This window comes from Microbispora sp. H10836 (genome assembly GCF_012999525.1).
Classification (GTDB): domain Bacteria; phylum Actinomycetota; class Actinomycetes; order Streptosporangiales; family Streptosporangiaceae; genus Microbispora.
This window is the reverse complement of sequence record NZ_JABBWU010000009.1, coordinates 57672-113827: the sequence shown is the minus strand read 5'-3', so window position 1 is coordinate 113827 and position 56156 is coordinate 57672. Positions and strand designations below refer to the sequence as shown.

At 72.7% G+C, this 56156-nt stretch carries 54 protein-coding genes (1 of these 54 only partly in view); 39 read left to right on the top strand and 15 right to left on the bottom strand.

Annotation, left to right across the window (positions count from 1 at the left end):
• Window positions 1-232 precede the first annotated feature (232 nt).
• Together HHX30_RS18230 and HHX30_RS18225 are read left to right on the top strand one after the other, a co-directional pair.
• Window positions 233-1681 carry an amidohydrolase family protein gene (locus HHX30_RS18230; RefSeq protein WP_169983170.1) on the top strand — a complete coding sequence of 483 codons (1449 nt, stop codon included), beginning with the start codon at window positions 233-235 and terminating at the stop codon, window positions 1679-1681.
• Window positions 1682-1838: 157 nt separating this feature from the next.
• Window positions 1839-2459 carry a hypothetical protein gene (locus HHX30_RS18225; RefSeq protein ID WP_169983169.1) on the top strand — a complete coding sequence of 207 codons (621 nt, stop codon included), beginning with the start codon at window positions 1839-1841 and terminating at the stop codon, window positions 2457-2459.
• An 87-nt stretch (window positions 2460-2546) separates the two neighbouring features.
• Here the strand turns inward: HHX30_RS18225 and HHX30_RS18220 are convergent, their stop codons facing one another.
• A complete protein-coding gene (locus tag HHX30_RS18220; RefSeq protein ID WP_169983168.1) occupies window positions 2547-3050 on the bottom strand; it encodes a MarR family winged helix-turn-helix transcriptional regulator in 504 nt (167 codons plus the stop codon).
• Window positions 3051-3113: 63 nt separating this feature from the next.
• Window positions 3114-3521 (bottom strand): four-helix bundle copper-binding protein, encoded by a 408-nt coding sequence (locus tag HHX30_RS18215; RefSeq protein ID WP_169983167.1) that lies wholly within the window; start codon window positions 3519-3521, stop codon window positions 3114-3116.
• A 239-nt stretch (window positions 3522-3760) separates the two neighbouring features.
• Here HHX30_RS18215 and HHX30_RS18210 point away from each other — a divergent pair, with 239 nt between their 5' ends.
• Complete coding sequence (locus tag HHX30_RS18210; RefSeq protein ID WP_169983166.1) at window positions 3761-3940, top strand: DUF4236 domain-containing protein; 180 nt, start codon at window positions 3761-3763, stop codon at window positions 3938-3940.
• A gap of 156 nt (window positions 3941-4096) precedes the next feature.
• Here the strand turns inward: HHX30_RS18210 and HHX30_RS18205 are convergent, their stop codons facing one another.
• Entirely contained in the window at window positions 4097-4324 is a 228-nt protein-coding gene (locus HHX30_RS18205; RefSeq protein ID WP_169983165.1) for a DUF2945 domain-containing protein, read from the bottom strand.
• Between the two features lie 176 nt (window positions 4325-4500).
• On the opposite strand from HHX30_RS18205, the gene HHX30_RS18200 reads away from it, so the two are divergent.
• The 4 genes from HHX30_RS18200 (at window position 4501) to HHX30_RS18185 (ending at window position 7587) form a co-directional block, all read left to right on the top strand.
• On the top strand, window positions 4501-4725 hold the full coding sequence (locus HHX30_RS18200; protein WP_169983164.1) for a type II toxin-antitoxin system HicB family antitoxin: 225 nt from the start codon (window positions 4501-4503) through the stop codon (window positions 4723-4725).
• Window positions 4726-4988: 263 nt separating this feature from the next.
• The gene (locus HHX30_RS18195; RefSeq protein WP_169983163.1) at window positions 4989-5597 is read left to right on the top strand and encodes a hypothetical protein; all 609 of its coding nucleotides are present in this window, start codon (window positions 4989-4991) and stop codon (window positions 5595-5597) included.
• Window positions 5598-5834: 237 nt separating this feature from the next.
• Window positions 5835-6497 (top strand): fasciclin domain-containing protein, encoded by a 663-nt coding sequence (locus HHX30_RS18190; protein ID WP_169983162.1) that lies wholly within the window; start codon window positions 5835-5837, stop codon window positions 6495-6497.
• Window positions 6498-6855: 358 nt separating this feature from the next.
• A complete protein-coding gene (locus HHX30_RS18185; RefSeq protein ID WP_169983161.1) occupies window positions 6856-7587 on the top strand; it encodes a hypothetical protein in 732 nt (243 codons plus the stop codon).
• Between the two features lie 65 nt (window positions 7588-7652).
• Here HHX30_RS18185 and HHX30_RS18180 read toward each other — a convergent pair whose 3' ends face one another.
• Window positions 7653-7853: a transposase gene (locus tag HHX30_RS18180; protein ID WP_169983160.1), complete on the bottom strand. Its 201-nt coding sequence runs from the start codon at window positions 7851-7853 to the stop codon at window positions 7653-7655.
• Window positions 7854-8011: 158 nt separating this feature from the next.
• Here HHX30_RS18180 and HHX30_RS18175 point away from each other — a divergent pair, with 158 nt between their 5' ends.
• From HHX30_RS18175 to HHX30_RS18145, 7 genes are all read left to right on the top strand, one after another.
• Complete coding sequence (locus HHX30_RS18175; RefSeq protein WP_169983159.1) at window positions 8012-10168, top strand: glycogen debranching N-terminal domain-containing protein; 2157 nt, start codon at window positions 8012-8014, stop codon at window positions 10166-10168.
• Window positions 10169-10218: 50 nt separating this feature from the next.
• Entirely contained in the window at window positions 10219-10701 is a 483-nt protein-coding gene (locus tag HHX30_RS18170; protein WP_211592181.1) for a DUF6157 family protein, read from the top strand.
• Window positions 10702-10878: 177 nt separating this feature from the next.
• The gene (locus HHX30_RS18165; RefSeq protein WP_169983158.1) at window positions 10879-11547 is read left to right on the top strand and encodes a dienelactone hydrolase family protein; all 669 of its coding nucleotides are present in this window, start codon (window positions 10879-10881) and stop codon (window positions 11545-11547) included.
• A 24-nt stretch (window positions 11548-11571) separates the two neighbouring features.
• On the top strand, window positions 11572-12549 hold the full coding sequence (locus HHX30_RS18160) for an aldo/keto reductase (RefSeq protein ID WP_169983157.1): 978 nt from the start codon (window positions 11572-11574) through the stop codon (window positions 12547-12549).
• Window positions 12550-12809: 260 nt separating this feature from the next.
• Window positions 12810-13592, top strand: a complete 783-nt coding sequence (locus HHX30_RS18155) for a carotenoid biosynthesis protein (RefSeq protein ID WP_311922543.1) — start codon at window positions 12810-12812, stop codon at window positions 13590-13592.
• Complete coding sequence (locus HHX30_RS18150) at window positions 13580-15124, top strand: NAD(P)/FAD-dependent oxidoreductase (protein WP_211592180.1); 1545 nt, start codon at window positions 13580-13582, stop codon at window positions 15122-15124. Before HHX30_RS18155 ends, HHX30_RS18150 begins: the two co-directional genes overlap by 13 nt.
• A complete protein-coding gene (locus HHX30_RS18145; RefSeq protein ID WP_169983156.1) occupies window positions 15121-16356 on the top strand; it encodes a glycosyltransferase family 2 protein in 1236 nt (411 codons plus the stop codon). The genes HHX30_RS18150 and HHX30_RS18145 overlap by 4 nt, the downstream gene beginning before the upstream one ends.
• Here HHX30_RS18145 and HHX30_RS18140 read toward each other — a convergent pair.
• On the bottom strand, window positions 16307-16921 hold the full coding sequence (locus HHX30_RS18140; RefSeq protein WP_311922542.1) for a glycerol-3-phosphate acyltransferase: 615 nt from the start codon (window positions 16919-16921) through the stop codon (window positions 16307-16309). The genes HHX30_RS18145 and HHX30_RS18140 overlap by 50 nt on opposite strands.
• 43 nt (window positions 16922-16964) lie before the next feature.
• On the opposite strand from HHX30_RS18140, the gene HHX30_RS18135 reads away from it, so the two are divergent.
• Window positions 16965-17660, top strand: coding sequence for a spheroidene monooxygenase (locus tag HHX30_RS18135; protein ID WP_249350181.1), 696 nt, complete (start codon window positions 16965-16967; stop codon window positions 17658-17660).
• Window positions 17661-17722: 62 nt separating this feature from the next.
• On the opposite strand, the gene plsX is transcribed toward HHX30_RS18135, so the two are convergent.
• The 4 genes from plsX to HHX30_RS18115 are packed head-to-tail and all read right to left on the bottom strand — an operon-like array spanning window position 17723 to window position 22399.
• Window positions 17723-18694 carry a phosphate acyltransferase PlsX gene (plsX, locus tag HHX30_RS18130; RefSeq protein WP_169983153.1) on the bottom strand — a complete coding sequence of 324 codons (972 nt, stop codon included), beginning with the start codon at window positions 18692-18694 and terminating at the stop codon, window positions 17723-17725.
• The gene (locus HHX30_RS18125) at window positions 18694-19614 is read right to left on the bottom strand and encodes a phytoene/squalene synthase family protein (RefSeq protein ID WP_169983152.1); all 921 of its coding nucleotides are present in this window, start codon (window positions 19612-19614) and stop codon (window positions 18694-18696) included. Before HHX30_RS18125 ends, plsX begins: the two co-directional genes overlap by 1 nt.
• The gene (locus tag HHX30_RS18120) at window positions 19611-21098 is read right to left on the bottom strand and encodes an NAD(P)/FAD-dependent oxidoreductase (protein ID WP_169983151.1); all 1488 of its coding nucleotides are present in this window, start codon (window positions 21096-21098) and stop codon (window positions 19611-19613) included. Before HHX30_RS18120 ends, HHX30_RS18125 begins: the two co-directional genes overlap by 4 nt.
• Window positions 21095-22399: a polyprenyl synthetase family protein gene (locus HHX30_RS18115; protein WP_169983150.1), complete on the bottom strand. Its 1305-nt coding sequence runs from the start codon at window positions 22397-22399 to the stop codon at window positions 21095-21097. Before HHX30_RS18115 ends, HHX30_RS18120 begins: the two co-directional genes overlap by 4 nt.
• 313 nt (window positions 22400-22712) lie before the next feature.
• Between HHX30_RS18115 and HHX30_RS18110 the strand changes: the two genes are divergently transcribed.
• The 4 genes from HHX30_RS18110 to HHX30_RS18095 all read left to right on the top strand — a co-directional run bounded on the left by HHX30_RS18110 (window position 22713) and on the right by HHX30_RS18095 (window position 25883).
• Entirely contained in the window at window positions 22713-23744 is a 1032-nt protein-coding gene (locus HHX30_RS18110; RefSeq protein ID WP_169983149.1) for a MerR family transcriptional regulator, read from the top strand.
• 114 nt (window positions 23745-23858) lie between these two features.
• Window positions 23859-24380 (top strand): RNA polymerase sigma factor, encoded by a 522-nt coding sequence (locus tag HHX30_RS18105; RefSeq protein WP_169983148.1) that lies wholly within the window; start codon window positions 23859-23861, stop codon window positions 24378-24380.
• 2 nt (window positions 24381-24382) lie between these two features.
• Entirely contained in the window at window positions 24383-25348 is a 966-nt protein-coding gene (locus HHX30_RS18100) for a DUF523 and DUF1722 domain-containing protein (protein ID WP_169983147.1), read from the top strand.
• Between the two features lie 28 nt (window positions 25349-25376).
• A complete protein-coding gene (locus tag HHX30_RS18095; protein WP_169983146.1) occupies window positions 25377-25883 on the top strand; it encodes a TspO/MBR family protein in 507 nt (168 codons plus the stop codon).
• A gap of 77 nt (window positions 25884-25960) precedes the next feature.
• On the opposite strand, the gene HHX30_RS18090 is transcribed toward HHX30_RS18095, so the two are convergent.
• Together HHX30_RS18090 and HHX30_RS18085 are read right to left on the bottom strand one after the other, a co-directional pair.
• Window positions 25961-26734 (bottom strand): hypothetical protein, encoded by a 774-nt coding sequence (locus HHX30_RS18090; protein WP_169983145.1) that lies wholly within the window; start codon window positions 26732-26734, stop codon window positions 25961-25963.
• A gap of 174 nt (window positions 26735-26908) precedes the next feature.
• Window positions 26909-27412 carry a MarR family winged helix-turn-helix transcriptional regulator gene (locus HHX30_RS18085; RefSeq protein ID WP_169983144.1) on the bottom strand — a complete coding sequence of 168 codons (504 nt, stop codon included), beginning with the start codon at window positions 27410-27412 and terminating at the stop codon, window positions 26909-26911.
• A gap of 85 nt (window positions 27413-27497) precedes the next feature.
• On the opposite strand from HHX30_RS18085, the gene HHX30_RS18080 reads away from it, so the two are divergent.
• Both HHX30_RS18080 and thrS read left to right on the top strand, forming a co-directional pair.
• Window positions 27498-29798, top strand: coding sequence for a phosphoketolase (locus HHX30_RS18080; RefSeq protein ID WP_169983143.1), 2301 nt, complete (start codon window positions 27498-27500; stop codon window positions 29796-29798).
• Window positions 29799-29973: 175 nt separating this feature from the next.
• Window positions 29974-31950 carry a threonine--tRNA ligase gene (gene thrS / locus HHX30_RS18075; RefSeq protein ID WP_169983142.1) on the top strand — a complete coding sequence of 659 codons (1977 nt, stop codon included), beginning with the start codon at window positions 29974-29976 and terminating at the stop codon, window positions 31948-31950.
• A gap of 71 nt (window positions 31951-32021) precedes the next feature.
• Here the strand turns inward: thrS and HHX30_RS18070 are convergent, their stop codons facing one another.
• On the bottom strand, window positions 32022-32540 hold the full coding sequence (locus HHX30_RS18070; RefSeq protein ID WP_169983141.1) for an Asp23/Gls24 family envelope stress response protein: 519 nt from the start codon (window positions 32538-32540) through the stop codon (window positions 32022-32024).
• Window positions 32541-32793: 253 nt separating this feature from the next.
• Here HHX30_RS18070 and HHX30_RS18065 point away from each other — a divergent pair, with 253 nt between their 5' ends.
• Window positions 32794-33345: an HIT domain-containing protein gene (locus HHX30_RS18065; protein WP_169983140.1), complete on the top strand. Its 552-nt coding sequence runs from the start codon at window positions 32794-32796 to the stop codon at window positions 33343-33345.
• Window positions 33346-33421: 76 nt separating this feature from the next.
• On the opposite strand, the gene HHX30_RS18060 is transcribed toward HHX30_RS18065, so the two are convergent.
• From HHX30_RS18060 to HHX30_RS18050, 3 genes are all read right to left on the bottom strand, one after another.
• Window positions 33422-35524 (bottom strand): hypothetical protein, encoded by a 2103-nt coding sequence (locus tag HHX30_RS18060; protein ID WP_169983139.1) that lies wholly within the window; start codon window positions 35522-35524, stop codon window positions 33422-33424.
• 145 nt (window positions 35525-35669) lie between these two features.
• A complete protein-coding gene (locus HHX30_RS18055; protein ID WP_169983138.1) occupies window positions 35670-37274 on the bottom strand; it encodes a family 10 glycosylhydrolase in 1605 nt (534 codons plus the stop codon).
• A gap of 238 nt (window positions 37275-37512) precedes the next feature.
• Complete coding sequence (locus tag HHX30_RS18050; protein WP_169983137.1) at window positions 37513-39642, bottom strand: elongation factor G-like protein EF-G2; 2130 nt, start codon at window positions 39640-39642, stop codon at window positions 37513-37515.
• Window positions 39643-39894: 252 nt separating this feature from the next.
• Here HHX30_RS18050 and pgsA point away from each other — a divergent pair, with 252 nt between their 5' ends.
• The 17 genes from pgsA to secF form a co-directional block, all read left to right on the top strand.
• Complete coding sequence (pgsA, locus tag HHX30_RS18045; protein ID WP_169983136.1) at window positions 39895-40500, top strand: phosphatidylinositol phosphate synthase; 606 nt, start codon at window positions 39895-39897, stop codon at window positions 40498-40500.
• Window positions 40497-41498, top strand: a complete 1002-nt coding sequence (locus HHX30_RS18040) for a phosphatidylinositol mannoside acyltransferase (protein ID WP_169983135.1) — start codon at window positions 40497-40499, stop codon at window positions 41496-41498. Before pgsA ends, HHX30_RS18040 begins: the two co-directional genes overlap by 4 nt.
• Entirely contained in the window at window positions 41495-42628 is a 1134-nt protein-coding gene (locus tag HHX30_RS18035; RefSeq protein WP_169983134.1) for a glycosyltransferase family 4 protein, read from the top strand. The genes HHX30_RS18040 and HHX30_RS18035 overlap by 4 nt, the downstream gene beginning before the upstream one ends.
• The gene (locus HHX30_RS18030) at window positions 42625-43164 is read left to right on the top strand and encodes a hypothetical protein (RefSeq protein WP_169950012.1); all 540 of its coding nucleotides are present in this window, start codon (window positions 42625-42627) and stop codon (window positions 43162-43164) included. The genes HHX30_RS18035 and HHX30_RS18030 overlap by 4 nt, the downstream gene beginning before the upstream one ends.
• A gap of 134 nt (window positions 43165-43298) precedes the next feature.
• Window positions 43299-44300, top strand: a complete 1002-nt coding sequence (locus tag HHX30_RS18025) for a DUF3048 domain-containing protein (protein ID WP_311922538.1) — start codon at window positions 43299-43301, stop codon at window positions 44298-44300.
• A 107-nt stretch (window positions 44301-44407) separates the two neighbouring features.
• Window positions 44408-45322, top strand: coding sequence for a pyridoxal 5'-phosphate synthase lyase subunit PdxS (pdxS, locus tag HHX30_RS18020; RefSeq protein WP_169983133.1), 915 nt, complete (start codon window positions 44408-44410; stop codon window positions 45320-45322).
• Between the two features lie 211 nt (window positions 45323-45533).
• Window positions 45534-47093 carry an alkaline phosphatase gene (locus HHX30_RS18015; RefSeq protein ID WP_169983132.1) on the top strand — a complete coding sequence of 520 codons (1560 nt, stop codon included), beginning with the start codon at window positions 45534-45536 and terminating at the stop codon, window positions 47091-47093.
• Between the two features lie 86 nt (window positions 47094-47179).
• Window positions 47180-47605, top strand: a complete 426-nt coding sequence (locus HHX30_RS18010) for a MarR family winged helix-turn-helix transcriptional regulator (protein WP_169983131.1) — start codon at window positions 47180-47182, stop codon at window positions 47603-47605.
• Between the two features lie 85 nt (window positions 47606-47690).
• Complete coding sequence (pdxT, locus tag HHX30_RS18005; RefSeq protein WP_169983130.1) at window positions 47691-48281, top strand: pyridoxal 5'-phosphate synthase glutaminase subunit PdxT; 591 nt, start codon at window positions 47691-47693, stop codon at window positions 48279-48281.
• A 4-nt stretch (window positions 48282-48285) separates the two neighbouring features.
• Window positions 48286-49038, top strand: a complete 753-nt coding sequence (locus HHX30_RS18000) for a YebC/PmpR family DNA-binding transcriptional regulator (protein ID WP_169983129.1) — start codon at window positions 48286-48288, stop codon at window positions 49036-49038.
• 70 nt (window positions 49039-49108) lie between these two features.
• Entirely contained in the window at window positions 49109-50272 is a 1164-nt protein-coding gene (gene eis, locus HHX30_RS43290; protein WP_169983128.1) for an enhanced intracellular survival protein Eis, read from the top strand.
• Window positions 50273-50396: 124 nt separating this feature from the next.
• On the top strand, window positions 50397-51017 hold the full coding sequence (gene ruvC / locus HHX30_RS17990) for a crossover junction endodeoxyribonuclease RuvC (protein WP_169983323.1): 621 nt from the start codon (window positions 50397-50399) through the stop codon (window positions 51015-51017).
• Complete coding sequence (ruvA, locus tag HHX30_RS17985) at window positions 51014-51634, top strand: Holliday junction branch migration protein RuvA (RefSeq protein WP_169983127.1); 621 nt, start codon at window positions 51014-51016, stop codon at window positions 51632-51634. Before ruvC ends, ruvA begins: the two co-directional genes overlap by 4 nt.
• Before the next feature lie 79 nt (window positions 51635-51713).
• Complete coding sequence (gene ruvB, locus HHX30_RS17980; protein WP_169983126.1) at window positions 51714-52763, top strand: Holliday junction branch migration DNA helicase RuvB; 1050 nt, start codon at window positions 51714-51716, stop codon at window positions 52761-52763.
• Between the two features lie 269 nt (window positions 52764-53032).
• A complete protein-coding gene (gene yajC / locus HHX30_RS17975; RefSeq protein WP_169983125.1) occupies window positions 53033-53389 on the top strand; it encodes a preprotein translocase subunit YajC in 357 nt (118 codons plus the stop codon).
• Between the two features lie 113 nt (window positions 53390-53502).
• On the top strand, window positions 53503-55215 hold the full coding sequence (gene secD / locus HHX30_RS17970; protein ID WP_169983124.1) for a protein translocase subunit SecD: 1713 nt from the start codon (window positions 53503-53505) through the stop codon (window positions 55213-55215).
• Window positions 55215-56156 carry the 5' portion of a protein translocase subunit SecF gene (gene secF, locus HHX30_RS17965; RefSeq protein ID WP_169983123.1) on the top strand. 105 nt of this gene lie beyond the right edge of the window, so the window shows 942 of its 1047 coding nt (coding positions 1-942); it begins with the start codon at window positions 55215-55217; its stop codon lies off the right edge, out of view. Before secD ends, secF begins: the two co-directional genes overlap by 1 nt.

The following is a 56156-nucleotide window of genomic DNA, read 5'->3' as shown; positions in this document are numbered from 1 at the left end:
GCAGTGTCCGCTGAACGGACATCGGTCCGTGACGCCGATTCTGGCACAGGCGTCTCTCTGGTCAAACGGGGTGGCGGCTAATTCGTCGCAGGATGCAGGGAAAAACGCATGGTTGACAGCAGGGACGGCGCTCGGGAAAGTAACAGCGGATGCGGCACTGACCGTATGGCGGACAACTGTTCGCCGGATGCGGCCGTGCTCGGCCATGTGAGGGTGAGTGAGGAGTTCGACGATGAACGAGCCGACCGATTTCGGGCCGGAACGGCCCGTGCTGCTGCGCGGCGGGACGGTGCTGCCGATGGACGACGGGCACAGTGTGCTGCCGGGCACCGACGTGCTCGTCGTCGGCGACCGGATCGCGGAGGTGGGGCCGGACCTGCCCGCGCCGGACGGCGCCGTGGTCGTCGACGCCACCGGCGGCATCGTCATGCCCGGCATGATCGACACTCACCGCCACATGTGGCAGACGGCGATGCGCGGCTACGGCGCCGACTGGACGCTGACGCAGTACTTCGTCTGGTACTACCTGGAGTACGGCAAGCTGTGGCGGCCGGAGGACGTGCACGCCGGCAACCTGCTGGCCGCGATCGAGGCGATCGACGCCGGTGTCACGACGGTCGTGGACTGGTCGCACGGGCTGCGGACCGTCGACCACGCCGACGCGGCCGTCGACGCCCTGCGGGCGGTGCCCGGCCGGTTCGTGCTGGCCTACGGCAACATCCAGGCGCCGCCGGCCGAGTGGACCGGCGCGCCGGAGTTCCGCGACTTCGTCGACCGCCGCATCACAGGCGACGACATGCTGGGCTTCCAGATCGCCTTCGACGTCACCGGCGACCCGGCCTTCCCCGAGAAAGCGGCCTTCGAGGTGGCCCGCGACCTCGGCGTCCCCGTCACGACCCACGCGGGCGTGTGGGGCGCGACCAGCGACGACGGCATCCGGCTCATGTACGAGCACGGCTTCATGACGCCCGAGACGGTCTACGTCCACGCAGCCTCGCTGTCGGCGGACTCCTATCACCGCATCGCCGCCACCGGTGGTTCGATCTCGGTCTCCACCGAGAGCGAGCAGAGCGCGGGCCAGGGCTACCCGCCCACCTGGGCCATCCGCGCGCACGACATCCCGGTCTCGCTGTCGATGGACACGAGCGTCTGGTGGAGCGGTGATCTGTTCTCGGCGATGCGCACCACGCTCGGCGCCGACCGCTCCCGGGAGCACATGGAGGCGCACGCCAGGGGGGAGACGATCACCCACTGCAGCCTGCGCGCCGACCAGGTGGTGGACTGGGCGACGCGCGGCGGCGCCCGCGCCATCGGCCGCGCCGACGACCTCGGCAGCATCGAAGCGGGCCGGAAGGCCGACATCGTGCTCATCAAGAACGACGCGTCGCCCGTGTCGTTCCCGCTGCTCAACCCCTACGGGCACGTCGCGTTCCAGGCGCAGCGCGGCGACGTGCACACGGTGCTCGTGAACGGCCGGGTGGTCAAGCACGAGCACCGCCTGGTCGGCGTGGACCTCGCCGCGGCCCGCCGCGAGGTGGAGCGGACCGTCGAGTACCTGCGCTCGACCCTGGGCGAGGAGGCATGGCAGAAGGGGATGAACCCGGACATCCCCGAGACGAAGATCCTCGACAACCCCTACACGTACACCGACTACCACAGCGCGGCGACGCACAGCCGCTGACCTGGTACGCAGTGCGATCGAACCGGGGGAAACCCTGGGAGATTCATGATTGTTTGCGGTTCTTTGTGAGATTGGCTCACTCGTGGGGTTAATGTGGGCAGCCACCCGCGGAAGCCGTGGAGCTTTCCCCCGTAACGACCGCTGGGAGTTGTCTCACATGCAAGGGCGCGTCCCGTCGCAGACGAGCCAGGATGATCATTTCGGGCAGGAGATCCTCTCCAGCCGGGATGAGCCGTCGGCCACGACCAAGAACAGGAAGCCTCTCGTCATCGCCGCCGCGGCCCTGGTCGCCGTACTGGCCGCCGGGGGAGCGGGCTACGCGCTGCGCGATGGCTCGGGCCCGGCGGACCCGCCCGCCGCGGGCGGCGTGCAACAGTCGGCCCCCGCCCAGGACGGCGGCTCCGCCGGTGACGGCACCGGCGACCAGGCCGGGGCGGAGGGCGGACAGGACTCGCAGGGCTCGGCGGATCAGGGCCCCGAGGACCAGGGCACGGGGGACCAGAGCGCGGGGGACCAGAGCGCGACGGGGTCCGGCGGAGACGGCTCCGGTGGCGGCCAGGCGCCCGCCGGAGGCGGCACGGGCGCCGCGGCCGGGTCCTCGGGCGGCGGCTCCTCCTCCGGGCGGCAGGGCTCCGGCGCGGACCGGGCCGGGACCGGCTCGTCCAAGACGGGCGGCGCCTCTAAGGGCGGTTCGGGCCAGGACCAGGGCGAGGTGCCTGCGGGCGCCGACGGAGCCCCCGGGGTCATCCCCGGCGCCTGCGCCGACTCCGGCTGCTGACCCCCTGCCCGGCCGGCCTCTTCTTGACGGGGTCGCCCTCGCAGGCTGCCGTGCGCGTGATGGCGGCCGCGCGGCTGCGCGATGTGGTCAGGAGGACGGGCCGGGCCAGCCGAGCGGGAAGGCGATGCGGGCGGGCGGTTCGCCCGCCGCCTCGTTGAACTCCCGCATGGCGACGATGAGGGCCTGCCGCCGGGACGCCGGCATCCGAGTGAGGATCGCGGCGATCTCCTCCTTGCGCCGGGCGGTGACCTCGTCCACGATGCGCCGCCCGGTGTCGGTCAGCCGCAGGAGGGTCTCCCGCCGGTTGTGCGGATTGACCTCACGCTCCAGCAAACCGGTGACGGCGAGGCGGTCGGCCATGCGCATGGCGGTCGACGGGTTCACGCCGAGCTTGTCGGCCAGCGTCACCAGCTTGGTCTCCCCCTGTCCGACCACCAGCAACATGCGGAACTGCGGCAGGGTGACGCGGTCCTCCGCGGCGGCGAGGGACCGCGCGGAGACCGCGACGAGCACGCGAGAGGCGGTGAGCACGGCGACGGTGACGGCCTCCAGGTCGTCGCCGGTGGGCTCCTCGTCCGCTTCCTTTGCCATAGGCACCGTTTTTACACGCTCGCTCGCGCCCCCATGTCATTGCACCCTGCAAATAAACGAGTGTCAGCCGAGCGAGGCCAGCAGCTCGTTGCAGGCCTGGGCGCAGCGGCGGCACGCTTCGGCGCACACCCGGCAGTGCTCGTGCACGTGGGCGTGCTGACCACACTCGTCACCGCAGCTGCGGCACGCCTGCGCGCAGGCCTCCAACTGGGCGCGGGTCAGGTTCGCGTCGTAACCGGTGTGCCGCGACAGCACCCGGCCCGTCGTCGCGCAGATGTCGGCGCAGTCGAGGTTGGTGCGGATGCAGCGGACCAGTTCCGCCACCGCGTGCTCGCTCAGACAGGCGTCCGCGCAGGCCGTGCAGGTCTGCGCGCAGTCGAAGCAGGCCTCGATGCAGTTCGCCAGCACCTGCCTGTCCACGCCGCCGAGGTCGGCGGGGTAGGTCTCCAGCATCACTCCGGCGTGTCCCATGGCATCGCTCCTTCCGGTCTCGAACGAGCGGCTCCGTGAGGCGGAGAAGACCCCGGCCGGTGCGGCCGGGCCCGTCGAGCCCCGGCGCCCGGCCGGCTGTCCGATCGGGGTCGTGACGGCCGAAAAGCTCGTTCAGCTCTGGGCCATACCCGCCGGCAGAGACGTAAACGGAGAAGATCCCGTGTGCTGATCGTCTTCCGGGGTAGTCGTGGGGGCACCGGAAATCGTGGAGGGACACCATGGGCTGGAGCTATCGAAAAGCGATCAAGATGGGACCGTTCAGGCTCAACCTCTCACGCGGCGGCGTCGGGCACAGCTTCGGCGGACGCGCATTCCGCGTCACGAAGACGGCGGACGGGCGCCGTACCCTCACCGTGAACCTGCCCGGCGGCTTCCACTGGAGGAAGACGCTCAACTAGCCGTGGGCGGCCGACGCCTCGGGCGCGCCCCCCGGCGCGCGCCCGCGGGCCCGGGCTCCTCCGATGCCTCTTGGTCGTGGCTCTGGATACCCGGTGAAACGGCGTCGGCGACCGCCCGGCCGGACGGGGCCGCCATCCGCGCTCGGCGGACGGCACTCACTCCTTGGGGTGCAGGGCCGACGGCTTGTGCACCGCGGCCCGGCCGCTCTTCTCGCTGCGTACGAGGAACTGCGGGTCCTCGGGCGAGGCGGCCACGGTGCGGCCCGCCTCCTCCGTGCGCTCGGTGATCTTCTTTTCGACCTTGCCGGTCGCGGTGCCGCCGTGGCTCTTCCAGGTGACCTCGTCGCCCACCGACGGCTCCTCCTTCTTGTCTTTCTCACTCATACGCCCGGCCCTACCCGGGGAAACGCGCCGTCCTCCCGGCATCGCACCCAAAGGGTTCTTATTCCGGCAAAGCTCCCGTGCTAACCCGCACACGAGCGAGAGCCGGTTGGGGTGATCTCCGTGTTGTTGCCACTTCGGCGGGATTACCCCGGTGTGCTCCCGCGCACGGTGGGAGCATGGGGCGGACCGTGCGGCTGACCGCGACAGTCACTTCGGGGGACGGTGGCCTGTACTGCGCGCGGTGCGTCCAGGTCGAGATGGCCTGCGAAGGGCGCACGGTCGACGAGGCGCTGGATCGGCTCCGCCGGGCCCTGGAACATCACTTCACGCATAGGCCGGCGCCGCACCCGCCCCCGAACCCGCCGATCGTGGTGCCGATCGACGTCAGGCTGCCGGACTGAGCCTGCCGTACGAGCGTGCCGGAGCTGAGCCTGCCGGACCGGCGCTTGCCGGGTCGCGCCTGCCCGGCTGAGCCTTCCGCGCTCCTCGGGGCTCACCGCACACCAGGCTCAGCGCGGCGCGCGCTTGCGGGTGCGATGGGATCTTTGCGGGTGAAGCGCCCGATCATCATGCTTGACCGGACATTGGTCGTCGGATGCGTGATCACTCCCCGGTGCGGCCCTTACCGTCGTGCTCGTACCATCCATGACCTCGGGGGAGTCTCATGCCTCTCTGCACAGCCGCTGTGCTGGCCGCCGCCCTGCTGTCGGGGCCGGCCGCCGTGCCGCCGGACCCGGCCCCGCCCGGAACGAGGGCCACCACAGACAAGAACAACGCCACGACGCCGTCCACGGGCCGGCCGCAACTCGCGCCGCTGCCCGAAATGGCGCCCCAGGCCGGGGAGTTTCCGTTCCCCATCCCCCAGGCGCCGCCATGGATGGCTCCCAGCGGGACGGACGGCAGGCGGAACGACACGGGCGCCGCTCCTGAATCGCCGGCCGCTCCGAGCTCGACCGGAGCCTCCGGAACGGACGCCGGAAGTCCCGCCCAGACGTCGGGCGACAGGGCGGCCGGAGGGGAGAACGCGACCAAGTTCGTTCCGGTGATCGATCCCACGACACGCGACGTCTTCATCCAGCCCGTCCTCGCTCCCGGCGAGGCGCCGAAGCCGTTCACCTTCCGTCCCGTGCAGGGGGTCCAGAACACCAAGTCCTACCCGCAGCCCAGGGGACAGCAGAAGACGGCGCAGCAGAAGGCGCCGCGCCACAAGACGGTCACCCGCCCCGGTCGGCACCAGTCGCCGCGGCTGGTGACCCCGCCCCGGACGGCCTGACGGAAGAGGCCCGTGTGAGCGGCCCGTCTGATCGGCCCGCCACACCGGTGCTGAGCCGGTGTGGCGGGCTCTTCCGGTGTCGCCGTCCGCAGGGGTCGGTAGGCGCGGGCGGTCGTGCGGGTGGCACGCCGCGCCCCGCGTCCGGTCCCGGGACCGATCGGTGCGTTCGCTCCGTGTCCCGTCACGCACCCGACCGCCACCCAGCAACGACCTTTCCACGACTAAGGAAGCACGATCATGAATACCCGTCTGCTCGCCCTTGCCGCCCTGACCGCGGCGCTCTCGATGTCCGCGGCCTGCGGCAGTCAGGGCGGCAATTCCGCGGCTCCGGTCGCGGCCAACGAGACCGCCACGGACATGACCACCGAGACTCCCAGCGCGGAGGCGAGTGAGAGCGTCACCCCGTCCCCGTCGGCGTCACCGGCGGTATCCGGGACGCCCGTCGGCGCGGGCTGCTCCTCGCTGCCGGCCTCGGGCAAGGGCAGCCCCGCCGAACTGGCCAAGGTGCCGGTCGGCACCGCGCTCGCCGACATCCCGTCGTTGTCCACGCTGGCGCGTGTGGTGAAGAAGGCCGGACTGGCCGAGACGCTCAACTCCGCCCAGGACATCACGGTGTTCGCGCCCACGAACGACGCGTTCAGCAAGATCCCCAAGAGCCAGCTCGACCAGATGATGTCGAACCGCAAGTCGCTCAGGGGACTGCTGGCCTACCACGTGGTGAAGGGACGCAAGACGCCGGCGGACATGCACGGCGAGCTGACCTCCCTCGAGGGCCGCAAGCTCACGGTCTCCGGGTCCGACTCCAGCCTCAAGGTCAACGACGCCGCGGTGACCTGCGGGAACATCGCGACGAGCAACGCCACCGTCTACACGGTCGACAAGGTCCTCATGCCGAGGTGACCGTACGTCGCTCCGCGACAGTCTTGTGGGGGTGAGCCGCACCGTGGCTCACCCCCGTTCCGTTTACGGGGCCGTTCTGCGGCCTCGCCAATGGAGGCGGTTCGTCCGGAATCCCGCGCGAATTCCGCGGGCCGTGCGACGGACATACGGTCTTATTTCGCGTTTTATCGTCGCTGGCCATGGTGATTCGGCTCGGTGCGTTTCCGGAGCGGGCGAGTAGTGCGTGACCTGCGGCCTATGTCCTGAAGCGGCTGATCCTCTTATTTGACCGGACACTGAGCCTCGGGTCCGTGATCGCCCGGCATCGTGCGCTTACCTTCGTTCTTGTACCGTCCACCAGATTTCGGGGGAAATTCTCATGCCTCTATGTACTGCCGTACTCGCCGCCGCTCTCCTTTCGGGTCCCACGGGTGCGCCCGCCGACCCGGCTCCGCTGTCCGCCAAGGAGCCGATGTCACCCGGCAAGCAGATCGCCGCGCTGGCGATGAACAACCCGGAGGAGCCCGGCTTCGTCGCGTCGAAGGCCCTGGACATCCTGGACAAGGGCGCGAAGGTCGGCCCGTTCATGGCGGCCGGCGACGAGGCCGAGAACCGGGCGAACGGCCCGGCGGCGAACGGCCGTCCCGCCAACCGGCCGGCGGGCGGTGAGCAGGCGAACGCCGGTGCGGGCGCCGGGGCCCAGCGGGGCGACGGCCCGACCGGCGCCGGGCCGAACATCCCGATGATCAGCCGGCCGGGCAACCAGGCGAACGGCACGCAGCCGGCCAACGGCTCCATGTTCACGATGCCCGCCACCGGCAGGAACAACAGCAACGGCGGCGGCGCGCCTCAGGACGTCTTCCTGCACCCCACGTCCAATCAGCCGACGTACTCCAAGATGTCCGGCAACGACTTCACCCGTAAGCCGTCGAGCCGGCAGACCGACGACGAGGACGCCGGCGCCTGGGTGCGGGAGATGCAGGGCTGGGGCATGCAGAAGCCGGGCAAGGCGAAGGCCGCCAAGTCCCAGGCCAAGCCCAAGGCCCAGCCCAAGGCCCAGTCCAAGGCGCCCGTCTCCGACGACTTCTGGAACATGCCGGGCTGGGACTGAGCGCCCGCGCCGTCGTGAGGCGGGGCGGTGACCCGACGGAGGGGTGAGCCGGACCGGCTCACCCCTCACCCGTGTGCGCGGGCCCTGGCGGCCCGGCGCAGGTCGACGACCTCCACCAGATCGGCGAGATCGAGGTGGCCCGCCACTTCCTCGACGGAGGCGCAGTAGCCCACGTGGTAGCCCAGGTGACGGACGCGCAGCAGCCGGCGGCCCTCGATGACGACCAGGTCCACCTCGTGCCCTTCCGAACTCACCCACCTGCGCACGGGGGGAACAGTAGGCAACGACGGGTCATGGGCCGGTAAAGCGGCCCTGGTCGAGCCGGCATGCCGACCAACACGGACATAAGACTGCACGTGCGGGCTCGGTCTCCGGGTATGAGGGCAACCGTCGGGGATCGGGGGACCGGGCCGGGGTGATCGGCATGACGAGCGGGTGGACGTTCGAGGGACAGCCCAGCGCCATCGGCGGGGGCGCCATGACGCTCGTGGCCGGGGGATCGTTCTGCGTGTCGGCCCGCAACGGCGACATCCTGCCCGGGTCGGCGCAGGGGATCTACTACGCCGACACCCGGCTGCTGTCCCAGTGGGAGCTGCGCGTCGACGACGGCCCGGTCGAGGAGCTCCAGGTCCTCGCGGGCGAGCCGTACCACGCGACCTTCGTCGGCCGGGCGGCGCCCCGGCCGGGGCAGGCGGAGAGCACGCTGCTGATCGTGCGCGACCGGTACGTGGGCGGTGGGCTGTCGGAGGACGTCACCATCCGCAACATGTCCCACGAGCCGGCCGGCTGCATGGTGACCCTGCACATCGGCTCCGACGTGTGCGACCTGTTCGAGGTGAAGACCCACCGGGTGCACTGGGTGGCCGACGTGACCACCGTGGCGGAGGAACGGTCGCTGCGCATGTTCTCGGTCAGCAAGGCCAGGGGGGTGCGGGTGGCGGCCAAGGCCGACGGCACCCCGGTGATGCCGGTGGTCAACCCTCGCCTGCTCATCTTCCGCGTGGTGGTGCCGCCGCGCGGCGAATGGACGACCTGCGTCAAGGCCAACCCGATCATCGACGGGGTCGAGACCGAGCCGTGGTACTCCGAGAAGCGGCTGTCGCCCGCGCTGGCGCAGCGGGCGGGACAGCTGTTCGAGTGGGACAAGCGCTTGCCCAAGGTCACGGCGACCAACACCGCTCTGGCGGGAATCCTGCGCCAGTCGCACAACGACCTCGGCGCGCTGCGGCTCTTCGATCCCGAGCATCCCGAGCTGCCGCCCACCGTCGCGGCGGGGGCGCCCTGGTTCATGACGCTGTTCGGCCGCGACTCGCTGCTCACCTCCTGGATGGCCCTGCCGCTCGACCCCGAACTGGCGCACGGCACGCTGGGCCGGCTTGCCGCCCTGCAGGGCACCAAGGTCGACCCGCTGACCGAGGAGGAGCCCGGCAAGATCATGCATGAGCTGCGCTACGGCGCCCGGCAGGACGACACGTCGGCCGGCGGGCACGCCTACTACGGCTCGGTCGACGCCAGCCCGCTGTTCGTCATCCTCCTCGGCGAGCTGCGCCGCTGGGGCCTGCACCGGGCGGCGGTGGAGCGGCTGCTCCCGCACGCCGACGCCGCGCTGGAGTGGATCGAGCGGTACGGCATGCGTGACGGGTTCCTGTGGTACCAGCGCAAGACCGACCAGGGCCTGCTCAACCAGGGCTGGAAGGACTCCTTCGACGGCATCAACTTCGCCGACGGCACGATAGCCCGGCCGCCCATCGCCCTGGCCGAGGTGCAGGGATACGTCTACGCCGCCTACATCGCCCGCCACTACTTCGCCCAGGAGGCGGGCGACACCGAGACCGAGCGGCGCTACCGGGAGCGGGCAGCCGCGCTGCGCGCCCGGTTCAACGAACGGTTCTGGCTGCCCCACCGCGGCTACTTCGCCATCGGGCTCGACCACGAGGGCCGGCCGATCGACGCGTGCGCTTCGAACATGGGCCACTGCCTGTGGTCGGGGATCGTCGACCGCGACAAGGCCGCCGCCGTGGCCGAGCACCTGCTGTCACCCCGGATGTTCACCGGCTTCGGCATCCGCACCCTCGCCTCCGACATGGGCAGCTACAACCCGATGAGCTATCACAACGGGTCCGTCTGGCCCCACGACAGCGCGCTCGTCGCGGCCGGGCTCATGCGCTACGGATTCGTGGACGGGGCCCAGCGCGTCGCCACCGGCCTGCTCGACGCCGCCCGGGCCTTCGGCGACCGGTTGCCCGAGCTCTTCTGCGGGTTCGACCGGGGGGAGTTCGACGTGCCGGTGCCGTACCCGACCTCGTGCTCGCCGCAGGCCTGGGCCTCGGCCACCCCGATCCAGCTCGTACGGCTCCTGCTGCGCATCGACCCGTGGGTGCCGTACGGCAAGGTGTGGATCGCGCCGGCGCTGCCGGAGGGGTTCGGGGACCTGCGCATCTCCGGAATGCCGCTGGCGGGTACGCGGGTCGTCCTGGAGGCCAGGGAGGGCAGCGGCGCGGTGCACGTGTGCGGCCTGCCCGAGGGGGTGCGCCTCATCCCGGAGCCGCGCCCGGCGGGGACGTCCGGCGCCCGCTCCTGACCCCCGGCCGCCCCGGGCCGGCCGCCGATCGATCGGGGCATAGTGGAGCCATGGCCGAGGATCTCAACTATTACTCGACGCTCATCGCGGTCGCCGACGACTGCCCGGTGGACGCCGCGGAGGTGCCCAAGCCCAGGGGCGGCAGGCCCACCGTCGCCGTCCTGCAGTACGAACTGATCTCCGGCGCGCCGTACGGCCTGACGCAGGAGGACGTGCTGTTCGAGACCTGGCTGCGCCGGCAGGATCCGCCGCCGCGGGACCTGTCCGAACAGCGGCGCGCGGAGCTCAGGAAGGAGTTCTTCTCTCGTTCCCAGGCCTGCCTGCGGGCCTCGCCCCTGCCCAAGAAGCACGGCTGGGGGCTGCTGTTCGACCGGGACGGCCGGATCGCGCTGTGCCCGATGGAGTCGGAGGAGTACCGGCGCCTGGTGGAGGGCCGGGCCGGCGGCCCGGGAGACAGCGGCCGGGGAGACAGCGTCGATACGGGTAACGGCGGCGTGCGCGTGCTCAAGGCGATGCGCTCGCGCCGCTCCTGACGCCGTCCGTCCCCACGGGCGGCCCGCGCGGGTTTGCCGGGACCGGCCGGGGGTACGCCCGGTTGTTCCGCAGAGGTCGGCAGAGTCGGCAGAGGTCGGCGGGGGTCGGCAAAGGTCGGCGGAGTTCATTGGAGTTCAGCGCGGTTCAGCCGGGCGCGGCCGGGGAGGGCGGGCGTCATGAGCGGAGTCGAACTCAGCGTGCGGATCCCCGTCGGCGGGGTCGTGCTCGACGCGGACGTCGTGGTTCCCGGGGAGGCCAGGGGGGCGGTGCTGTTCGCCCACGGCAGCGGCAGCGGCCGGCACAGCCCGCGCAACCGCTACGTCGCGGGGGAACTGCAGCGGGCCGGACTGGCCACCGTCCTGGCCGACCTGCTCACAGTGGAGGAGGAGCGCGCCGACGCCGTCACCGGCCACCTCCGCTTCGACATCGGCCTGCTGGCGGAAAGGGTGGGCGGGCTGGCCGACCGACTGCCCGGGGACGAGGCCGTCGGCGGCCTGCCCGTCGGGCTGTTCGGCGCGAGCACGGGCGCCGCCGCCGCGCTCGTCGCCGCGGCGGCGCGGCCCGGCGGCGTCGGGGCGGTGGTGTCCAGGGGCGGCAGGCCCGACCTCGCGGGGGACGCGCTCCGCTCGGTGCGCCAGCCGACGCTGCTGATCGTGGGGGAGCGCGACTCCGTCGTCCTCGACCTCAACAGGACGGCGATGCGGGCGATCACCGCGCCGGTGGAGCTGGAGATCGTGCCCAGGGCCACGCATCTGTTCGAGGAGCCGGGCGCCCTGGAGACGGTGGCGCGGCTCGCCCGCGACTGGTTCCTGCGCCACCTTGCGGGTGGAGCGCCCCCCGCCTGAGCTGCCCCGCTACGATCTGACCTCATGGAACAGCGCGTGTTGGGCAGGACGGGCAGGCAGGTTGGCGTCGTCGGGCTGGGAGCCTGGCAGCTCGGGGCCGACTGGGGCGAGGTGAGCGAGGCGGACGCCCTGGCCACGCTCAACGCCGCGGTCGACGCCGGGACCACCTTCATCGACACGGCCGACGTTTACGGCGACGGCCGCAGCGAGAAGATCATCGGGAAGCTGCTGAAGGAGCGGTCCGGCCTGACCGTGGCCACGAAGATGGGCCGCAGGGTGCAGCAGACGCCCGACGTCTACACCCTCGACAACTTCCGCGCCTGGACCGACCGATCCCGGGCCAACCTGGGCGTCGACACGCTCGACCTGGTGCAGCTCCACTGCCCGCCGAGCGCCGTCTTCGACACCGACGAGGTCTTCGACGCGCTCGACACGCTGGTCTCCGAGGGCCGCGTCGCCGCGTACGGCGTGAGCGTGGAGACGGTGACCGAGGCCCTGACCGCGATCGCGCGGCCCGGCGTGGCTACCGTGCAGATCATTCTCAACGCCTTCCGGCTGAAGCCGCTGGACGAGGTCCTGCCCGCCGCGGAGAAGGCCGGTGTGGGCATCATCGCCCGGGTTCCGCTGGCCAGCGGCCTGCTGTCGGGCAAGTACGGCCCGCAGACGGTCTTCTCCGAGGACGACCACCGCAACTTCAACCGTCAGGGCGAGGCGTTCGACGTCGGCGAGACCTTCTCCGGCGTCGAGTACGGCGTGGGCCTCCAGGCCGTCGACCGGCTGCGCGGCCTCGTGCCCGAGGGCATGACGATGGCGCAGTTCGCACTGCGCTGGATCATCGACCAGCCCGGGGTCAGCGTCGTGATTCCCGGCGCCCGCAACCCCGGCCAGGCCGAGGCGAACGCGGCGGCGGCGCGGTTCCCGGCGCTGCCGGCCGAGACGCACGACACGGTCCGCGAGGTCTACGACGACCTGATCCGCCCGCAGGTGCACCACCGCTGGTGACCCCGCCGTCGCGGCGTGCCCGCGGCGGATGAGCCGTCCCGCGTGGGCCGGGGGCATCCGATCAGGGGGATCCGCTCGAATCACCCTGTGTGGAGACGTGGGATGCCACAGAGAAGAGGGCGGCCGAGGCTGACGGCACGGCCGCCGGGCGGCGCGGATCACGCCGGCCGCGCCTGACGGGCCCGTGGCAGGCCCGGCCGCGCCTCAGGAGGCTGAGGCAGGCCCGGCCGCCCGGCGGGTCGCGGCCGAACGCGGACGGCGTGGCCGGGGCGGACGGCGTGGTCGGCATGGCCGGCGTGGTCCGCATGGTCCGCCTGGTCGGTGTGGTCGCGCTGGCCGCGATGACGGCCGCCCAGATCGCGACGGGGCTGCGGCCCCACGACCTGCGCCTCACCACCGTGGTCGTGGTCCTGCTCGCGGTGAGCGCGCTCGCCTTCGCCGCGGCGGCGTACGGCCCGGGCAGGGCGGCGGGCGCGTTCGCGGCGGCGGTGACGGCGGGCTTCGCCGCCGAGTGGGCCGGCACCAGGACGGGGCTGCCCTTCGGCGACTACCGCTACACCGACGCCCTGTGGCCGCGGCCCGGGGGCGTCCCGCTGGTCGTCGCCCTCGCGTGGGGCGGCATGGGCCTGGCCGCCCACGCCGTCGCCCGCCGGGTGGCGCCGCGCGGCCGGCTGATCCCGATCCTCGCGGGCGCCCTGGCGCTCACCGCGTGGGACCTGTTCCTCGACCCGCAGATGCTCCGGCTCGGGCTGTGGGTCTGGGCGGAGCCCGGGCCGTACCGCGGTGTGCCGCTCGGCAACTTCGCCGGGTGGCTGCTGGTGTCCCTCCTGGTCATGACGCTCATTGACCGCCTCACGGGCCGTACGGACGGCGGCCTGGCGGGGGCCACCGGGCTGGTCGTCCTCTACACGGTGATGGCGGCGATGGAGACCGTCGGCTTCGCCGTGGTGTTCCGGCCGCCCGATCCGTTGGTGGCCGCCGCCGGAGGGCTCGCGATGGGCACGTTCGCCCTGCTCGCCTGGGGGCGCGCATGGCGGAGGTGATCGTGGTCGGGGGCGGCGTCGGCGGCATGGTGGCCGCCCTGCTGCTCGCACGGGACGGGCACGAGGTGCGCGTCTACGAGCGGCTGCCCCGTCTGGGCGGCAAGCTGGCCGAGCACAGGCGGGACGGCTTCACGTTCTCGATCGGCCCCTCGCTGCTCACGCTGCCCGGCCTCTTCCTGGACCTCGGCGTCCCGCTCGACCTGCTCGAACTCGACGAGTTGTGCCGCTATCGCTGGCCGGACGGCTCGGCACTGTCCACCTACCGCGACCCGGAGCGTACGGCGGAGGCGGTGGACCGGCTCGCGCCGGGCGAGGGCCGCGGCTGGCGGGCCTACCACCGCTGGGCCGGGCGCTGCCTGGACGCCTCGATGCGCACCTTCTTCGCGGGACCGCTGTCCGGGCCCGTCGTCGAGCCGCCGATCCCGTGGTCCGGACGGCGGGCCGCCGGGATCATGGGCGGACGGCCGGACGCCGGGCGGCGCGGCCCCGTCCCGCGGCCCCGGCCGGGCGACCTGCTCGCGGTCGCGCCCGGCCGCACCCTGGACGCGCTGGCCGGCCGGTTCTTCCGGGACGCCCGCCTGCGTCAGTACGTCGGCCGCTACGCCACCTACGCCGGGTCGAACCCCTACCGCGCGCCCGCCGCGCTGGGCTGCGTCCCCGCCATCGAGCACGGAGACGGCGGGTGGTACGTGCGGGGCGGGCTGCCCCGCCTCGCCGACGCGCTGGCCGCGTCGCTCGGCAAGGCGGGCGTCGACGTCCATCTGGAGACCGAGATCACCGAACTGATCCCGGGCCCGGGGCGGGTCGGCGGCGTCCGCACGGCCCGGGGCGAGGCGGTCCGGGCCGACATCGTGATCGTCAACGCCGACGCGGCGGCCCTGTACGGGCGGCTCCTGCCCGACCGCGCCCGGCTTCGCCGGATCGCCGGGCTGGGCCTGTCGTCGTCCGCCTTCCTGCTGCTCGCCGCGGTGGAGGGGCGGACCGAGGGCATGCCGCACCACTCGGTCGTGTTCTCCGCCGACTACCGGCGGGAGTTCGGCGACATCTTCGACCGGCGGCGGCCGCCGGAGGACCCCACGGTGTACATCGCCTGCCCGGTGGCGGACGACCCCACCCAGGCTCCCGCGGGCGCGGAGAGCTGGAGCATGCTGGTGAACGTTCCCGCCGGCGACCCCGCGCGCTGGCCGCTGCCGCCCGAGGCGTACGCGGAGCTCGTCCTCGGCCGTCTGGCGAGCAGGGGCCACGACCTGTCCGGACGGCTGCGCTTCCTCGACCTGCTGACCCCGGCCGACCTGCGCGACCGGTACGGCGCGTGGGGCGGGGCGATCTACGGCGGCGCCTACGGCGGCCCGCTGGCCCCCTTCCGCCGTCCCGGCAACCGGGGGCCGCTGCGCGGCCTGTACCTCGTCGGGGGGTCCGCGCATCCGGGAGGCGGGCTGCCGCTGGTGGCGATGGGCGGCCGGATCGTGGCCGCGCTGGTGCGCCGCGACTTCCCCCGCTCCGCACGTCGCCCGGGGAAGGCACACCCGTGAGAACCAGCGCGGCCGGGACAGTGGGGCGCCCTCGGGCCGGTTGGGCCGGGACCGCCGCGCGGGTGCTCGCCGCCGCCCAGGCCGTGGCGGCCCTCGTCGTGGTGGTGCGGCTCGCCCGCGGCCGCCGGCGGCTCCCGCCGCTCACCGCGCCCCTGCCCGACCCGCCTCCCGGCGCCGGCGGCCCGCCGGGTGGCGGTCGTCCGGGCATCTCGGTGGTCATCCCCGCCAGGGACGAGGAGCGGAGGCTCGGGCCCTGCCTGCGGGCGGTGCTGGCCGACCCCGCCGTCACCGAGGTCATCGTGGTGGACGACGAGTCCTCGGACGGCACCGCGCGGATCGCCGCCGCCCGCGGGGCGACGGTGGTGCGCGGACGCCCGCTGCCGGACGGCTGGGTGGGCAAGCAGTGGGCGCTGCACCAGGGGCTGTCGGAGGCGCGCGGCGAGATCGTGGTCACCCTGGACGCCGACACCCGGCCCCGGCCGGGCCTGTTCGGCGCGCTCGCCGCCGCCCTCCGGGACCACGACCTGGTCAGCGCGGGCCCCCGTTTCGTCTGCGAGGGACTCGCCGAGCAGGCGCTGCACGCGTCGTTCCTCACCACGCTGGTCTACCGGTTCGGCCCCATCGGTCCTCCCGCCCCGCCGCCGCCCCACCGCGTGGTGGCCAACGGCCAGTGCCTGGCCTTCCGGCGGGAGGCGATGCGGCGGGCCGACGGCTTCGCCCGGGTGCGCGGGCACATGACCGACGACGTCGCCCTCGCCAGAGCCCTCGCCGCCGGCGGCTGGAGGGTCGGCTTCCTCGACGCGGGGGGCCTGCTGGAGGTCGACATGCACGAGTCGGCGGCCGACGTGTGGCGGGAATGGGGGCGCTCGCTGCCGCTGCGCGACGTCACCCGCCCCGCCTGGCAGGCGGCCGACCTCGCCGTCGTCTGGCTCACCGCCGCGTTGCCGGCGCTCCGCCTGGCCGCCGGGCGGCCGACCCGGCTCGACCTGGCGCTGCTCGCCGTACGGGTGCTGCTCACCACCGCGCTGCGGCGCAGCTACGCCCGGCCGGGCGCGGGCGTCGCGCTGTCGTTCCTGCTCGACCCGGCCACGGCCGTACGGCTGACGCAGGCGACGCTGCGGCCCGTCAGGACCTGGCGGAGCCGCGCCTACCCCGTCTACCCCGCGGCGGGGGCCGGCGCCGTCAGGCGCGGCGCGCGGCCAGCGCCGCCTGCCCGAAGCGCAGCCCGATGAGGCACATGAGCGCGCCGGTCGCGGCGACGTGGCCGATCGGCGCGAACGGCAGTTGCAGCAGCGGGATCGCGAACACCCCGGCCCGGGCCCCGGCCGCGAACGACCGCGTGAGCAGGAAGACCACCCCGAGAACGGCGAGCGCGAGCCCGAACGCGGGCGGGCAGATCACCGCGATGCCGCCGGCGAAGGTCAGCACCGACCGCCCGCCGCGGAACCCGGCGAAGACCGGCCAGGCGTGCCCGATCATCGCCGCCCCCACCGCCAGGTACGCCGCGGGGACGCTCGGGCCCGCGACCACCCCCGGCCCGGTGGTGTGGGCGCCGCCGGCCAGCAGGCCGAGCAGCCCGGCGAGCACGCCCTTGGCCATGTCTCCGGCGAAGACAGGCGCCGCCGTCCGGCCGCCGAGCCGTTCGCGCACGTTCCAGAAGCCGGGGTTGCGGTCGCCGATCTCCCGGGGATCGACGCCCCGCCGTCCCGCGACCAGCACCGCGACCGGAACCGAGCCGAGAAGGTAGCCGCCGATGAGCGCCACCAGCAGGGGGACGAGTGGCGGGAGCGTCGTCACGTTCCACCTCCAGCGATACGCGGACCGGGGGGCCATGCGTCACATGGCCTTCGACCGCCCGGTGCTGCGCCGCACCGGGGGGCTGATGTTCTGGCGGCTGCTCGGCTCGGGCCGGGGAGCGTCGACGACCCTCGGCGCCGACCTGCGCCGCTGGGCGCTGCTCGCCGTCTGGCGGGACGAGCGGGCGCTCGAGGAGTTCCTGGCACGCTCGCCGATCCCCGCCAGGTGGCGGCGCGAGGCCGTCGAGGCCTGGCACGTACGGCTCGCGCCGATCGCCTCGCGCGGGCGCTGGAACGGGGTCGAGCCGTTCACACCCGTGTCCCGGCTGCCCGGGCCGCCCGGCCGCGCGGGGTCCCACGCCACGGCGGGGCCGGAGGACGGCCCCGTGGCGGTGCTGACCCGGGCGTCGATCCGGCCGTCGCGCCTGGTCGCGTTCTACCGGTCCGTGCCCGCCGTCGAGCGGTGGCTGCGGGCCCAGGAGGGCTGCCTCGCCTCCGTCGGGCTGGGGGAGTGGCCGCTGGCCCGGCAGGCCACCTTCTCCCTGTGGCGCGACGCCGCCGCCGTCCGCGCGTTCGCCTACGCCGGGCGGGCCCACCGCGAGGTCGTCGAACGGGTCCGCGCCCACGACTGGTACTCCGAGGAGCTGTTCGCCCGGTTCATTCCCTATGCGAGCGTGGGCACCTGGGACGGTGCCGACCCCCTCGCCGGTCGTCGAACCGCAAAATGGAGCGCACAGTGAACCGCACAGTGAACCGCCCCGGTCTCCTCGTGGGCCGGGGCGGCGCCCGGCCGAGCGGGAGGTCACGGCGCCGGCTGGACGGCGAGACGGTCGCCGAGCCGGGCCACGACCTCGCCCTCGGCGAGGTCGCGCGCCACCACGCAGGCCCGGGCGACGGTCCCGGCCCGGGAGGAGCCGTGCGCCACGACGACGGTGCCGGTGAGCCCGAGGAGGGCCGCGCCGCCGTGCGTCTCGGGGTCGTAGCGGGCCGCCACCCGGCCGAGGCCGGCCGGGCCGGCCACGCCCTCCGCCGCCGCGAGGGCGAGCGTGGCGCGCACGGTCCCCTCCACGTTCTTCAGCACGACGTTGCCGGTGAACCCGTCGGTGACGATCACGTCGACGACCCCGGTGAGCACGTCGCCGCCCTCCACGTTGCCGTGGAAACGCAGCGGCAGGCCGCGCAGCAGGGTCTCGGCCCGGCGGGTCAGCCGGTTCCCCTTGCCGGGCTCCGCGCCGATCGACAGCAGCCCGACGCGAGGGTCGGCCACGCCCAGCACGAGCTGCGCGTACGACGCCCCGAGCAGTGCGAACTGGGCGATCATCTCGGGCATCGGGTCCACGGTCGCGCCGGCGTCGACCAGCACGGTGACCCCGCCCGCCGTGGTCGGGAGCGCGACGGCCAGCGCGGGGCGCAGCACGGCGGGCGCGGTGCCGAGCCGGTCGGCCGCGCAGGCGACCACGGCCCCGGTGGACCCCGCCGACACGAATGCCGCGCCGGCTCCCTCCCGCAGGAGGTCGAAGCCGACGGACAGGCTGGAGCGGACCATGCGGACCGCGCCCGCGCCCCGCTCGGTCATCGGCACGACCTCGGCGGCGTGCACGACGTCGATCTCGCCCGCCGCCCCGAGCCGGGCCAGTTCCCCGCGTACGGCCCCGGCCCGGCCGACGAGGACGACCGGCACGCCGTGCTCCCGCCACGCCTCGACCGCCCCCCGGACGATCTCCGCGGGCCCGTGGTCGCCGCCCATGGCGTCCACCACGACCGGGCGGGACATCACGCCACCTCCACCCGGCGTTCGGCGCGGGCGGCGGCACGCGCGGCGAACAGGTGCCGGGTGAAGATCGCGAGCCTGCGCCGCCGGGAGACCCTGGCCCGCCTCGCCAGCACGTCGTGCCCGGCCGCCCCGATCTCGTCCAGGATGCCGCCGTACAGCTCGTACGCCGCCCTGATGCAGGGCCGGGACGACGGCGCGAGCAGCGCGATCCCGTCGCGGGCCCGCCGGTAGTGGTCGCGGGCGCGGTCGCACTCGTAGGCCACCAGTTCCCGCACGGCCGGCGCGGCGTACGGCGCGGCCAGGTCGGCCTCCGTCACGCCGAACTTGTCGAGGTCGGCGAGCGGCAGGTAGACGCGGCCCCGCGTCAGGTCCTCGCGCACGTCGCGGATGAAGTTGGTGAGCTGGAAGGCCAGCCCGAGCTGGCGGGCGGGCTCGCGGGCCCGCCCCTCCTCGCCCGGCAGGGCCTCCAGCACCGGCAGCATCATCGTCCCGATGACCGCCGCCGACCCTTCCATGTATCCCAGCAGGTCGTCGTAGGTCGCGTACCGGTCCACGGTGAGGTCGGCGCGCATGGACGCGAGGAACGCCCGCACGTCGGCCTGGTCGATCCCGAACGCCCGCACCGTGTGCGTGAACGCGGGGAGCACCGGATCGCGGACGTGCTCGCCGTCCAGCGCGGCGGCGAGCCGGGAGGACAGCCGCTCCAGCGCCGCGGCCCGGTCACCGGTCACCGCGAACGAGTCCACGATCTCGTCGGCGTAGCGGGCGAAGCCGTACAACGCGTGGACGTGCGGCCGTTTCCACGCGGGCAGCAGGCGGGTGGCCAGGTAGTACGAGCGGCCGTAGCTCGCGTGCAGCCTGCGGCACCGCTCGTAGCCGGCCGTCAGGGTCGCGGCCGGCGTCTGTGGTGGCGCGCTCATGGGGTGTTCTCCAGGATGCGTTCGGCGGCCAGGCGGCCGGAGATCAGCACGGGCGGCACCCCGACGCCGGGCGCCGTGTACATGCCCGCGAAGTGGAGGCCGGGGACTCGCCGGGCCGCGCCGGACGGGCGGAACCACGCCGTCTGGGTGAAACGGGCGTCGAGCGCGAAGGGCGTGCCGGCCGAGTGGCCGCGCCGCCGCCACGCGGGGGGATCGAACACCAGCCGGGGCGTGCCGGACAGGTCGCCGTACCCGAGGCCGGCGAGCCGGCCCAGCATGCGGTCCACGAGGCGGGGGGTGAGCGCGGTCCAGTCGGCGCCGCCCCGCGTGTTGGGGGCGGGCTCCAGCACGCTGAGCACGGCGGGCCCCTCGCCGCCGGGCCCGTGGTTGTCAGGGCCAGGACAGGTCACGAGCAGGCTCGGGTCCGGCTGCGGCCTGCCCGCCTCCAGCTCCGCGAACGTCGTCTCCCATTCACGCCCGAAGTGCAGGGTGTGGTGGGCCTGGCCGTCCGGGCGCCGGTCCAGCGCGAAGTGCGCGACCAGGCACGAGGGGGACAACCGGGGCCGGCGCAGCCGCCAGTCGGCCGCCTCCTCGGGCAGCAGGCCGTCGCCGTCCCGCCGCCCGTGGGCCCGGAGCAGGTCGCAGGCCACCACGGCGTGCCGGGCCGCCAGCCGCTCCCCGGTGTCGAGGCGGACGGCGACCACCCCCGCCCCGTCGGTCTCGATCCGCGTGGCCCGCACGCCGTAGCGGAAGACGGCCCCGGCCTTCTCGGCGGCGGCGGCCATGGCCCGCGGGACGGCGTGCATGCCGCCCTCACGGGGGAAGTAGACCCCGCCGACCGTGTCCATGTGGGCGATCACGGCGTACACGCCGAGGGCGCGGCGCGGCGACAGGCCGACGTACAGCGCCTGGAACGTGTGCGCCTTGATCAACCGCTCGTCGGTGAGGTGGCGCCGCACGAGCCCGTCCAGCCGGCGGAAGCCGCCGAGCGCGGCCAGTCGCACCAGCGCGTACGGCCGGGCCAGCGCGCGCAGCCGGGTCATGTCGCGGTCGATGAACGCGCTCCACTCGGCCTCGAACATCTCGCCCAGCAACTGCCGGAACCGCCGGTAGCGCACGGCCTCGGCGGGCCCGCACAGCGCCCGCACCCGCTCGGCCATGGCGTCGGCCCCCGCCACCACGTCCAGCCGCGACCCGTCGTGGAAGGTCAGCCGGTAGTACGGATCGAGCCGGCGCAGCGGCAGCCAGCGCTCCAGGTCCTGCCCGGCGGCGGCGAAGGTGTCGGCCAGCACCCCCGGCATGGTCAGCACCGAGGGCCCGATGTCGACCCGGTGGGAGCCCAGGGCCGCCGTGCCGCAGCAGCCGCCCGGCACGTCGGCGGCTTCCACGACCGTCACCTCGCGGCCCGCCCCGGCCAGGCGCATCGCGGCGGCCAGGCCGCCCAGCCCGGCGCCGACGACCACGACCGGCCCGCCCGCGGTCATCGGCGGGCTCCGCCGGTCGAGGGCCCCGCGGATTCGGCCAGGGGAGCGGGGCCGGGTCGAGCGGGGTCGGGTTGAGCTCGGCAGGCGCGGGCGAGGGGGCCCGTGGGATCGGGGTGGGTGAGGCGGCGGGCGAGGTCGAGCAGGGCCGACCGGGCGTCCGCGGGCATGTCCGCCCCGGACAGCGCCCCGGCCGCGGCCTCCGTCAGGTCGCCGATGCGCCGCTCGACCGTCTCCAGCGCGCCGGTCGCGACGATCACCTCCCGGGCCGCCGCCACGAGGTCCGGCGGCGCCTCGCCAGGTTTCGGCAGCGCGTCCGGCAGCGCGTCCGGCCGCGCCTCGCCCGGCCTCGGCAGCGCGTCCAGCAGCGCCGCGCCCGGGCCGTCCGCCCGTTCGCGGGCCAGCGCCAGCAGGTAGGTCCGCTTGCCCTGCAGCAGATCGGCCCCGGCGGGCTTGCCGGTCCGCGCCGGGTCGCCGAAGACGCCGAGGACGTCGTCGCGCAGCTGGAAGGCCTCGCCCAGCGGCAGCGCGTACGCGCTGAGGACCCGGCGCAACCCGGGCTCGCCCCCGGCGATGGCGTGACCGAGGTGCAGCGGCCGCTCAACCGTGTATTTGCCCGACTTGTACGTCGAGATCAGCAGGGCCTCCCGGCGCCCGCCCCCGCCCCGGGCGGCGCAGGTCAGGTCGAGGTACTGCCCGGCGGCCAGTTCGACGCGCAGCTGGGTGAGAACCTCCAGGGCGTCGGCCAGCCTGCGGCGGTCGGCCAGCAGTGCGGAGTCGGCCCAGGTGAAGGCCAGCATGCCGAGCAGGACGGCGGCCGACTCCCCGAACCGCCGCGAGGACCCGGCCCAGCCGCCCTCCCGATGCCGCTCGGCGAGCGCCACGTGGGCGGTGACCCGGCCGCGCCGCAGCGGCGACTCGTCCATCACGTCGTCGAGGATCAGCGCGCACGCGTGGAGGAGCTCGATCGAGCAGCCGGCCGCCAGCACGGCGTCGAGGTCGTCGGGGGAGCCGCCGGAGGCCCGGTGGCCCCAGTAAACGAAAGCCGGCCGCAGCCGCCTGCCACCGCGCGCGACGAAGCCGGCGAGGTGGCGCCGCAACGTCTCCCGGTCCTCGGCCCCGAGGAAGGACAGCCGGTCCATCTCACGCCGGAGCAGCTCGTCCAGGGCCCGGTCGAAGAGGGTGCGGTCGAACGACAGGGTGCGGTCGAACAGGGCGCCGTCGGACGGGCCGGACAGGTGATGATCGGACGGCCCCCGCGTCTCGTCCCGAACGCCGCCGGTCTCGCGGGTCAACGTCACCATGCGCACTGCTCCTTCGATCGTTACGGTGATCGGCGGCGCCGTCAGTAGAGTTTTCGCGCCCGCCCGCTCCGGCGGTTGCATCCGTGCCGGGCTCCCCCGTCGAAACAAGGCCAGGGGGCGGCCGAAAGGGGCGGAGGCGGCCACGAGGACCGTGCGCGTGCGGCTCCCGGTGTGCCGTGCCCGGCCGTGGTCGTGCCCGGTGCTCGCGAGGCGCGCGCCGGCGGGCTGAGAGGCTGGTCGCAGGGACGCGGACGGGCGGCCGGAGCACGGCGAGCGGCCGGGACGACCGGCCGGACGGACACGGGGTGAGCGGGTGGCAGACGAGGACGCACCGGGGGCCGGCGAGAACGCGGCCGCCGAGGAGGAGCCGGGCTACGGCATCGGGGCCGTCTCCCGGCGGCTCGGCGTGCCCGCGTCCACGCTGCGCACGTGGAACCTCAGGTACGGCATCGGCCCGAGCAGGCGCAGCCCCGGCGGGCATCGCCGTTACGACGACGCGGACCTGCGCCGCCTGGAGGAGATGAACCGGCTGATCCGGGCCGGGATGCCGCCGGCCGACGCCGCCAGGCAGGCGCTGCGGCCGCGGTCCGCATCGGGAGAGCGGGCGGCGCCCCCGGCCGGGCCGGGCGCCGCCGCGCCCCCGGAGTCCCGTGCGGGGTCGTCCGCGCCCTCCGAGTCTCATGAGCCGCCGGAGCTGCGCGTGGCGCCCGCGCCCGCCGTACGGCAGGCCCCGGAACCCGGGCTGCTGTCGGCGGTGATGCTCGCCCGCGCGGTGACGGCGCTGGACGCCCCGACCGTGAGCGTGGGACTGGACACGGCGCTGACCACGCACGGCGTGGTGTGGACGTGGGAGCGGCTCGTGCTGCCGGTGTTCGCGGCCGTCAGCCGCAGGCAGCAGGACACGTGCGCCGGGATCGACGTCGAGCACCTGTTCTCCGAGCGGCTCCAGGTCGCGCTCGCGCGGTTCGCCGCCCGTGCGCCCTCGCCCGTGCATCCCCGTCCGGTCCTGCTGGCCGCCGCCGAGGAGGAGCAGCACGCGCTGCCGGTCCACGCCCTGGCCGCGGCGCTCGGCACGCTCGGGGTGGAGACCCGCGTGCTCGGGGCGCGCACGCCGTACCGGGCGCTGGCGGACGCGATGCGCCGCCTCGGTCCCGCGGCGGTGTTCGTGTGGTCGCAGATGCGGGAGACCGGCGATCCGGCGCCGCTGGCCGATCTGCCGCGGCTCCGCCCCGCCTGCCGCGTCGTGGCCGGCGGCCCCGGGTGGGGGGACCACCTGCCCGGGGAGGTCGTCCGGGTGACGACGTTTCGCGACGCCATCTCGGCGGTAATGACCACTCTGCGGTGAATTCGCGCTCTTTGGCACTTTTTGAAGCCAGAGTTCGGCCCCCCATGGTTGCCCTCTTCCGGCGCGGGCAGCTATGAATAGGTTTTGAATAAGTTTTGGGGTCAAGGGGGGCCGATGGAGGAGACGCTGGAGTTCCGCCTCGCCGCGGGAGACGCGGGCGCCCTGGGGGAGTGCTACCGCGCCCACTCGCCGGCCGTGCGCTCCTACCTGCGCAGACTCGTGCCGCCCCAGGACGTCGAGGATGTCCTGCAGGTCGTCTTCACCGAGGTGTGGCGCTTCCGGCACCGCTTCGACCCGGGTCGCAGCCTGTCGGCCTGGCTGTTCGGCATCGCGCGCAACCGCGCGGTGGACCACCTGCGGGCGCGCACGCCCACGACGGTGCCGCTGGAGGCGGTGCCCGACCCGGCGGGGCACGACGGCCGGCTGGACGGCGACGAGCTCGCCGACCGCGACCGCGTCCGGCGCGCGCTGGCCGCCCTGCCCCATGTGCAGCGCCAGGCGATCGAGCTGGCGTACTACGGGGACCTGACCCAGCGGGAGATCGCCGAGCACCTGCGCGTCCCGCTCGGCACGGTCAAGGCGCGTACGGCGCGCGGCCTGCACCGCCTGTCCACGCTGCTGCGGACGGCGGCCTGACCATGGAACCGGCGGAGGAGATCAGGCCCAGGGTGGCCGTGTCGAGCTGCCTGCTCGGCGCTCCCGTACGGTTCAACGGCGGCCACAGCCGTGACCGGTTCCTGACCGGCGATCTGTCGGAGCACGTGAACTGGGTGCCGGTCTGCCCCGAGATCGAGATCGGCCTCGGCGCCCCGCGTGAGACGCTCCGCCTGGAGCGCTCCGCGCAAGGGCCGCGACTGATGACCCGACGGACGCGCGAGGACCTGACCGCCCCGATGACCGCCCTCGCCGCCGAGCGCGCGGCCGGTCTGGGCGACGTCGACGGGTACGTGTTCAAGTCGAGGAGCCCGAGCTGCGGGCTCCACGGGATCCCCGTGTACGCGGGAGAGAGCGGGCCGGCCGACCGGCGCGGCAGGGGGATCTTCGCCGCCGCGATCGCCGGTGCCCGGCCGGAGCTGGCGGTCGAGGACGAGGGCCGGCTGCACGACGCCGTGCTGCGCGAGGCGTTCGTCGAGCGGATCTTCGCCTCGGCCCGTCTGCGGGCCCTGCTGGCCGGCGACTGGCACCCCCGTGACCTGGTCGCCTTCCACGCCCGGCACAAGATGCAGATCCTCGCCCACGCGCCCGCGGCGTACCGGGAGATAGGGCGGCTCGTGGCGGCGGCGGGCGAGCGGCCCAGGGACGCGCTCGCGGGGGAGTACGCCCGGGCGTTCCGGATGGCCCTCGCCACCCGGGCCACGGTCGGGCGCCACGTCAACGTCCTGCACCACTGCCTCGGCATGATCGGCCGGGAGCTCGACCCGGTCCGCCGGGCCGACCTGGCCGAGGTGATCGCGTCGTACCGGGCCCGCAGGGTCGCCCTGACGGTGCCGCTCGCCCTGCTCCGGCACCACGCGAGGGGCGCGGGGGTCGATTACGTCCGCGACCAGACCTACCTGTCCCCCTATCCCGACGCGCTGCGCCTGCGCAACCACGTCCCCGCATGAACGCGCCCTGCGGGGCAGGAGAGGACCCATGAGATCCACATCGACGAAGACGCTGCTGCGCACGGCCCTCGCCGTGACCGCCGCCGCAGCGGTCGGCGGCCTGTCCACCGACGCCCGCTCCGGCTGGTACCGCCGGCTGCGAAAGCCCTCATGGCAGCCGCCGCCGCAGGCGTTCGGCCTGGTCTGGACGCCGTTGTACGCGACGATCGCCTACGCGTCCGCCCGCGCGCTGTCGCGGGCCGACGACGGCTCCCGGCCGGCCCTGCGGCGGGCGCTCGCCGTGAACCTGGCGCTCAACGCGGCCTGGCCGCCGCTGTTCTTCAAGGCGCGCAACCCCCGCCTCGCGCTCGCGGAGATCCTCGCCCTCGACGTGTCGAACGCGCTGCTGACCCGCCGCCTCCTGCGCGAGGACCGCACGGCCGGGCTCCTGCTGCTGCCGTACGCCGGGTGGACGGGCTTCGCCACCGCACTCAACGCCGCCATCGCCCGGCACAACCCGCAGGCGCGGCGCGACCCCGGCGCCCAAGGAGCCTGAGGAGCCTGAGGATCAGCCGACCGCGCGGCGGAACCGCTCGCCGAGCGGCGCGTCGGGGACGGTGGGCCCGCGCGGGTTCACACGGCGGCGACCCGCGAGGCGGGCGGCGCCTTCACCGTGATCCGGGCACCCCAGCGGGCGTAGTACGTGTCGGTCCACTCACCGCCGCCGGCCACGCCCTTGCGGCTGTCGCTCCTGCGCGACCACTGCGTGGTCAGCCGCACCACTCGGCCCTTGCCGTCCAGCCACAGGCTCCAGCCGATCTTCACCGGGCTCGACTTGCCGAAGGCCTCCCGGCACGCCGCCGACACCGTGCACAGGGCCTTCGCGGTGACGGTGCCGCTGTAGCGCGTGGCCGGGACGCCCTTGACGCTCTGGTGCACCGCCCCGCCGCTCCGGGTGGCGTACACCGCGCGCAGCGTCGCGGGTTCGAAGACGTCGATCGCCTGGCCGGACGCTTGGTACGGCTCGAGACGGAGGTCCCGGCTGCGTACCCAGCTCTTGCCCGCGGGCAGGCTGTCCGACCAGAGCCCGCCCTGGGCGTAGGTTCTGCCGCCTACGACGAGGAACCTGAACGTCTTCCCGGACGTGGTCACCCGCTTGACGGACGCGGCCGCGAGCCTTCCCCTGCCGAAAGCGAGAACGCCGCTGTTCCGGAAGACCGTCGCGTCCGATCGGTCGTCGCCGATCCAGGATTTCGAGGTCTCGGTGAACGCCACTCCGCGTCCCTGGACCAGCGCCTTGCTCATGACGGCCGCAGGGCCGGGTGTTCCCGCGCTCGCCTGCGCCGTGGGGACGAGAACCGCGGTTCCCGCGACAGCGATGGCCAGGCAGACGCGGGTACATGACATTGAGGGGCCCCTTTCACGCAATGTCCAAAAATCTTGGTCTTCATCGCGTGATCGCGCAAGCGCTTTCCGGGCGCCTTCGGGGCCGGACGGGCGGCGGCACGACGCCCGGGCGAGCAGCGACGCCGGGTGGGGACCTCGGGGTGACGCTCTGGAGAACCCCCCGTCAGGGGTCGTTCACTGGGCGGCGGTGTCGAGTTCGCGCGGAAGCTCGGACTCGTCGGCCCGGTGTTCGAAGGCCGCGAGGATCGTGGCGAGGATCTCGCGGAACTGCCGAACCTGACCGGGGGTGAGGGGGTCGAACAGCACCCGCCGGACCTCGTCGACGTGGCCCGGCGCCGCCTTCACGATCGCGGCGAAGCCCTCGTCCGTGAGCTCGGCGACGGTCGTGCGCCGGTCCTCCGGCCGCTTGAGCCGCCGCACCCAGCCCTTCTCCTCCAGCCGGGAGACGGCGTGGGACAGGCGGCTGACCGAATACTGGAGGATGGCGGACAGTTCCGTCATCGTCATGGTCCGCCCGGGAGACTCGGAGAGGACCACCAGGATCATGTAGTAGGCGTGCGGCATGCTCGAGTCGCGCTGCAACTGCCGTTCGAGAGCCTCCTGGAGGAGCTGGCTCGTCCGCAGGTAGGCGCGCCAGGTGCGCTGCTCCTCCTCGTCGAGCCATCGGGTGCCGGGCATGGCGCCAAGACTACCGCCGTGAGCAGCTTGATCTTGGGGCGAAAGACCCTGGTTCGGCCGCCGCCGTTGGGAAAGTGTCATGGGCATGAACGCATACGGGAACATCGACGCCTACTGGCGGGCCGCGAACTATCTGTCCGTCGGGCAGATCTACCTGATGGACAACCCGCTGCTGACCGAGCCGCTCAGGCCCGAGCACGTCAAGCCGCGACTGCTCGGCCACTGGGGGACCACCCCCGGGCTCAACTTCTGCTTCGCCCACCTCAACCGGATCATCCGGGAGCGGGGCCAGGACATGATCTACATCGCCGGCCCCGGTCACGGCGGCCCGGCGGCGGTCGCCCACGCGTGGCTCGAAGGCACCTACACCGAGCGCTACCCCCACATCACACGGGACGCCGAGGGCATGCGCCGGCTCTTCCGGCAGTTCTCCTTCCCGGGCGGCATCCCCAGCCACGTCGCCCCCGAGACTCCGGGCTCCATCCACGAGGGCGGCGAGCTCGGCTACGCCCTCTCCCACGCGTACGGCGCGGCCTTCGACAACCCCGGCCTGGTCGTGGCCTGCGTCGTCGGCGACGGCGAGGCCGAGACCGGCCCGCTCGCCACCGCATGGCACTCCAACAAGTTCCTCAACCGGGACACCGACGGGGTGGTCCTGCCGATCCTGCACCTGAACGGGTACAAGATCGCGAACCCGACCGTGCTGGCCAGGATCCCCGAGGAGGAGCTGGTCAAGCTCTTCGAGGGGTACGGCTACCGCCCGCACATCGTCTCCGGCCACGAACCGGCCGAGATGCACGAGCTGATGGCCGGCACCCTCGACACGGTCTTCGGCCAGATGGCCGACGGAGGCCCGCTGCCGATGATCATCCTGCGTACGCCGAAGGGCTGGACCGGGCCGCGCGAGGTCGACGGGCTCCCGGTCGAGGGCACCTGGCGCGCCCACCAGGTGCCGCTGACCGACGTACGGGACCGGCCGGACCGGCTGGAGTACCTGGAGGAGTGGATGCGCTCCTACCGCCCGGAGGAGCTGTTCGACGCCGACGGGCGGCCGGTCGAGACGGTCACGGGGACCGTCCCTGACGGGCCGCTGCGGATGAGCGCCAGCCCGCACGCCAACGGCGGGGAACTGCTGCGCCCGCTCGTGCTGCCCGACTTCCGCGACTACGCGGTCGAGGTGAAGGCCCCGGCGACGGCCTCCAGTGAGCCGACCCGCGTCCTCGGGGCGTTCCTGCGCGACGTCATCGCGGCCAACCCTGCGAACTTCCGGCTGCTCGGCCCGGACGAGACCGCCTCCAACCGCCTGTCGGCCGTCTTCGAGGCGACCGGAAAGGAGTGGGAGGCCGCCCTGCTGCCGACCGACGAGAACCTCGGCCCCGGGGGCAGGGTCATGGAGGTGCTCAGCGAGCACCAGTGCCAGGGCTGGCTGGAGGGCTACCTGCTGACCGGCCGCCACGGGCTGTTCAACTGCTACGAGGCCTTCATCCACATCGTCGACGCGATGTTCAACCAGCACGCCAAATGGCTGGAGTCCTCCCGCAAGATTCCCTGGCGGCGGCCGGTCGCCTCGCTGAACTACCTGCTGTCGTCCCACGTGTGGCGCCAGGACCACAACGGCTTCAGCCACCAGGACCCCGGCTTCCTCGACGTCGTCGTCAACAAGAAGGCCGAGGTCGTGCGCGTCTACCTGCCGCCGGACGCCAACACCCTGCTGTCGGTCGCCGACCACTGCCTGCGCTCGCGCGACTACGTCAACGTCGTCGTGGCGGGCAAGCAGCCCGTGCTCGACCTGATGAGCATGGACGAGGCGGTCGTCCACTGCACCCGCGGCCTGGGCATCCTCGACTGGGCCTCCACCGACGAGGGCACCGACCCCGACGTCGTGCTCGCCTGCGCCGGCGACGTGCCCACGCTGGAGACCCTGGCCGCCGCCGCGCTGCTCCGCGAGCACCTGCCCGAGCTGCGGATCCGGGTGATCAACGTGGTCGACCTCATGCGGCTGCAGCCGGCCTCCGAGCACCCGCACGGCCTGCCCGACGTCGAGTTCGACGCGCTGTTCACCACGGACAAGCCGATCATCTTCAACTTCCACGGCTACCCGTGGCTGATCCACCGGCTCACCTACCGGCGTACGGGGCACGACAACCTGCACGTGCGCGGTTACAAGGAGGAGGGCACCACGACCACGCCGTTCGACATGGCGATGCTCAACGACATCGACCGCTTCCACCTGGTGATGGACGTGATCGACCGGGTGCCCGGCCTGGGCAGCCGCGCCGCCCACCTGCGCCAGCGCATGGCCGACGCCCGGCTGCGCGCCCGCGCCCACACCCGCGAGTTCGGCGAGGACCCCGCCGAGATCCGCGACTGGACGTGGCCCTTCTGAGTCCCCGGGCCCGGTGAATCCCGGCCCCTCTCGCTCCGGGGCGGGGACCCGGGCGCGGCGCATCTCCGCCATTCGGGGGCGGCGGCACCGGTAGCATCGGAGGCGACCGGAGCCGCCGCCTCGCGTGCGCGCGGCCACCGAGATCCACGCATCGAACCTGTCCTAAGGAGCCACCGTGTCCGCCGCCCTTGAGATACGCATCACCCTCGCCGGAGCCGAGCGCGTGGTGGCGGCGGGTACGACGGCCGGGGAGGCGCTCGGCGCCGACGGCAGGTCGGTGATCGCCGCCCGGATCAACGGGGAGCCGCGCGACCTGGCCGCCGAGGTCGCCGAGGGCGACGTGGTCGAGCCGGTCGAGATCGACAGCCCCGACGGCCGGGCGATCCTGCGCCACTCCACCGCGCACGTCATGGCCCAGGCCGTCCAGGAGATCTTCCCCGAGGCGAAGCTCGGCATCGGCCCGCCGGTCGAGAACGGCTTCTACTACGACTTCGACGTCCGCGAGCCGTTCACCCCCGACGACCTCAAGCGCATCGAGAAGCGCATGCGCGAGATCGTCAAGCAGGGGCAGAGCTTCCGGCGCCGCCCGGTCGGCGACGACGAGGCCCGGGCCGAGCTGGCGGCCGAGCCGTACAAGCTGGAGCTCATCGGGCTCAAGGGCGGCGCGGCCGAGGCGGCCGACGGCGCGAACGTCGAGGTCGGCGGCGGCCAGCTCACCATCTACGACAACCTCGACCCCAAGTCGGGCGAGCTGTGCTGGAAGGACCTGTGCCGGGGGCCGCACCTGCCGACCACCCGGGTCATCCCGGCCTTCAAGCTCATGCGGTCGGGTGGCGCCTACTGGCGGGGCAGCGAGAAGAACCCGCAGCTGCAGCGCATCTACGGCACCGCCTGGGAGTCCCGCGAGAAGCAGGACGAGTACCTCAAGTTCCTGGAGGAGGCCGAGAAGCGCGACCACCGCAAGCTCGGCGCCGAGCTCGACCTGTTCTCCTTCCCGGACGAGCTGGGCTCCGGCCTGCCGGTGTTCCACCCGAAGGGCGGCGTGATCCGCCGGGTGATGGAGGACTACTCCCGCCGCAGGCACGAGGAGGCGGGCTACTCCTTCGTCAACACCCCGCACATCACGAAGGACAACCTCTACAAGATCTCCGGCCACCTCGACTGGTACGCCGACGGCATGTTCCCTCCCATGGAGCTGGAGGGTGCGCGCTACTACCTCAAGCCGATGAACTGCCCGATGCACAACCTGATCTTCAGGGCGCGCGGGCGGTCCTACCGTGAGCTGCCGCTGCGGCTGTTCGAGTTCGGCACGGTCTACCGCTACGAGAAGTCGGGCGTGGTGCACGGCCTGACCCGCGTACGCGGCCTGACCCAGGACGACGCGCACATCTACTGCACCCGCGAGCAGATGCGCGACGAGCTCACCTCGCTGCTGCGGTTCGTGCTCGACCTGCTGCGCGACTACGGCCTGGAGGACTTCTACCTGGAGCTTTCCACCAAGGACCCGGAGAAGTTCGTCGGCAGCGACGAGACCTGGGAGGAGGCCACCCAGACCCTGCGGGAGGTGGCCGAGTCGGAGAAGCTGGAGCTGGTCCTCGACCCGGGCGGCGCGGCCTTCTACGGGCCCAAGATCTCGGTGCAGGCCCGGGACGCGATCGGCCGGTCCTGGCAGATGTCGACCATCCAGCTCGACTTCAACCTGCCCGAGCGCTTCGGCCTGGAGTACCAGGCTGCCGACGGCACCCGGCAGCGGCCGGTCATGATCCACCGGGCGCTGTTCGGATCGATCGAGCGCTTCTTCGGCGTGCTGGTCGAGCACTACGCGGGCGCCTTCCCCGCGTGGCTCGCCCCGGTGCAGGTCGTCGGCATCCCGATCGCCGACGCCCACGCGCCCTACCTGCAGGACGTCGCCAAGCGGCTGCGTGAGCAGGGCATCAGGATCGAGGTCGACGAGAGCGACGACCGCATGCAGAAGAAGATCCGCAACGCCCAGAAGGCCAAGGTGCCGTACATGCTGCTGGCGGGCGACGACGACATCGCCGCCGGCGCGGTGTCCTTCCGCTACCGCAACGGCGAGCAGAAGAACGGCGTGCCGATCGACCAGGCGATCGACGAGATCGTCGACGCCGTCCGCCGCCGCATCCAGGTCTGACGGGCGGAAGACAGCGGATCGGGCGTCCCCTCCGGGGCGCCCGATCTCGCATGACCGGCCCAATGGCCGGCTCAGGAGGCCGGCGCCGCCTCGGCGGGGGAGCCCTGACCGGGGAGGCGGACGTCGTCGACGGTCACGTTGACCTCGACCACGCGCATGCCGAGCATGCGGCCCACCGACCGGGCGACGTTGACCTTGACCTCGGTGGCGACGTCCATGACCACATGGCCGTACACGATGACGATGGTCACGTCGACGGAGACCTGCTCATCCTGGATCTTCGCCTGCACGCCCTGCGTCGCCCGCTTGGCCCCCACGCCGATGAGGTCGCGTACGTTCTCGAAGGCGCGCTCGAGGTCGCCGCCCAGGTCGGCGACGCCGGGGATCTCCAGTGCGGCCAGGGCGGCGACCTTCTCCACCACCTCGTCGGCGACCTTGATGCGGCCCTTGAGGACGTCCGCGGTCGGGGCGTCGGGCCGGGGTGTCACCGCGAGCGGTTCCGGCTCCGTCGCCGGGTCGCCGAGGCCTGCCTCGGCGTACGCGTCGATCTGCTCTTCCATCCGCTCCTCGGCGGCGGCGGCCTCGCTCATGTGACGGCTCCATAGGGTGGGGGGCGTCCGGCAGGTGCATTCTGCCCGACGATCAGACGGGCCGTCCGCCGCCCGCGCATATCGGCACACCGACCGGACCGCAGGCCCCGAGATCCTCGCCGCTCCCGGTCAACCCGGCGGGCGGGGAGAGATCCCCGGGGTCATATGCTGCTGCCGTGCCGTTGCTGTGCCGTCGTGCGGGCGGAAGCGGCGGCGGCCTGGCACAGGGGACGAACCGGAGGGAAGCGCGACCGTGGATTCAGAGCCGATCGAGCAGGCCGGCGCCGGGGTTCCCGACAGCTTCCAGCGCCTGTGGACCCCGCACCGGATGGCCTACATCAAGGGCGAGAACAAGCCCAGCGGGTCCGGGGTGGACGACGGCTGCCCGTTCTGCGAGATCCCCAAGCTGCCCGACGAGGACGGGCTGATCGTGGCGCGGGGATCGGCCGTGTTCGCCGTGCTCAACCTCTACCCGTACAACTCCGGGCACCTGATGGTCTGCCCCTACCGCCACGTGTCGGACTACGCCGACCTCGACGGACCGGAGACGGCCGAGCTGGCCGAGTTCACCAAGCGCGCGACGCAGGCGCTGCGCAAGGCGAGCGGGGCGCAGGGCTTCAACGTCGGCATGAACCTGGGCGGCGTGGCGGGCGCGGGCATCGCCGCCCACCTCCACCAGCACGTCGTGCCCCGGTGGGGCGGCGACACCAACTTCATGCCGGTGGTCGGGCGCACCAAGGTGCTGCCGCAGCTGCTGCGCGACACGCGCGACCTGCTCGCCGACGCCTGGCCCGCCTCCTCCTGAGCGCCTCCTCCTGACGGCCGTACGCCGCGCGAAGACCGGCCGGCGCCGCGGCGGCGCGAACCCGGGGCGGCGACCGTCAGGCCGCCGGGGCCGGCTCGCCGTGCTGCAGGGCGCGGATGCCCGCGCTGAGGACGAGCGGCACGGCCAGGGCGAGGGCCATGGACAGCACCGCGGCTCCCGAGTCGTTGACGAGCATGCCGACCAGCCCGCTGACGAGCGCGCCGAGCAGGCCCGCCCTGAGCATGGGCGCCCGTTCGAACGCGATCGGCAGGACCCCGGCGCTCGCCGCTCCCGGCCGCAGCAGCGCGAAGACCAGGAACGCGAAGGCGGCGATCACCACGGGCATCAGGTTGGGGCTGAGCAGCGTGGACAGCATCGCCCCGAGCTTGCGGGAGATCACCGGCAGGAACGTGCCGTCGGCCACCTGCCCCACGAACCGGCCGAGGTGGGTCTGGCTGGCCGGGGGACGCAGGTAGTCGAGGTAGGCGATGGCCATCACCAGCACGCCGCCCGCGACGCAGAAGGCGCCCAGCTTCACGATCGACACCCGCCTGCCCGCCACGATCAGCGCGGTGACCGCGATGCCCGGCACGAAGGCGATGACGCCGCCGAAGTCGCTGCCCACGCCCGGCCAGCCGTCGAGCAGCATCGCGAAGGCCCCGAGCGCGGCGACCAGGGCCACCGCGACGCCCTTGCGGCCCGCCCTGACCAGCCGGTCGGCGGCGGCCGTGGCGACGAGCAGCACGGCCGTGGCGAGCAACGCGAAGGGGATGTTCCCCAGGCCGTAGTAGCGGGCGCCGACCACGCCCGTGTAGCCCATCAGGCTGTTGAGCTGCAGGGGGGTGCCGGTCAGCAGGTCGCCGAGCAGCACGGCCGAGGTCACCGCGGCGATCACGGTCAGCGGTCCGAGCACGCCGCGCCGCCACGGGCCCGCGAGGGCCGCCACGGTGAGCGCCGCCGCGATCACCGCGATGGACGCGAAGAGCGTCAGCGCGGGCTGTGCCGCACGGGCCCACGGCGTGAGGTTGACGAGGTAGGTCGAGACGGGGATCGCGGCGAGCGCCACGGCGGCGGCCCGTACGGCGGGCAGCCCGTCGCGGCGGCGCAGCAGCACGAACGCGATGACGTAGAAGAGCACCTGGAGCACGGCGAGCGTGGTGAAGAAGACGCCGGTCATGTCGCGGATCGTCTGCCCGGCCACGTCGGCGGTGCGCAGGGCCGCGACACGCTCGTCCGGGGTTCCGCCGGCCGCGTGGGTCTCGACCGGCACGCCGACGACGTTCGCGGGAGCGGCCACCCCGGCCCTCGCCAGGATCGTGGCGGTGAGATCAGGAAGGATGATCATGTCGTCCCGGTGCGTGGAGCGGGCGCCGAGTGTGCCCGCCATCCCACCGCCATGGAGCATCGCGGCCCTGAGGTGGGGGACCGAACCATGGTCGGAGAGCCCGGCGACCAGCACCGTCGCCGATCCGAGCCGCGGCAGGAACGACCCGAGCCTCGTGTCGGCCGCCCGCGCCGCGGCCCGCCGCGCGCCGGCGGCCAGGAGTTCGGGCGCGTCGGTGAGCCGGTCGCCGGAGATGTAGGGCGCGACGAGGTCGGGGATCTCCACGGCGACCACGTCGCCACCGGACCACTGGGTGACCTCGGCCGGTGAGGAGGCGTAGACGTCCACCCGGCCCTCGCGGTCGGCCAGCGCGAGCGCGGCTCCCGGGCCGACGGCCATCGTCGTCCGCCCGGCCGCGTGCAGGGCCTGCCCGAGCGTGCCCGCGTCGCGCTGCCCCCGCGCCTCCCACAGCCAGGAGAACTCGGGGATCGCCGCCCCCGCGCCGTCCGCCTCGGGCGTGGGCGCCATGCCGCACCCGCCGCCCACCGCCGACCGCACCCCGGCCGAGACCGTGAGCCAGGCGTCGTACGGGCAGGTGTCCTTGCGCACGGCCCGCACGGACAGCGAGCCGAGGGCCGAGTCGCCGGCGAGCCGCCAGAGGTTCGGCGTGTCGTCCGGGGTGACGTCGCTCCACATCAGCCCGGGAATCCCGACGAGCACCACCCGCTCCCCGGCCGCCGTCCCGCTCGCGCCCGGCCCGGCCGTGACTCCCGCGGACGCCGCCGGGGCGAGGGCCACGACCGACACGCCGAACACGACGGCGACGAGCGCGCGCTTCACCCACGTGCCTCTCACCGGTGACCCCCAGCCCCGCACATGATCTTGGGAAAACTCGCGACCACGCTACCGGACCCGTCGGCGCCCCCGCAGCCCGCACAAGCAACGGATGAGGCTGGAGGACATGCGGAATCTGGGACCGAAGAGCGGGGAGCAGCCGGGGTCAGCCCGCCCGGGTCGCCGGGCTCTCGTTGCCGAGGCGGTCGACGGTGGTGACGTAGTAGGTGCCGGAGGCGCCGGCGGCGTACGACGGGGCGCCGGAGGCCGGCACGACCGCCACCAGGTTGCGCGCGTCCGCCGTCGCGCAGGAGGCGTCCTTGTCCGCCACCCGGTAGATCCCGTACGCCTGCGCGCCCGGCTGCGCCTGCCAGGTCAGCGTCCCGCCGGAGGCCTTCACCACGCGCGGGGCGACGGGCGGCGTGGCGCTCGCCCTGAGCACCGGCGGCAGCGCCGGGCGGGCGTAGTGGCTCTTCACGATCCGGTCGAGCACGCCGAGCGGGTTCTTCACCAGCTGCGCCGCGCTGAAGTAGACGTCGCCCGAGATCTCGGGATGCTTGCGGTTCAGCGTGAGATGGGCGGGCAGCTCGCCCGCCTTGGTCCAGGCGGGGGTGTCGGCGGCCCCCACCCGGTAGAGGGCCTGCCCGATGTAGAGGTCGACGGCGGTGCCCTTCACCGCGTCGGCCCACCACTTGGCGAGCACGGAGTAGTCGGCCGCGGCGAACCCGCGGGGCCAGTAGAGCTGGGGCATCACGTAGTCGACCGAGCCCGCCTTGATCCACGCCCTGGCGTCCGCGTAGATCGAGTCGTAGGCCGACATGCCCTTGGTGGCCGAGCCCGCCGGGTCCTCGGTCTTGTTGCGCCAGATGCCGAACGGGCTGATCCCGAAGACGGTGTGCGGCTTCGCCGAGTGGACCGCCTGCGAGACCTCGGCGACCAGCTGGTTCACGTTGTGCCGCCGCCAGTCGGCCAGCGTCAGGCCCTTGCCGTACTTCTTGTACGCGGCCTGGTCGGCGAACCGCGTGCCCTGCCCGGGGTAGGGGTAGAAGTAGTCGTCGAAGTGGACGCCGTCCACGTCGTAGCGCTTCACGACGTCGGTCACGACCTTGGTGACCCAGCCGCGCACCTGCGGCAGGCCGGGGTTGTAGTAGAGCTTGCCCTCGTGCTTGACGGTCCAGTCGGGATGGAGCCGCGCCGGGTGCCCGGCGGGCAGCCTCGAGGAGGCGGAGTCGGCCGCCCGGTAGGGGTTGAACCACGCGTGGAACTGCAGGCCACGCTTGTGGGCCTCGTCGACCAGGAACGGCAGCGGGTCCCAGCCCGGGTCCTGGCCCGCCGTGCCGGTGAGCCACTGGGACCACGGCTCCAGCGACGAGCGGTAGATGGCGTCCGAGGCGGGCCGGACCTGGAAGAACACCGCGTTCAGGCGTCGTTTCACGGCGTTGTCGAGGATTTTCACGTATTCGGCCTTCTGCCGCTCGGGCGGCAGCCCCGGCTTCGACGGCCAGTCGAGATTGTGCACGGTGGCGACCCAGACGCCGCGTAGCTGGCGCTTGGGATATTTCTCATTGACGGCGCAGGTGTCGGCCGCCGTGAGCGTCTCCGCCCTGACCTGCTGCCGCTGCGCCTTCGGGGCCACCGTACGGCCGGCCTTCTCGGCGCCGACCTTCTCGGCCTGGGCGCCGGGGCCGAACGTGTAGGCGGCTCCGACCGCGACCGCGGCGATGACGGTGGTCGCGATCAACGGACGGATGACCTGTCCCCGCTCGGTCACGTGGCTACCCCTCCGATTTGCCAGTAAGTCCGGCCATAAGTCTTACACCGGCAAAAGAATGGTTTAGCCAGAAAAACGAAATGAACTTGTGATGCGCATGTGACGCCAGGCACCTATCGGGACTCCCCGTACGGCGCGAATACGAAACCCGGCCCCCGGAAAAGGGCCGGGTGAGCTGCGCGGACATGGCGGGGCCCCGGCGGCGGGAGGCGGGCCGCCGGGGTCCCCGGTGGGGCTGCTACTCGCCCGCCGCGGCCACCTTGCCGGCCAGGTGCGCGGGCAGGGGCTCGTACCGCAGGAAGGAACGGGTGAACGTGCCCGCCCCGTGGGACAGCGAGCGCAGGTCGATCGCGTACCGTGTGATCTCCAACTGTGGCACCTCGGCGCGCACCAGCGTGCGGCCGGTGCCGACCGGTTCGGTGCCGAGCACCCTGCCCCGGCGGGAGGACAGGTCGGACATCACGGCCCCGACGTAGTCGTCCGCCACGAGGACCGACACCTCGTCCACCGGTTCGAGCAGGTGCGTCGCCACCTTGGACGCGGCGTCCTTGAGCGCGAGCTGACCGGCGATCTGGAAGGCCATGTCGGACGAGTCGACCGAGTGGGCCTTGCCGTCGTAGAGCGTGACGCGAACGTCGACCATCGGATAGCCGGCGACGACCCCGCGTTCCATCTGCGCCCGCACGCCCTTCTCCACGGACGGGATGAACTGCCTCGGGACCACCCCGCCCACGATCTTGTCGACGAACTCGAACCCGCCGCCCGACGGCAGCGGCTCGACCTCGATGTGGCAGATCGCGTACTGCCCGTGGCCGCCGGTCTGCTTGACGTTGCGCCCCAGGCCCTGCGCCTTGCCGGCGAACGTCTCCCGCAGCGGCACCCGCAGGTCGATCTTCTCGACCTCGACCCCGTGCCGCTTGGCCAGGCGGTCGAGCAGGACGTCGGCGTGCGCCTCGCCCATGCACCACAGCACGAGCTGACGGGTCTCGGCGTTGTTCTCCAGCCGCAGGGTCGGGTCCTCCGCGACCAGACGGCTCAGGGCCTGGCTGAGCTTGTCCTCGTCGGCTTTCGACCTGGCACTGATCGCCACCGGCAGGAGCGGTTCCGGCATGGTCCACGCCTCGACCAGCAGCGGGTCGTCCTTGTCGGAGAGCGTGTCGCCCGTCTCGGTCCGCGACAGCTTGGCGACCGCGCAGATGTCCCCGGCGACGCACTTGCCCACGGTCCGCTGGACCTTGCCCAGCGGCGACGACAGCGTGCCCACCCGCTCGTCGACGTCGTGGTCCTCGTGCCCCCGTTCCGCCAGGCCGTGGCCGGAGACGTGCACCGTCATGTCCGGCCGCAGGGTGCCGGAGAAGACCCGGACCAGGCTGATCCGCCCGACGTACGGGTCGCTCGTGGTCTTCACGACCTCGGCCACGAGCGGGCCGTCCGGGTCGGCGGTGATCTCCCTGCACGGCTTGCCGTCGATCCCGGTGATCTTCGGCAGCGGGTGCTCCAGGGGCGACGGGAAGCCCTGGGTGACGATCTCCAGGAGCTCCAGCATGCCGACGCCGGGAGCCGTGGCGAGGACCGGGTAGAAGCCGGCCCGCGCGACCGCCTTCTCCAGGTCGTCGATCAGCACCTTGGTGTCGATCGTCTCGCCGGAGAGGTAGCGGTCCATGAGGGTCTCGTCCTCGCTCTCCTGGATGATCCCCTCGATGAGGTCGCCGCGGTACTGCTCGATGACCGCGAGCTGGTCGGCGTCAGGCTCCCGCTCGGCCCGGCGGCCGCCGCCGTAGTCGAACAGCCGCTGTGAGAGCAGCCCGAGCAGCCCGGTGCCGTTCACCGGTAGATAGAGCGGCGCGACGCCGTCGCCGAACGCGTCCTGGCAGGTGGCGAGGACCTCGTCGAAGTTGGCGCGCTGATGGTCGATCTTGGTGATGACCACGGCGCGGGGCATCCCGACGAGCGCGCACTCCTCCCAGAGCATGCGGGTGAGCCCGTCCACGCCGTCGGCCGCCGAGACGACGAACAGCGCCGCGTCGGCCGCGCGCAGCCCGGCCCGCAGGTCGCCGACGAAGTCTGCGTACCCGGGGGTGTCCAAGAAGTTGATTTTGATGCCGTTGTAGACGACGGGGGCGACCGACAGGTTCACCGAGCGCTGCTGGCGCACCTCCACCTCGTCGAAGTCGCTGACCGTGGTGCCGTCCTCGACCCGGCCGGGACGCTGGATGGTGCCCGTCTCCCCGAGCAGCGCCTCGATCAGCGTGGTCTTCCCGGCCCCGGAATGGCCGACCAGCACGACATTGCGCACCATGTCCGGCCGATCGGCCGCGGGTGCCCTGCCCGCGGCCCCTGTTGTCGCGCCGGTTGATCTTTCGGCCACATCGCCTCCCGAATCTCGGAGCGGTCGGGATGGGCGCGTGGCACGCACCCCGCGCCGGCCGCTCGTGCCGTCGCTGTCCGCGCCCGGGGGCCCGCCCTTCTCCGGGACCGCACGAAGATCTCCGAGACACCTCCGGGCGGCCCTGCGGGCGCGTGCTCTTCACCCTTTACCCATGTGGCGCATATCACAAGACTTTTCGGCCAATGTGCTTGCGAGGTGCGGCAGCCCTGGATGGCCTACGATCGAACGGCGATGTTGAACATCCTGCGCCCCGCCGTCACCCGAGTCATGACCCCCCTGGGGCGAGCCCTCGCCCGATGGGGGATCTCGCCCGATGTGATCACGACGATCGGCACGCTCGGAGTGGTGGCCTCGGCCCTCGCCTTCTACCCGCCCGGGCATCTGTTCGCGGGAACGCTCGTCATCACGTTCTTCGTGCTCGCCGACCTCCTGGACGGCGTGCTGGCCCGCATGACGGGCAAGGGGAGCACGTGGGGCGCCTTCCTCGACTCCACGCTCGACCGTCTCGGCGACGCCTCGATCTTCTCGGGGCTGATCCTCTACTTCGTCCTCAAGGACGAGCCCGAGATCGTCCTCGCGGCAGTCGCGCTCTTCTGCCTCGTCGCGGGAGCATTGGTCTCCTACGCCAAGGCCAGGGCCGAGGGCCTCGGCATGACCGCGAACGTCGGCATCGCCGAACGGGGGGAGCGTCTCGTGGTCGTGCTCGTCGCGGCCGGACTGTCCGGCCTCGGCGTGCCGTACGTCCTGGCGGCCGGGCTCTGGCTGCTCGCCGCCGCCAGCGCCGTCACGGTGGTCCAGCGGATGGTGCACGTGTACAGACAGGCGGTGGTCAGATGAAGGGCACGGCCGGCCCACCCTCCGGTGCGGCGCCGGACGACCCGTCCCCCGCACGGCCGGGGCGCCCCGGCGCGGCGCCGCTCGCCGACCGGCTGGTCGCGGCGGCGTACACCGTCGGCTGGGCCGTGGTCCGCCACGTGCCGGGACGGCTGGCCGCCTGGTTCTTCCAGGTCCTGGCCGACTGGCTGTGGCGCAAGCGGGGCAGGTCCGTACGCCGCCTGGAGGCCAACCTGGCCCGCGTCGTCGGCGGCGACCCCGCGGATCCCGCCGTACGCGACCTGAGCCGGGCCGGCATGCGCTCCTACTTCCGGTACTGGATGGAGTCGTTCCGCTTCACCGCCTACACCCGCGAGCGCATCCTCGACGGCACCCGGGTCACCGGGGGCGAGTACATCTTCGACAACATCGCCAGGGGCAGGGGAGTGGTGGTCGCGCTGCCCCACATGGGCAACTACGACCTCGCCGGGGCCTGGCTGGTGCACACGGGCCACCCCTTCACCACCGTCGCCGAGCGGCTGAAGCCGGAGTCGCTGTTCGAGCGCTTCGTGACCTACCGCGAGCGGCTCGGCATGGAGGTGCTGCCGCTGACGGCCAAGGGCGGCGGCAGCGCGATGGCGTTCGGCACGCTCGCCAAGCGGCTGCGCGAGGGCAGGCCGGTGTGCCTGCCCGCCGAGCGCGACCTGACCGCCTCCGGCGTCGAGGTCGACTTCTTCGGCGCCAGGACGCGCATGGTCGCCGGGCCCGCGCTGCTGGCGGTCCAGACGGGCGCCGCGCTGCTGCCCGCCGTGCTGTGGTTCGAGGACGACGGCTGGGGCATCCGGATCCACGAGGAGATCCCCGTGCCGTCCGAGGGGACGCGGCAGGAGAAGGTCGGGGTGATGACCCAGGCCATGGCGGCGGTGTTCGAGAAGGGCATCGCCGAGCACCCGGAGGACTGGCACATGCTCCAGCGCCTGTGGCTCGACGACCTGGAGCCCCGGGCCGGGGCCGGGTCGTGAACATCGGCATCGTCTGCCCGTACACCTGGGAGGTTCCCGGGGGCGTGCAGGCGCACATCAGGGACCTCGCCGAGGCGCTCATCGACGACGGGCACAAGGTGTCGGTCATCGCCCCCGCCGCCGACGACGCCGAGCTGCCGCCGTACGTGACCCCGGCGGGCCGCGCCGTGCCCGTGCCGTACAACGGGTCGGTCGCCCGCCTGGCGTTCGGCTTCCTGTCGGCGAACCGGGTGCGCAAGTGGATCAGGGAGGGCGGGTTCGACGTGCTGCACGTGCACGAGCCCGCGGTGCCCTCCCTCGGCGTGCTGGCCTGCTGGGTCGCCCGCGGGCCGATCGTGGCGACGTTCCACGCCTCCTACGAGAGGTCGCGGGCGATGTCCGTGGCGGCGCCGATGCTGCAGAGCGCGCTGGAGAAGATCACGGGCAGGATCGCGGTCTCCGACGCCGCCCGTAAGACGCTGGTGGAGCACCTCGGCGGCGACGCGGTGCTGATCCCGAACGGCGTCACGGTGCGCAGGTACGCCGAGGGCGAGCCGCTGCCGGGCTGGGGCCCGGACGGCGGCGTGATCGGCTTCCTCGGGCGGATGGACGAGCCGCGCAAGGGGCTGGCCGTGCTGCTGGAGGCGTTCGCGCTGCTCGCGCCCGAACGGCCGCGGCTGCGGCTGCTGATCGCCGGTCCCGGCGACCCCGACGACGTGCTCGACCGGGTGCCCAAGCCCTACCGGGACAGGGTCGGGCTGCTCGGCATGGTCAGCGAGGCCGACAAGGTGCGTGCCTACCACTCCGTGGACGTCTTCTGCGCGCCCAACCTGGGCGGCGAGAGCTTCGGCATCGTGCTCACCGAGGCCATGTCGGCGGGGGCGCCGATCCTCGCCAGCGACATCCCCGCCTTCCGGCGCGTGCTGGGCGACGGCCAGGCCGGGGCGTTGTTCACGACCGGGGACCCCGCCGCCCTGGCCGGGGAGGCCGCCCGGCTGCTCGACGACCCCGGACGCCGCGCCAAGCTCTCCGACGAGGCCCGCCAGGCCGTGTGGAAGTACGACTGGTCGACGGTCGCGCGGGAGGTCGTGCGCGTCTACGAGACCGTCACCCACGCCAGCGCGGGAGTCGTGGAGGACGCGCTGCCGTGACCACCACTGTCATCCTCGTGGCGGCCGTGGTCGTCGTGCTGTTCGCCGTCTACGTCTCCTGGCGGGCCGGGCGGCTCGACCGCCTCCACATCCGCCTGGAGACCGCGCAGGCCGCGCTCGACGCCGCGCTGCTGCGCCGCGCCGCGGTCTGCCTGGAGCTCGCCGGCTCGCGCATCCTCGATCCCGCCACCTCGCTGGTGCTCGCCGCGGCCGCCCACGAGGCCCGTACGGCGGGGCCGGACGAGCGCGAGCACGCCGAGAGCGACCTGTCGAGGACGCTGCGGGCGGTGGTCGACCAGGAACGGTTCAGGGAGAAGCTGGCCGAGCATCCCGCGGGGACGGCGCTGCTGGAGGAGCTGGACACGGCGGTCGCCAAGGTCGTCTACTCGCGCCGGTTCTACAACAACGCCGCCGGCGTCACCCGTACGGCACAACGGCGCTGGCTGGCCCGCACGCTGCGCCTGGCCGGGCACACCGACCCGCCCCGCTTCTTCGACATCGACGACGAACCGCCCGAATCCCTCGCTACTGGATAGTCACTTTTTGTCGGGTATTTCGGGCTGATCCCGGTAAGCTCATGCCGTTTCATAGCCATGCTGGTCAACGGGTCCGCATGGGCCAGGTCCGTCGTGCCTGGTGTCGGGGGCTTTCCACCGGGAGGAGCGGTACGGTGCGGGCAGGGATCGGCTTCACGCTGGCCATGGCGGTCATCCTGACCGGAACCGCGTGTTCCGGCGACGACAAGCCGGCCGCCCAGTCCCAGGGAGCGAGCCCGCTGGCGTCCCCGTCGCCGACGCCGCCTCCCGAGCACCCGTTCACCGGCCGCCCGGTCGCCTCCCGCAGGCCCGTCCTCGCCGTGAAGATCGAGAACACCCACGCGGGCAAGCCGCAGATGGGCGTGCGCAGCGCCGACATCGTCTACGTCGAGCAGGTCGAGGGCGGGCTCACCCGGCTCATGGCGATCTTCTCCTCGAAGCTGCCCGCGCAGGTGGGACCGGTCCGCAGCGCCCGCATCTCCGACCTGCACATCCTCCCGATGTTCGGCAAGCCCGCCCTGGCCTACTCCGGGGTGCAGACGAAGATGATCCCCTTCGTCCAGAAGGCCTCGCTGTTCGACGTGTCCGACAGCCGCGTCCCCGGCGCGTACACCCGCGCCCAGGGCCGCGTCGCGCCGTACAACCTGGTCGGCAGCCCCAGGCAGCTGCTCGCCAAGGCGCCGCAGGCGAGCAAGGCGAAGGACATCGGATTCGTCTTCTCCGACGAGTCGCCCGCCGGGGGCACGCCGCAGAAGAGCGTCAGCGTGCGCTATCCGGCGGCGCGCTTCACGTTCACCTGGTCGGCGGCGCAGAAGCGCTGGCTGGTCACCCAGGACGGCGAGAAGGACATGGCCGCCGAGGGCGGTCAGCAGGGCGCCCCCACGATCGTCATCCAGTGGGTGAAGACCGAACGCTCGGAGTTCCACGACTTCACCGGCAGCTACACCCCGCTCGTGCACACGGTGGGCAAGGGCACCGGCGTCGTGCTCAGGGACGGCCAGGCCTACCGGGTGAAGTGGTCGCGCGCCTCGGAGAAGGAGGGCACCGCCTACACCATGGCCGACGGCACGCCCATGCCGTTCGCCCGCGGCCAGGTCTGGGTGGTGCTCGCCTCGCGCAAGCCCGTCGCGCCGTGATGGACAAAAGACATGATCGACTCCGCCATGTGGGAGCGTCGGGTGCGGGATCGGCCAGCACCTACCATGGAGAGGAATCCGTAGGCCCGCCGTCGTGAGGTAGCACCGTGTCCAGCAGCACGCCCGAAGTCAACGAGACCACCGCCGTCGGCACCGCCCGCGTGAAGCGCGGCATGGCCGAGATGCTCAAGGGCGGTGTCATCATGGACGTCGTCACCCCGGAGCAGGCCAAGATCGCCGAGGACGCCGGAGCCGTCGCCGTCATGGCGCTCGAGCGCGTCCCCGCCGACATCCGCGCCCAGGGCGGAGTGTCCCGGATGAGCGACCCCGACATGATCGAGGGCATCATCAGCGCCGTGTCCATCCCCGTGATGGCCAAGGCCAGGATCGGCCACTTCGTCGAGGCCCAGGTGCTCCAGGCGCTCGGCGTCGACTACATCGACGAGTCCGAGGTCCTGACCCCGGCCGACTACGCCAACCACATCGACAAGTGGCAGTTCACCGTTCCCTTCGTGTGCGGGGCCACCAACCTCGGCGAGGCGCTGCGCCGCCTCACCGAGGGCGCCGCGATGATCCGCTCCAAGGGTGAGGCCGGCACCGGAGACGTCTCCAACGCCACCACCCACATGCGCAAGATCCGGGGTGATATCAAGCGCCTCACCTCGCTGCCCGAGGACGAGCTGTACGTCGCCGCGAAGGAGCTGCAGGCGCCGTACGAGCTGGTGGCCGAGGTCGCCAAGACCGGCAAGCTGCCGGTGGTGCTGTTCACCGCGGGCGGCATCGCCACTCCCGCCGACGCCGCGATGATGATGCAGCTCGGCGCCGAGGGCGTGTTCGTCGGCTCGGGCATCTTCAAGTCCGGCGACCCCGCCAAGCGCGCCGCCGCCATCGTCAAGGCCACCACGTTCTACGACGACCCCGACGTGATCGCCAAGGTCTCGCGCGGCCTGGGCGAGCCCATGGTCGGCATCAACGTCGACGACATCCCCGTGCCGCACCGCCTCGCCGAGCGCGGCTGGTAGACGGCCCCGCGAGCTCGGCACACGGGGGAGACACGCTCGGCTGGGACATCCCAGCCGGGCGTTCTTGCTGTTCGTGCATCGGAGGTCGGGATGACCGCTTGGTGATGTCGCCTTTCGGGTGACCGATATCGTTCCGCCGGTCTTTACTCTCCTGTCACGATCGATCATCAGGCTGCGGGCGTCCCGCCTCTGATCGTCACAGGGAGCCCAATTGCCCGGCCTCGATCGTCGTTCCTTCCTCGTCACCGGACTCGCCGCGGGGGCCGTCGCCGCGGTCCCCGGCGCCGCCCTGGCGGCCCCCACGCCCACGCCCGGGGCGGCGGGCGACGGGCTCGGCGGCATGCCGCGGCGCGCGTTCACGGTGCAGTGGCAGGTCTACGCCGACGAGAGCTGCCGCCGAGTGGTGCGGGCGGGCGTGGCCGAGGCGAGCCCGGAATGGGGGCACAGCGTCCACGTCGAGGTGGACCACCTGCAGCCCGGCAGGGAGTACTGGTACCGCTTCCGCGTCGGGCCGTACGTCTCACCGGCCGGCCGGGCCCTGACCGCGCCGGACCCGCTGTCGTTCGGCGGCCCGCTGACGGTGGCCTTCGTGTCCTGCGCGCAGTACGAGCACGGCTACTTCACCTCCTACCGCCGCCTCGCCGAGGACCACCCGGACCTGGTCCTCCACCTGGGCGACTACCAGTACGAGTACACCAGGAACACCTACGTCGCCCCCGGCGGCAACGTGCGCGACCACGAAGGGCCGGAGACGATGACGCTGGCGAACTACTGCCAGCGGCACGCGCAGTACAAGACCGACCCCGACCTGCAGGCCGCGCACGCCGGCGCCCCGTGGCTGGTCGTCTTCGACGACCACGAGGTGGACAACAACTGGGCCGACGAGATGCCGGAGCGCACGGAGGAGCAGCCCACCTTCCTCGAGCGCCGGGCCGCCGCCTTCCGCGCCTACTACGAGAACATGCCGCTGCGCCGCACCTCCGTACCGCGCGGCATCGACATGCAGCTCTACCGGCGTGTCAGGTGGGGAGCGCTGGCGAACTTCCACATGCTCGACACCCGGCAGTTCCGTGACGACCAGGGCTGCGGCGACGGCTACAAGGACTGCCCGGAGGCGGTCGACCCGGCCCGCTCGATCATGGGCTTCGAGCAGGAGGCGTGGCTGCTCGACGGCTTCCGTCGATCGCGGGCGCGCTGGGACGTCATCGGCCAGCAGGTCTTCTTCGCCCAGCGCGACAACAACGCCGGGCCGGCGAAGATCACCAGCCAGGACACCTGGGACGGTTACGTCGCCTCGCGGCAGCGTGTCACCCAGGGCTGGATCGACGCCGGCGTGCGCAACCCCGTCGTTCTCACGGGAGACGTGCACGCGCACTGGGCCAGTGACCTGAAGCTGGACTACGACGACCCGACCGGCCCCACGGTCGGGTCCGAGCTGGTGACGACCTCCATCAGCACCACCGGCGACGGGGCCGACTCCGACCCGGCGGCGCACCCCTTCCTGAAGATCAACCCGCACCTGAAGTTCTACAACAACCAGCGCGGCTACGTCCTCACGAAGATCGACAGGGACGCGCTGACCGCCGACTTCAGGGTGGTGCCCGTGGTCTCGGCCCCCGGCTCCGAGGTGCGCACCAGGGCGACGTTCGTGATCGAGGACAGGGTGCCCGGCGTGCAGCAGACGTACCTGCGCCCGCTCGACCCCTCGATCGCGGCGCGGCGTGCGATCACGGTCGAGGACACCGTGCGGCAGGAGACCGAGCGCCCCTGACAAACGTGCCCCGGCGGGCGGCGTCCCCTTCGGGGGCGCCGCCCGCTTCGTCTGTTCCGGCCCGGCCACCGTTATCGTGACCTGCTATGACGACCGACGACACCGGGCGGCTAGCCGAGGCCCTGTCGCGCGAGCTGCGCCACATCGTGATGCTGCTGCGCCGTACGACGGCGGGGCAGCCGGTCACCAGCCAGCAGTACTCCGTGCTCGGCTCCCTGGAGGACGGCGCGCGCCGGATGACCGAGCTGGCCGAGGAGCACGGTGTGCAGCTCCCGACGATGACCGTGCAGGTCAACCGCCTGGAGGAGGCCGGCCTGGTCGCGCGGGGCACCGACGCCTCCGACGCGCGGGTGCGCACCGTCGAGCTGACCGGCGAGGGCCGCGACCGCCTGCGGGCCGTACGGCGGGCGCGGGTCGCCTACCTGTCCGGCCGGCTGGGCGCGCTGACGCCCGAGGAGCGCTCCGCCATCGCCCGCGCCCTTCCCGCCCTGGCCAAGCTGGGCCGCGTCTGACACTCCCTGGAGCGTCTGATTTATCGTTTTGGGCGCGCAAGACCGCGGCCATACCCTGAACAGGGTCACCACAGGAAGGGAAACCGTGACGTCCGCACCCAAGATCGGCGTGCTCGCCCTGCAGGGCGACGTGCGCGAGCACATCCGCGCTCTGGAGGATTCGGGCGCGACCGCGGTGCCGGTGCGCAGGCAGGAGGAGCTCGCCGCGGTGGACGCGCTGGTCGTCCCGGGCGGGGAGTCGACCACGATCTGGAAGCTCGCCACCGCCTTCGAGCTGCTCGAACCGCTGCGGCTGCGGATCAAGGAGGGCATGCCCGCCTACGGCTCGTGCGCCGGCATGATCATGCTGGCCGACCGCATCCGGGGCGGCATCGAGGGCCAGGAGACGCTGGGCGGCATCGACATGGTGGTCCGCCGCAACGCCTTCGGCCGCCAGGTCGACTCGTTCGAGGCCGACCTCGACTTCGCCGCGCGCGGGACGATCAGGGCCGTCTTCATCCGCGCGCCCTGGGTCGAGTCCGTGGGGCCCGACGTGGAGGTGCTGGGCCGCACCGAAGCTGGGGATAGGATCGTCGCGGTCCGACAGGGACCGTTGCTCGCGACGTCCTTCCATCCGGAGCTGACCGGCGACGCGCGGGTGCACTCGTATTTTGTCGAAATGGTGAGGGAGCTCTAGGCGAATGTCCGGCCACTCCAAATGGGCGACGACGAAGCACAAGAAGGCGGCGCTGGACTCCAAGCGCGGCAAGCTTTTCGCCAAGCTCATCAAGAACATCGAGGTCGCGGCCAGGACCGGCGGGCCCGACCCGGACGGCAACCCCACGTTGTTCGACGCCATCACCAAGGCCAGGAAGAACTCGGTCCCGATCGACAACATCGAGCGGGCCCGCAAGCGCGGCGGCGGCCTCGAGGCCGGCGGCGCCGACTGGCAGACGATCATGTACGAGGGCTACGCCCCGGGCGGCGTCGCGGTCCTCATCGAGTGCCTCACCGACAACCGCAACCGCGCGGCGTCCGAGGTGCGCGTGGCGCTGACCCGCAACGGCGGCTCGCTCGCCGACCCCGGTTCGGTGTCGTACATGTTCAACCGCAAGGGCGTCGTGATCGTCCCCAAGGGGTCGCTGACCGAGGACGACGTGCTCATGGCCGTCCTCGACGCGGGGGCCGAGGAGGTCAACGACCTCGGCGACAACTTCGAGGTGGTCTGCGAGGCCTCCGACCTCATCCCGGTGCGCAAGGCGCTGCAGGACGCGGGGATCGACTACGAGTCGGCCGAGGCCAGCTTCGTCCCCACGCTCAACGTCCCCCTCGACGAGGACGGCGCCCGCAAGGTCTTCAAGCTCATCGACGCGCTCGAGGACAGCGACGACGTGCAGAACGTCTGGGCGAACTTCGACGTGAGCGACGAGGTCATGGAGAAGGTCGAGGCCTGACGCCGAAGTCGGACAGAGGGGCGGAAAACCGGTGGCAGCGGCCGACGGCGCCCGCATAGCCTGGCCTGCTGTGGAAATCCGTCATCTCACGAGCGACGACCTTGACGCCGTCCTCGACTCCCGCAGGCGCGCCTTCGGCCCGTTGTCCGGCGACGGCGCGCAGATGTGGCGCAAGCTCGTCACCCCGATGCTGCCCGAGGGCCGTTACCTGGGCGCCTTCGACGGCACCCGCCTCGTCGGCACGGCCAGGATCAACCCGTACGTCCAGTGGTGGCACGGCCGCCCGCAGTCGATGGGCGGCGTGGCGGGCGTGACGGTGGCGCCGGAGGACCGCGGCAGGGGAGTGGGCCGGACGCTCATGGACGCGGTGATCGAGCGCTGCGCGCAGCTCGGCCACGCCGTCTCCGCGCTGTACCCGGCCACCACGCCGCTGTACCGGAGCGCGGGCTACGAGCACGCCGGCGTGCTCCAGCGGATCACCCTGCCCGCCGAGGCGCTGCGTACGGTGGGCGACCCCGGCGGCGCGGTCAAGCTGCGCCGGATGGGCCCGTCCGACGCGGCCGAGCTCGTGGCCCTGATCGGCAGGGTGCACGCCGCCACGCGCGCGAGCGGGCCGCTGACCTTCGACGAGCGGACCTGGCGCCTGTGGCTGGAGGACGACGACGACTTCTGCTACCTGGCTGAGGACGGGTTCGTCGTCTACCGGTGGAACGACGGGGACATCGAGGTCGACAACCTGCTCGCGGAGTCGGAGGCGACGGCCCGGGCGCTGTGGTCGATGGTCGGCAGCGCCTCGTCCGTCGCGAAGTCGGTGACCGCCTGCGTCGACCCGGCCGACCCGGTGCTCTGGATGCTGCGGGAGCGGTCGAAGGACGAGGTCACCCAGACCCGGTGGATGTTCCGGCTGATCGACCTGCCCGGCGCGGTCGGGGGGCGCGGCTTCCCCGCCGGGCTGTCCGTCGAGATCCCCGTCGAGGTGACCGACTCCCGGCGCGCCGGCAACACGGGCGCGTGGCTGCTGCGGGTGGACGGGGGCTCGGGCTCCGCGACGCGCCGGGACACCGCGCCCGGAGAGAGCACCCGGCTCACGATCGGCGGCATGTCCGCGCTGTTCGCCGGTGTGCCCACGGCCACGCTCCGCCGCGCCGGCCTGCTGACCGGCGGCTCTCCCGAGGCCGACGACGCGCTGGACGCGGCCTTCGGCTGCGCCGCGTACATGATCGACTACTTCTGACACGCCCGCGCCGCCGCTGATCGCGATAGAGTGACCGGCCGAACAGGTGTTCGGCGCAGTGGCGGTGAGGTGCGGTGGCTGCGCCGGCCGGGATCAGGGAGGCGTGCCGGTGCGGTTGCCCCAGATGCGGGTGATGGGCGTGGATCCGGGGCTGACGCGGTGCGGTCTCGGCGCCGTGGAGGGCCGTCCCGGCGCGCCGCTGAGTCTGCTGTCGGTGGGGGTGGTCCGCACCCCGGCCGACGACGACATCGGGTCCCGGCTGGTCGTCATCGAGGCGGAGATCGAGCGCTGGCTCGACGAGATCAGACCGGACGCGGTCGCCGTCGAGCGGGTCTTCGCCCAGCACAACGTCCGCACGGTCATGGGGACGGCCCAGGCGTCGGCCGTCGCGATCGTCTGCGCGGCCCGGCGGGGGCTGCCGGTCGCGCTGCACACGCCGAGCGAGGTCAAGGCCGCCATCACGGGCAACGGCAACGCCGACAAGAAGCAGGTCGGCACGATGGTCACCCGGCTGCTGCGGCTCGACGCCATGCCCAAGCCCGCGGACGCCGCCGACGCGCTCGCCCTGGCCATCTGCCACGTCTGGCGCGGCGGCGTGCAGCACCGCCTGGCCGACGCCCTGGCCAGGGCCCGTCACGGCGGTGCGGGCGCCACTGGCACTGGGGGCTCTGGGGCCTCTGGTAGGACTGGGACGCCCGGCGAAGTCGCGGCCGGGCGTACGGACCGGGGAGGGAGCACGCGGTGATCGCATCCGTGGCGGGGCAGGTGGCGGCGATCGGGGCCGACAGCGCCGTGGTCGAGGTGGGCGGCGTCGGGATGCTCGTCCACTGCACCCCGGGGACCCTGGCGGGGCTGCGGGTCGGCGAACCCGCCCGGTTGTCCACCTCGCTCGTCGTTCGCGAGGACTCGCTCACGTTGTACGGCTTCGCCTCCGACGACGAGCGCACGGTCTTCGAACTGCTCCAGACGGCCAGCGGGGTCGGGCCGCGCCTGGCCCTGGCCATGCTCGCGGTCCACGCGCCCAACGCCCTGCGCGTCGCGGTGGCGAGCGCCGACATCAAGGCCCTGACGATGGTGCCGGGCATCGGCCAGAAGGGCGCGCAGCGCATCGTGCTCGAACTCAAGGACAAGCTCGGCACTCCGGCCGGGGCCGTCGACGCCGCGCTGAACGGCTCGGCCGCCGCGCCGGCCTGGCGCGACCAGGTCCACTCCGGGCTGGTGGGGCTGGGCTACTCGTCCCGCGACGCCGACGAGGCGGTGGCGGCGGTGACCGCGGAGGCCGAGGCGGAGGTCGCGGCCGGCCGCGCCCCGCAGGTGGCCGTGCTGCTGAAGTCCGCCCTGCGCGCACTGAGCGTGCGGTGACCGTGTGACGGGCTGATGGTTCGATGAAATTTTCACCGGGAAGCGGACAGGTCCCGGCAGGCCGAGCGGATGGTGTCGAGTGAGCTTCGAGCGGGATCTCGTGTCGCCCGAACCCGAGGGCGACGAGCGGGCGATCGAGGCCGCGCTGCGTCCCCGGCGTCTGGAGGAGTTCATCGGGCAGGGCCGGGTGCGCGAGCAGCTCTCGCTGGTGCTGGAGAGCGCCCTGCGCCGCAACCGCCCGCCCGACCACGTCCTGATGAGCGGGGGTCCCGGGCTCGGCAAGACGACGCTGGCCATGATCATCGCTTCCGAGCTGGGCGCGCCGCTGCGGATGACCTCAGGTCCGGCGCTGGAGCGCGCGGGCGACCTCGCCGCGATCCTGTCCACGCTGACCGAGGGCGAGGTCCTGTTCATCGACGAGATCCACCGCATGGCCCGCCCGGCGGAGGAGATGCTCTACCTGGCCATGGAGGACTTCCGGGTCGACATCGTGGTCGGCAAGGGCCCCGGCGCCACCTCGATCCCTCTCGACATCGCCCCGTTCACGCTGGTCGGGGCCACCACGCGGGCGGGGCTGCTGCCCGCGCCGCTGCGCGACAGGTTCGGTTTCACCGCGCACATGGACTTCTACGAGGTGGCCGAGCTCGAGCAGGTGCTGCGGCGCTCCGCCCGGCTGCTGTCGGTGGAGCTGCCGGACGAGGGCGCCCATGAGATCGCCCGCCGGTCACGGGGGACGCCCCGGATCGCCAACCGCCTGCTGCGGCGGGTGCGCGACTTCGCCGAGGTACGCGCCGAAGGCGTGATCACCATGGATGTCGCGGCGGCGGCGCTCAACCTGTACGAGGTCGACGCCGAGGGGCTGGACCGGCTCGACCGGGCCGTGCTCGACGCGTTGCTGCGCAAGTTCGGCGGCGGCCCGGTGGGCCTGTCGACGCTCGCGGTGGCCGTGGGGGAGGAGCCGGAGACCGTCGAGGTCGTGGCCGAGCCCTTCCTGGTGCGTCAGGGGCTGCTGGCCCGCACTCCGCGGGGCCGAGTCGCCACCGCCGCGGCCTGGGCGCACCTCGGCCTGACTCCGCCCCCCGACGCCGTGGGCGCGGTCGCCGCGCCCACGCTCTTCGACGACAAGTGAGCGCCCCTCCGTCGGCGCCGGCACGGACGCGGCGGCTGGAAGCGGAAAGCGGGGCAAAGAGGTAACAGACCGATTGCGAAGCCCATGAAACGGGAACTTTCCTGCCCGCCAGGCCGTGGGTTCGTTGCCGGGCTTCTGCGGGCTCGCATACACTGCGTGGCTTGACTGGCCGTTCTTGCGACACGAGAAGCGTCGCGGTGGCCCGCGTGTGAAGCGCACAAGACCTCCGGCGCCAGGCCGGTTCATCACGTTACGGAAGGGTGGCCCCCGTGGGTAACAACCCGCTTGGGACGTTCCTGCCACTGATCTTGCTGGTAGTGGTTTTCTACTTCCTCCTGATCCGCCCGCAGCGCAAGCGGCAGCAGGAGCAGATCCGGATGCAGAACTCCCTCACCCCGGGCGTCCGGGTCATGACCACGACAGGCCTGTTCGCGACGGTCGTCGCCCTCGAGGACGACGACGTCGTGCTGGAGCTGGCCCCCGGCGTCGAGACCCGCTGGGTCAAGGCGGCGATCGGCCGGGTGCTCACTCCTGTTGACGAGGTGACGAGCGGGGAGACCGAGGGGACCGTGGCGGAAGGTTCCGACACGGGGAACGGTGACGACACGAGCACCAAGCAGTCCTGAGTAGGCTGATCACAACTTTTCGACGAAAGAACTGACCTCCAGTGGCCCCACCGACAAGTAGCCAGAGCAAGCCTGGACGCACACTCCTGCTGCTCCTTGCGCTCATCCTCGTCATGGGCGCGACGGTCGCCCTCCAGAAGGCGTTCGTCCCCAAATTCGGCCTCGACCTCGCGGGCGGCACCACGGTGACGCTCTCGCCGGTCACGGCGAACGGGAAGGCGCCGTCGCAGGAGAGCCTCGACCGAGCCGTGACGATCATCCGGCAGCGTGTCAACGGCACCGGCATCTCCGACGCCCAGGTCGCGAAGGCGAACGACAACATCGTGATCCAGATCCCGGGCGCGGGCCGGGACGAGGCGCTGCGACTGGTGTCGACCACCGCCGAACTGCGTATGCGGCAGGTGCTCGCGGTGGCCGCCGCCACGAACCAGCCGGCCGCGGTGCCCACGGCGGCCCCGACGCCGAGCTCGTCGGCGGCGGCGACGCCCGCGGCCACTGCGGGTGAGTCGACCCCTGCCAGGGAGAGCGCGCCTCCCAGCGGGAACGCCTCTCCGGCCGGCCGCGTCCTCTCGAAGGCGCTGACCGCGCCGTCCCCGGAGCCGACGAGCACCTCGACGAGGGCCACGACCCACCGCAGGGCCGGCGCCGGGGCCGCCCGGGCCAAGGCCTCGCCCTCGGCCACTCCGAGCCCATCGCCACCGGCCGCTTCGGAGGACGCCGGCGACCCACTGGCCGGTCAGGACACCAGCGGCATCGAGCCGGCGCTGCTGGACGAATTCCGTAAGATCGACTGCACCGCGAAGAACCGCGGTCAGGGCGCCATCGACGACCCGAACAAGCAGATCGTCGCCTGCAGCGACGACGGCACGGCCCGGTACATCCTGGACAAGGCCGCGGTGCAGGGCACCGAGATCAGCGGCGCGCAGGCGGGCACCGACCCCACCACCGGTGAGTGGATCATCCAGGTCGACTTCAAGTCGAAGGGCGCGTCGCTGTTCGCCGACATCACCCGGCGCATCACCAGCCTGCCCGCCCCGCGCAACCAGCTCGCCAACGTGCTGGACGGCGTCGTCATCGTCGCTCCGACGATCGAGGAGGCCATCCCCGGCGGCAGCGCCCGCATCTCCGGCAGCTTCACCCAGACGACCGCCACCGAACTGGCCGACCAGCTCAAGTACGGCGCGCTGCCGCTGAAGTTCCAGCAGAGCTCGGTCGTCTCGGTCTCCTCGACCCTCGGCCAGGACCAGCTCAGGGGCGGCCTCATCGCCGGCGCGCTCGGTCTGATCATCGTCGTGTTCTACCTGCTGCTCTACTACCGCGGCCTGGGGCTCATCGGCATGGCCAGCCTGGCCGTGGCCACCGTGTTCACGTACCTGACGGTGGACGTGCTGAGCCACAACGCCGGCTTCCGCCTCTCGCTGCCGCACATCATCGGTCTGGTGGTCTCGATCGGCATCACCGCGGACTCGTTCATCGTCTACTTCGAACGCATCCGTGACGAGATCAAGGAGGGCCACCGCACGCTCCGCTCGGCGGTGGAGGTGGCCTGGCGGCGCGCCCGGCGCACCATCCTGGTCGCCGACGCCGTCATGTTCATCGCCGCGGTGGTGCTCTACTTCCTCGCGGTCGGCGACGTGGCCGGCTTCGCGTTCGCGATGGGCCTGACGACGCTCATCGACATCGTGGTGGTGTTCCTGTTCACCAAGCCGCTGATGTCCCTCGTGGCGCGGTTGCGGTTCTTCTCGAAGGGCCACAAGCTGTCCGGACTCGACGCGGAGCGCATGGGCCGCACCAGCCCCGCCGAGCAGACCCTGCAGGAGGCGTGATGCCGGGCATGATCAGCCGCCTCTACCGCGGCGACATCAACATCGACTTCGTCGGCAAGCGCAAGGTCTGGTATGGCCTGTCGGTGTTCCTGCTGGCGGTCTCCATCCTGGGCCTGGCGCTGAACGGGCTGAACCTGGGCGTGGAGTTCCGCGGCGGCTCGGTCTTCGACTTCCCGCGCACGCCCGGCTCCAGCATCGAGCAGGTCCGTGAGACCGTCGCGGACACCGGAGTCCACCAGGTCATCGTGCAGCAGGCCGGCCCCAACTGGCGGGTCACCACCGAGAGCCTCAAGGGCGACGAGGTGACCAAGGTCCAGCAGACGGTGGCCCAGAAGTACGGCATCACGGAGGACGAGGTCAGCTCGCAGGTCATCGGCGCGACCTGGGGTGGCGAGGTCTCCCAGAAGGCCTGGATCGGCCTCGCGGTCTTCATGATCGCGATCATGCTGTACCTGTCGGTGGCCTTCGAGTGGCGGATGGCCCTCGCGGCGATCGTCGCCCTCGTCCACGACCTCGTGATCACCGCGGGCGTCTACGCCTGGTCGGGCTTCGAGGTCACCCCGGCGACCATGCTCGGCTTCCTCACGATCCTCGGCTACTCGCTGTACGACGCGGTCGTGGTCTTCGACATGATCAAGGAGGTCACCGGCAAGCTCGGCACGAGCGCGAGGATGACCTACACGCAGGCCGCCAACAACGCGCTCAGCCACACGCTGATCCGGTCGCTGAACACCTCGCTGGTGGCGATCCTGCCGGTGGCGGCGATCCTGTTCATCGGCACCACGCTGCTCGGCGCGGGCACGCTGAAGGACCTGTCGCTGGCTCTGTTCGTGGGTATGGTCGTCGGCACCTACTCGTCCCTGTGCGTGGCGACGCCGATCCTGGTCACGCTCAAGGAGCGGGAGCCCAAGTGGCAGGCGCTGGCCCAGCGGGTGCACGCC

What these genes read in the sequence shown, in the direction of transcription:
- HHX30_RS18210 (WP_169983166.1), top strand. Translation starts at nt 3,761, where the DNA reads ATGGGCTGGAGCTATCGAAAAGCGATCAAGATGGGACCGTTCAGGCTC.
- HHX30_RS18190 (WP_169983162.1), top strand. Translation starts at nt 5,835, where the DNA reads ATGAATACCCGTCTGCTCGCCCTTGCCGCCCTGACCGCGGCGCTCTCG.
- HHX30_RS18150 (WP_211592180.1), top strand. Translation starts at nt 13,580, where the DNA reads ATGGCGGAGGTGATCGTGGTCGGGGGCGGCGTCGGCGGCATGGTGGCC.
- HHX30_RS18080 (WP_169983143.1), top strand. Translation starts at nt 27,498, where the DNA reads ATGAACGCATACGGGAACATCGACGCCTACTGGCGGGCCGCGAACTAT.
- plsX (WP_169983153.1), bottom strand. Translation starts at nt 18,694, where the DNA reads ATGTCCCGCCCGGTCGTGGTGGACGCCATGGGCGGCGACCACGGGCCC.
- HHX30_RS18200 (WP_169983164.1), top strand. Translation starts at nt 4,501, where the DNA reads ATGGGGCGGACCGTGCGGCTGACCGCGACAGTCACTTCGGGGGACGGT.
- ruvC (WP_169983323.1), top strand. Translation starts at nt 50,397, where the DNA reads ATGCGGGTGATGGGCGTGGATCCGGGGCTGACGCGGTGCGGTCTCGGC.
- HHX30_RS18070 (WP_169983141.1), bottom strand. Translation starts at nt 32,540, where the DNA reads ATGAGCGAGGCCGCCGCCGCCGAGGAGCGGATGGAAGAGCAGATCGAC.
- HHX30_RS18120 (WP_169983151.1), bottom strand. Translation starts at nt 21,098, where the DNA reads ATGACCGCGGGCGGGCCGGTCGTGGTCGTCGGCGCCGGGCTGGGCGGC.
- HHX30_RS18000 (WP_169983129.1), top strand. Translation starts at nt 48,286, where the DNA reads ATGTCCGGCCACTCCAAATGGGCGACGACGAAGCACAAGAAGGCGGCG.
- HHX30_RS18230 (WP_169983170.1), top strand. Translation starts at nt 233, where the DNA reads ATGAACGAGCCGACCGATTTCGGGCCGGAACGGCCCGTGCTGCTGCGC.
- HHX30_RS18170 (WP_211592181.1), top strand. Translation starts at nt 10,219, where the DNA reads ATGGCCGAGGATCTCAACTATTACTCGACGCTCATCGCGGTCGCCGAC.
- HHX30_RS18100 (WP_169983147.1), top strand. Translation starts at nt 24,383, where the DNA reads ATGGAACCGGCGGAGGAGATCAGGCCCAGGGTGGCCGTGTCGAGCTGC.
- HHX30_RS18220 (WP_169983168.1), bottom strand. Translation starts at nt 3,050, where the DNA reads ATGGCAAAGGAAGCGGACGAGGAGCCCACCGGCGACGACCTGGAGGCC.
- HHX30_RS18090 (WP_169983145.1), bottom strand. Translation starts at nt 26,734, where the DNA reads ATGTCATGTACCCGCGTCTGCCTGGCCATCGCTGTCGCGGGAACCGCG.
- HHX30_RS18195 (WP_169983163.1), top strand. Translation starts at nt 4,989, where the DNA reads ATGCCTCTCTGCACAGCCGCTGTGCTGGCCGCCGCCCTGCTGTCGGGG.
- HHX30_RS18160 (WP_169983157.1), top strand. Translation starts at nt 11,572, where the DNA reads ATGGAACAGCGCGTGTTGGGCAGGACGGGCAGGCAGGTTGGCGTCGTC.
- HHX30_RS18095 (WP_169983146.1), top strand. Translation starts at nt 25,377, where the DNA reads ATGAGATCCACATCGACGAAGACGCTGCTGCGCACGGCCCTCGCCGTG.
- HHX30_RS18165 (WP_169983158.1), top strand. Translation starts at nt 10,879, where the DNA reads ATGAGCGGAGTCGAACTCAGCGTGCGGATCCCCGTCGGCGGGGTCGTG.
- HHX30_RS18215 (WP_169983167.1), bottom strand. Translation starts at nt 3,521, where the DNA reads ATGGGACACGCCGGAGTGATGCTGGAGACCTACCCCGCCGACCTCGGC.
- HHX30_RS18125 (WP_169983152.1), bottom strand. Translation starts at nt 19,614, where the DNA reads ATGAGCGCGCCACCACAGACGCCGGCCGCGACCCTGACGGCCGGCTAC.
- HHX30_RS18225 (WP_169983169.1), top strand. Translation starts at nt 1,839, where the DNA reads ATGCAAGGGCGCGTCCCGTCGCAGACGAGCCAGGATGATCATTTCGGG.
- HHX30_RS18205 (WP_169983165.1), bottom strand. Translation starts at nt 4,324, where the DNA reads ATGAGTGAGAAAGACAAGAAGGAGGAGCCGTCGGTGGGCGACGAGGTC.
- pgsA (WP_169983136.1), top strand. Translation starts at nt 39,895, where the DNA reads ATGTTGAACATCCTGCGCCCCGCCGTCACCCGAGTCATGACCCCCCTG.
- HHX30_RS18185 (WP_169983161.1), top strand. Translation starts at nt 6,856, where the DNA reads ATGCCTCTATGTACTGCCGTACTCGCCGCCGCTCTCCTTTCGGGTCCC.
- HHX30_RS18175 (WP_169983159.1), top strand. Translation starts at nt 8,012, where the DNA reads ATGACGAGCGGGTGGACGTTCGAGGGACAGCCCAGCGCCATCGGCGGG.
- HHX30_RS18105 (WP_169983148.1), top strand. Translation starts at nt 23,859, where the DNA reads ATGGAGGAGACGCTGGAGTTCCGCCTCGCCGCGGGAGACGCGGGCGCC.
- HHX30_RS18010 (WP_169983131.1), top strand. Translation starts at nt 47,180, where the DNA reads ATGACGACCGACGACACCGGGCGGCTAGCCGAGGCCCTGTCGCGCGAG.
- HHX30_RS18040 (WP_169983135.1), top strand. Translation starts at nt 40,497, where the DNA reads ATGAAGGGCACGGCCGGCCCACCCTCCGGTGCGGCGCCGGACGACCCG.
- HHX30_RS18085 (WP_169983144.1), bottom strand. Translation starts at nt 27,412, where the DNA reads ATGCCCGGCACCCGATGGCTCGACGAGGAGGAGCAGCGCACCTGGCGC.
- HHX30_RS18115 (WP_169983150.1), bottom strand. Translation starts at nt 22,399, where the DNA reads ATGGTGACGTTGACCCGCGAGACCGGCGGCGTTCGGGACGAGACGCGG.
- secD (WP_169983124.1), top strand. Translation starts at nt 53,503, where the DNA reads ATGGGCGCGACGGTCGCCCTCCAGAAGGCGTTCGTCCCCAAATTCGGC.
- HHX30_RS18135 (WP_249350181.1), top strand. Translation starts at nt 16,965, where the DNA reads ATGGCCTTCGACCGCCCGGTGCTGCGCCGCACCGGGGGGCTGATGTTC.